Source organism: Luteolibacter algae, assembly GCF_042683045.1.
Lineage (GTDB): Bacteria > Verrucomicrobiota > Verrucomicrobiia > Verrucomicrobiales > Akkermansiaceae > Luteolibacter > Luteolibacter algae.
Genome location: NZ_JBHUIT010000002.1, coordinates 692056 through 744544 on the forward strand (window position 1 = coordinate 692056; position 52489 = coordinate 744544).

Annotated in this window: 44 protein-coding genes (1 of these 44 cut by a window edge); 23 read left to right on the forward strand and 21 right to left on the reverse strand. The window is 53.9% G+C overall.

From position 1 onward, the window contains the following. The 9 genes from ACFSSA_RS04160 to rpoD form a co-directional block, all read right to left on the reverse strand. Window positions 1–147, reverse strand: partial view of a nucleotide sugar dehydrogenase gene (locus ACFSSA_RS04160; protein ID WP_386818591.1) — the 5' portion only. Its footprint begins 1242 nt before the window's first position; 147 of the gene's 1389 nt are visible here — the first part of the coding sequence; the start codon lies at window positions 145–147; the stop codon falls past the left edge of the window. 48 nt (window positions 148–195) lie between these two features. Beyond that, window positions 196–963, reverse strand: coding sequence for a WecB/TagA/CpsF family glycosyltransferase (locus tag ACFSSA_RS04165; RefSeq protein WP_386818593.1), 768 nt, complete (start codon window positions 961–963; stop codon window positions 196–198). Window positions 964–1007: 44 nt separating this feature from the next. Then, window positions 1008–2126 carry a GDP-mannose 4,6-dehydratase gene (gmd, locus tag ACFSSA_RS04170; protein WP_386818595.1) on the reverse strand — a complete coding sequence of 373 codons (1119 nt, stop codon included), beginning with the start codon at window positions 2124–2126 and terminating at the stop codon, window positions 1008–1010. Window positions 2127–2152: 26 nt separating this feature from the next. Then, window positions 2153–3088 (reverse strand): GDP-L-fucose synthase family protein, encoded by a 936-nt coding sequence (locus ACFSSA_RS04175; protein ID WP_386818597.1) that lies wholly within the window; start codon window positions 3086–3088, stop codon window positions 2153–2155. A gap of 66 nt (window positions 3089–3154) precedes the next feature. Further along, entirely contained in the window at window positions 3155–4300 is a 1146-nt protein-coding gene (locus ACFSSA_RS04180; RefSeq protein ID WP_386818599.1) for a UDP-galactopyranose/dTDP-fucopyranose mutase family protein, read from the reverse strand. A gap of 194 nt (window positions 4301–4494) precedes the next feature. Then, complete coding sequence (gene nusG / locus ACFSSA_RS04185; RefSeq protein ID WP_386818601.1) at window positions 4495–5049, reverse strand: transcription termination/antitermination protein NusG; 555 nt, start codon at window positions 5047–5049, stop codon at window positions 4495–4497. Next, a complete protein-coding gene (locus ACFSSA_RS04190) occupies window positions 5046–5558 on the reverse strand; it encodes a GbsR/MarR family transcriptional regulator (RefSeq protein ID WP_386818603.1) in 513 nt (170 codons plus the stop codon). Before ACFSSA_RS04190 ends, nusG begins: the two co-directional genes overlap by 4 nt. Window positions 5559–5671: 113 nt before the next feature. Beyond that, complete coding sequence (locus tag ACFSSA_RS04195) at window positions 5672–6433, reverse strand: Hsp33 family molecular chaperone HslO (RefSeq protein ID WP_386818604.1); 762 nt, start codon at window positions 6431–6433, stop codon at window positions 5672–5674. Window positions 6434–6571: 138 nt separating this feature from the next. After that, on the reverse strand, window positions 6572–8452 hold the full coding sequence (rpoD, locus tag ACFSSA_RS04200; protein WP_386818606.1) for an RNA polymerase sigma factor RpoD: 1881 nt from the start codon (window positions 8450–8452) through the stop codon (window positions 6572–6574). A gap of 205 nt (window positions 8453–8657) precedes the next feature. On the opposite strand from rpoD, the gene ACFSSA_RS04205 reads away from it, so the two are divergent. The 4 genes from ACFSSA_RS04205 to ACFSSA_RS04220 are packed head-to-tail and all read left to right on the forward strand — an operon-like array spanning window position 8658 to window position 12249. Further along, window positions 8658–9338 (forward strand): paraquat-inducible protein A, encoded by a 681-nt coding sequence (locus ACFSSA_RS04205; RefSeq protein ID WP_386818608.1) that lies wholly within the window; start codon window positions 8658–8660, stop codon window positions 9336–9338. A gap of 8 nt (window positions 9339–9346) precedes the next feature. Further along, window positions 9347–9958, forward strand: coding sequence for a paraquat-inducible protein A (locus ACFSSA_RS04210; RefSeq protein WP_386818610.1), 612 nt, complete (start codon window positions 9347–9349; stop codon window positions 9956–9958). Between the two features lie 6 nt (window positions 9959–9964). After that, a complete protein-coding gene (locus ACFSSA_RS04215; protein WP_386818612.1) occupies window positions 9965–11671 on the forward strand; it encodes a PqiB family protein in 1707 nt (568 codons plus the stop codon). 20 nt (window positions 11672–11691) lie between these two features. Then, entirely contained in the window at window positions 11692–12249 is a 558-nt protein-coding gene (locus ACFSSA_RS04220; RefSeq protein ID WP_386818614.1) for a PqiC family protein, read from the forward strand. Between the two features lie 35 nt (window positions 12250–12284). On the opposite strand, the gene trpD is transcribed toward ACFSSA_RS04220, so the two are convergent. From trpD to ACFSSA_RS04245, 5 genes are all read right to left on the reverse strand, one after another. Then, window positions 12285–13331, reverse strand: coding sequence for an anthranilate phosphoribosyltransferase (gene trpD, locus ACFSSA_RS04225; RefSeq protein ID WP_386818615.1), 1047 nt, complete (start codon window positions 13329–13331; stop codon window positions 12285–12287). A 69-nt stretch (window positions 13332–13400) separates the two neighbouring features. Continuing rightward, window positions 13401–14816 (reverse strand): magnesium transporter, encoded by a 1416-nt coding sequence (gene mgtE, locus ACFSSA_RS04230; protein WP_386818617.1) that lies wholly within the window; start codon window positions 14814–14816, stop codon window positions 13401–13403. Window positions 14817–14882: 66 nt separating this feature from the next. Beyond that, window positions 14883–15722, reverse strand: coding sequence for a response regulator (locus ACFSSA_RS04235; protein WP_386818619.1), 840 nt, complete (start codon window positions 15720–15722; stop codon window positions 14883–14885). Window positions 15723–15862: 140 nt separating this feature from the next. Beyond that, a complete protein-coding gene (locus ACFSSA_RS04240) occupies window positions 15863–18835 on the reverse strand; it encodes a response regulator (RefSeq protein WP_386818621.1) in 2973 nt (990 codons plus the stop codon). Window positions 18836–18856: 21 nt separating this feature from the next. Next, window positions 18857–21676, reverse strand: a complete 2820-nt coding sequence (locus ACFSSA_RS04245; RefSeq protein ID WP_386818623.1) for an ATP-binding protein — start codon at window positions 21674–21676, stop codon at window positions 18857–18859. A gap of 216 nt (window positions 21677–21892) precedes the next feature. Between ACFSSA_RS04245 and ACFSSA_RS04250 the strand changes: the two genes are divergently transcribed. The 5 genes from ACFSSA_RS04250 to ACFSSA_RS04270 all read left to right on the forward strand — a co-directional run bounded on the left by ACFSSA_RS04250 (window position 21893) and on the right by ACFSSA_RS04270 (window position 26644). Next, entirely contained in the window at window positions 21893–22183 is a 291-nt protein-coding gene (locus tag ACFSSA_RS04250) for a DUF3817 domain-containing protein (RefSeq protein WP_386818625.1), read from the forward strand. 78 nt (window positions 22184–22261) lie between these two features. Further along, window positions 22262–23803, forward strand: a complete 1542-nt coding sequence (locus ACFSSA_RS04255; protein ID WP_386818627.1) for a thiamine pyrophosphate-binding protein — start codon at window positions 22262–22264, stop codon at window positions 23801–23803. A gap of 89 nt (window positions 23804–23892) precedes the next feature. Then, window positions 23893–24159, forward strand: coding sequence for an HPr family phosphocarrier protein (locus tag ACFSSA_RS04260; RefSeq protein ID WP_386818628.1), 267 nt, complete (start codon window positions 23893–23895; stop codon window positions 24157–24159). A 14-nt stretch (window positions 24160–24173) separates the two neighbouring features. Next, window positions 24174–25268 (forward strand): 3-isopropylmalate dehydrogenase, encoded by a 1095-nt coding sequence (gene leuB / locus ACFSSA_RS04265; protein WP_386818630.1) that lies wholly within the window; start codon window positions 24174–24176, stop codon window positions 25266–25268. Next, window positions 25265–26644, forward strand: coding sequence for an efflux transporter outer membrane subunit (locus tag ACFSSA_RS04270; protein ID WP_386818631.1), 1380 nt, complete (start codon window positions 25265–25267; stop codon window positions 26642–26644). The genes leuB and ACFSSA_RS04270 overlap by 4 nt, the downstream gene beginning before the upstream one ends. Before the next feature lie 171 nt (window positions 26645–26815). Here ACFSSA_RS04270 and ACFSSA_RS04275 read toward each other — a convergent pair whose 3' ends face one another. The 3 genes from ACFSSA_RS04275 to ruvB are packed head-to-tail and all read right to left on the reverse strand — an operon-like array spanning window position 26816 to window position 29290. Beyond that, the gene (locus ACFSSA_RS04275) at window positions 26816–27796 is read right to left on the reverse strand and encodes a 6-bladed beta-propeller (RefSeq protein ID WP_386818633.1); all 981 of its coding nucleotides are present in this window, start codon (window positions 27794–27796) and stop codon (window positions 26816–26818) included. A 30-nt stretch (window positions 27797–27826) separates the two neighbouring features. Then, on the reverse strand, window positions 27827–28255 hold the full coding sequence (locus ACFSSA_RS04280; protein WP_386818634.1) for a Fur family transcriptional regulator: 429 nt from the start codon (window positions 28253–28255) through the stop codon (window positions 27827–27829). Window positions 28256–28258: 3 nt separating this feature from the next. After that, window positions 28259–29290, reverse strand: a complete 1032-nt coding sequence (ruvB, locus tag ACFSSA_RS04285; RefSeq protein ID WP_386818636.1) for a Holliday junction branch migration DNA helicase RuvB — start codon at window positions 29288–29290, stop codon at window positions 28259–28261. 106 nt (window positions 29291–29396) lie between these two features. On the opposite strand from ruvB, the gene ACFSSA_RS04290 reads away from it, so the two are divergent. Together ACFSSA_RS04290 and ACFSSA_RS04295 are read left to right on the forward strand one after the other, a co-directional pair. Next, window positions 29397–32756 (forward strand): hypothetical protein, encoded by a 3360-nt coding sequence (locus tag ACFSSA_RS04290; RefSeq protein ID WP_386818638.1) that lies wholly within the window; start codon window positions 29397–29399, stop codon window positions 32754–32756. A gap of 68 nt (window positions 32757–32824) precedes the next feature. Continuing rightward, complete coding sequence (locus tag ACFSSA_RS04295) at window positions 32825–33808, forward strand: prenyltransferase/squalene oxidase repeat-containing protein (protein WP_386818640.1); 984 nt, start codon at window positions 32825–32827, stop codon at window positions 33806–33808. 32 nt (window positions 33809–33840) lie between these two features. Here the strand turns inward: ACFSSA_RS04295 and prfA are convergent, their stop codons facing one another. From prfA to ACFSSA_RS04310, 3 genes are read right to left on the reverse strand one after another with little or no spacing between them, the layout of a single operon-like run. Further along, complete coding sequence (gene prfA, locus ACFSSA_RS04300) at window positions 33841–34914, reverse strand: peptide chain release factor 1 (RefSeq protein ID WP_386818642.1); 1074 nt, start codon at window positions 34912–34914, stop codon at window positions 33841–33843. 37 nt (window positions 34915–34951) lie between these two features. Further along, entirely contained in the window at window positions 34952–36115 is a 1164-nt protein-coding gene (locus tag ACFSSA_RS04305; protein ID WP_386818644.1) for a class I SAM-dependent rRNA methyltransferase, read from the reverse strand. A 55-nt stretch (window positions 36116–36170) separates the two neighbouring features. Continuing rightward, window positions 36171–36980, reverse strand: coding sequence for a class I SAM-dependent methyltransferase (locus tag ACFSSA_RS04310; protein WP_386818646.1), 810 nt, complete (start codon window positions 36978–36980; stop codon window positions 36171–36173). Window positions 36981–37150: 170 nt separating this feature from the next. On the opposite strand from ACFSSA_RS04310, the gene ACFSSA_RS04315 reads away from it, so the two are divergent. Genes ACFSSA_RS04315 through ACFSSA_RS04325 form a run of 3 tightly spaced genes read left to right on the forward strand, consistent with a single transcriptional unit; the run spans window position 37151 to window position 39683 of the window. Then, window positions 37151–37681, forward strand: coding sequence for an STAS domain-containing protein (locus tag ACFSSA_RS04315; RefSeq protein ID WP_386818648.1), 531 nt, complete (start codon window positions 37151–37153; stop codon window positions 37679–37681). A gap of 8 nt (window positions 37682–37689) precedes the next feature. Continuing rightward, window positions 37690–39132 (forward strand): PP2C family protein-serine/threonine phosphatase, encoded by a 1443-nt coding sequence (locus tag ACFSSA_RS04320; RefSeq protein ID WP_386818650.1) that lies wholly within the window; start codon window positions 37690–37692, stop codon window positions 39130–39132. 23 nt (window positions 39133–39155) lie between these two features. Then, window positions 39156–39683: a rhodanese-like domain-containing protein gene (locus ACFSSA_RS04325; protein ID WP_386818652.1), complete on the forward strand. Its 528-nt coding sequence runs from the start codon at window positions 39156–39158 to the stop codon at window positions 39681–39683. 24 nt (window positions 39684–39707) lie between these two features. Here ACFSSA_RS04325 and ACFSSA_RS04330 read toward each other — a convergent pair whose 3' ends face one another. Next, the gene (locus ACFSSA_RS04330; RefSeq protein WP_386818654.1) at window positions 39708–41345 is read right to left on the reverse strand and encodes a peptide chain release factor 3; all 1638 of its coding nucleotides are present in this window, start codon (window positions 41343–41345) and stop codon (window positions 39708–39710) included. A 179-nt stretch (window positions 41346–41524) separates the two neighbouring features. On the opposite strand from ACFSSA_RS04330, the gene ACFSSA_RS04335 reads away from it, so the two are divergent. The 9 genes from ACFSSA_RS04335 to ACFSSA_RS04375 all read left to right on the forward strand — a co-directional run bounded on the left by ACFSSA_RS04335 (window position 41525) and on the right by ACFSSA_RS04375 (window position 52440). Then, window positions 41525–43186 carry an HD family phosphohydrolase gene (locus ACFSSA_RS04335; RefSeq protein WP_386818656.1) on the forward strand — a complete coding sequence of 554 codons (1662 nt, stop codon included), beginning with the start codon at window positions 41525–41527 and terminating at the stop codon, window positions 43184–43186. Window positions 43187–43217: 31 nt separating this feature from the next. Next, on the forward strand, window positions 43218–43682 hold the full coding sequence (gene ybeY, locus ACFSSA_RS04340) for an rRNA maturation RNase YbeY (RefSeq protein WP_386818658.1): 465 nt from the start codon (window positions 43218–43220) through the stop codon (window positions 43680–43682). A gap of 329 nt (window positions 43683–44011) precedes the next feature. Beyond that, window positions 44012–45337, forward strand: a complete 1326-nt coding sequence (locus ACFSSA_RS04345; RefSeq protein WP_386818660.1) for a hypothetical protein — start codon at window positions 44012–44014, stop codon at window positions 45335–45337. A 161-nt stretch (window positions 45338–45498) separates the two neighbouring features. Further along, window positions 45499–46077: a hypothetical protein gene (locus ACFSSA_RS04350; protein ID WP_386818662.1), complete on the forward strand. Its 579-nt coding sequence runs from the start codon at window positions 45499–45501 to the stop codon at window positions 46075–46077. Further along, a complete protein-coding gene (locus tag ACFSSA_RS04355) occupies window positions 46061–50815 on the forward strand; it encodes a hypothetical protein (RefSeq protein ID WP_386818664.1) in 4755 nt (1584 codons plus the stop codon). Before ACFSSA_RS04350 ends, ACFSSA_RS04355 begins: the two co-directional genes overlap by 17 nt. A gap of 8 nt (window positions 50816–50823) precedes the next feature. Further along, on the forward strand, window positions 50824–51168 hold the full coding sequence (locus ACFSSA_RS04360) for a hypothetical protein (RefSeq protein WP_386818666.1): 345 nt from the start codon (window positions 50824–50826) through the stop codon (window positions 51166–51168). Window positions 51169–51174: 6 nt separating this feature from the next. Then, on the forward strand, window positions 51175–51348 hold the full coding sequence (locus ACFSSA_RS04365; RefSeq protein ID WP_386818667.1) for a hypothetical protein: 174 nt from the start codon (window positions 51175–51177) through the stop codon (window positions 51346–51348). Between the two features lie 5 nt (window positions 51349–51353). Then, a complete protein-coding gene (locus ACFSSA_RS04370; RefSeq protein ID WP_386818669.1) occupies window positions 51354–51659 on the forward strand; it encodes a hypothetical protein in 306 nt (101 codons plus the stop codon). Between the two features lie 397 nt (window positions 51660–52056). Continuing rightward, window positions 52057–52440: a transposase gene (locus ACFSSA_RS04375; RefSeq protein ID WP_386818671.1), complete on the forward strand. Its 384-nt coding sequence runs from the start codon at window positions 52057–52059 to the stop codon at window positions 52438–52440. Window positions 52441–52489 lie beyond the last annotated feature (49 nt).

Here is a 52489-nt window from a genome sequence, read left to right on the forward strand (position 1 = left end):
CAGGGAATCCGAGTTCCATGCATCGATGCGAGCTTGGTTCATATCGCAAACAGTGACCTGGATGTCAGGGCATTTGGCGGCGATCATCGCCATGGTGGGACCGCCGACATAGCCAGCGCCTAAGCAGCAAATAGAGGATATTTTCATATGGTTTGCGTAAAGTTTGTAAGTTGGAGATAGAGGTGGCCCCTTTGATCAATTCTCGGCGAGAGCGTGATCCCGAAGGGTATGAAAGATGAATAAGGTGTTATAAACGAAGTAGCGTTTGAACAGGCGACGCGGTTCCATGGCCAGGCGGTAAGCCCATTCGAGCCCGAATTTCTGGATAGTGGCGGGAGCTTGCCTGACTTCGCCGGCGTGAAAGGCGAAAGCCGCGCCAATGCCGAAATAAACGGCGGGTGGCAGGCGGTGTTTGTTTGTCGCGATCCAATGTTCCTGCTTCGGGCAGCCGAGACCGACCCAGACATGATCCGCACCGGAGTCACGGATTTTTTCGATGATGTTTTCCGTTTCCTCCTCAGGCCATGTCCCAAAGGGTGGCGAGTAGCTTCCTGCGATTTTTGCCTTCGGGAAATCTTCCGAAAACCTGGATGTAAGCTCGGCCAGGGTTTGTTCCCGGCCGCCTAACAGAAAGTGGCTATGTGGGGAGCTGACTTTGTCAGTGGCCTCGAAGCACTTCAGCATAAGCGTTGGCCCATAGACGCGATCTTTCAGCCGGTCCTTTGGCGGGAGCTGCGCATTGACCGACCACACAAGGGGCATGCCATCCGGTGTGATCAGATCGAAAAGCCGGATGTTATTTCCAAACTCCACATCACTGCGTGAGAGCGCGGCGACATGGGTATTGGCCGCTTCCACGGCATAGGCGCGGTCTTTGAGCGCGGCTTTTTCAAGGATCCACTCAACCGCACCGGCGTAATCGGTAGCGGCGACGGGCAATCCTATTACTGGAAAAGTTCGCATGCGGTAGAGGCTCTATGCTGGAGGAGTGGCGGGAAAAGCAGGTTTTACTCCTTCGAGACAGCCACGTGGTGACCGTGGGCGTGGAGAAGTGCGTGGCGGCACGCGGTATCCAAATCGGAGGCGACCATTTCCGCGCACATCTCCTCGACGGTGATTTCCGGAACCCAGCCGAGTTTTTCCTTCGCCTTGGTCGGATCGCCCAAAAGTGTCTCCACTTCCGCAGGGCGGAAATAGCGTGGATCGACCCGCACGATCACATCGCCGACTTTTGCCGAAGGCGCTTTCTCCGCATCGGTCACGGAAGTGATGGTTGCGATCTCATCGATACCTTCGCCGCTGAATTCCAGCTCGATGCCTGCTTCCTTCGCCGACATGCGGACGAACTCGCGCACGGAGATCTGCTTGCCGGTGGCGATCACGAAATCGTCCGGCACATCCTGCTGGAGCATCATCCACTGCATGCGGACGTAGTCCTTTGCGTGGCCCCAGTCACGGAGTGCGTCCATGTTGCCGAGGTAGAGGCAGTCCTCGAGTCCCTGGGCGATGTTTGCCATCGCGCGGGTGATTTTCCGGGTCACGAAGGTTTCGCCACGGCGCGGGGACTCGTGATTGAAGAGGATACCGTTGCAGGCATACATTCCGTAGGATTCGCGGTAGTTTACCGTGATCCAGTAGGCATACATCTTCGCCACCGCATAAGGTGAGCGCGGGTGGAAAGGAGTGGTTTCCTTCTGTGGGATTTCCTGGACGAGACCGTAGAGCTCCGAAGTGGATGCCTGGTAGAAACGGGTCTTCTTTTCGAGGCCGAGGAAACGGATTGCTTCGAGCAGGCGGAGCGTGCCCATGGCATCGACATCCGCGGTGTATTCCGGAGCTTCGAAGGAAACGGCAACGTGGGATTGCGCACCGAGGTTGTAGACCTCATCCGGCTGCACCTCGCTGATGATGCGGGTGAGATTGGAGGAATCCGTGAGGTCTCCGTAGTGCAGCTTGAAACGGGCGTGCTCCACCTGTGGATCCTCGTAGATGTGATCGACGCGCTGCGTGTTGAAAAGGGAAGCGCGGCGCTTGATGCCGTGGACTTCGTAACCTTTTTCCAGGAGGAACTCAGCGAGGTAGGAGCCGTCTTGCCCGGTGATGCCGGTGATAAGTGCTTTTTTCATGGTAAGAAATTTTTCGAAAGTAGGAATCAGAGGCGGGCTTTGCCGGACTCGAGTGAACTGAGGAAATCCTGATAGGCGGCTGCCAAACCGGTCTCAAAGGGAGTTTTCGCGCTCCATCCGGTGGCGGCGATTACGGAGACATCCATCAGTTTTTTTGGTGTTCCGTCAGGTTTTGATGGGTCGGTAAGGATCTCGCCTTCGTAACCGACGGTTTTGGCAATGGTTTTGGCAAGATCGAGGATTGTGAGATCGGTGCCGGTGCCGACGTTGACCCAGTCAGGTGGGTTCTCAAGGGAGAGTAAATGGAAGCACGCTTCCGCGAGGTCATCGGTGTGGAGGAATTCACGGCAGGGTGTGCCTGTTCCCCAAATGGTTACAGAAGGTGCTCCGGAAGTTTTCGCTTCGTGGAAGCGCCGGATCAGCGCCGGTATGACGTGGGAATTTTCCGGATGATAGTTATCGCCCGGCCCGTAGAGATTTGTCGGCATCGCGGAATGATAGAGCAGACCGTGTTGGGCACGATAATGCTGGCACATCTTCAGCCCCGCGATTTTTGCAATCGCATAGGCTTCGTTGGTAATCTCAAGAGGAGAAGTCAGCAGGCAGTCTTCCGGCATGGGCTGGGGAGCCAGCTTCGGGTAAATACAGGAGGAGCCTAAAAACAGAACGCGGGAAATGCCCGCCCGGCGGGACCCTTCGATCAGGTTGCTGGCGATTGCCAGATTCTCGTAGATGAAATCCGCGGGATAAGTGGAGTTCGCGTGAATGCCGCCAACTTTTGCTGCAGCGATGATGACCGTATCCGGTTTGTTTTTCTCCAGAAAGGAAAAGACCGCAGCCTGATCCGTAAGATCCAATTCAGCACGGGTGGCGGTAAGAATATCGAGACCGAGGGATTCGGCTTTACGGACCAAAGCTGAGCCAACCATACCACGATGGCCCGAGATAAAAACGTTTTGCATATAAGAAATAAAGATTCGGGGAGTTATGTGATGTGTTGAAATTTGTAAAGCCGGAGTGCCTGTCTTCTAATTGAAACGCTTAATAAGCTTCTCGGATGTAGCAAGCGCCATGCCTGTTACCTGATCCATGTTATAATAACGGTAAGTCGCGAGGCGGCCGATAAATGTTGTGTCAATTTCTCCAGCTGCGAGTTCCGCGTATTTCCTGTATGCCGCAGCAGCATCTGGTGCCGGCACCGGATAGTATGGCTCTTCGCCAGGTGACCAATCCTTTGGAAATTCACGGACAATCGTCGATGCGTCAATCTGCTGTCCGGTAGCGTGCTTGATTTCCACAATACGGGTAAAAGGAATATCCTTGCCCGGGTAATTCACCTGCATCGCCGGTTGCCAGAATCCCTTTTTGCCGGAGATCGCTTCCCGTGAAACAAGTTCCTGGGCGGTGAACGATTCATTTTCAAAGCGGAGCGACCGATATGGAAGAGCGCCGAAACAGCGATCGAAATATTCATCAATTGCTCCGGTGAATATCAAATGATCGTGGGGAAAGCGTGCTCTGGCCTCGGTGAAATCCGTATTGAGGTGGAGTGATACGTTTGGGCTGTCTGCGAGAATGTTCTCGATCAATCGTGTGTAGCCTGCGGCCGGGAGTGCCTGGAAAGTTTCCGAAAGATACCGGTCATCCCGATTTGTCCGGATGGGGATGCGATTGCAGACGGAGGGGTCAAGCTCCCGCGGATGTCGCTTCCATTGTTTGAGAGTGTAGCCCTCGAAAAATAGCTCGTAGAGGCGTGGGCCGACTTGGGATAGAATCGCTTCCTCTGAGTTTTTCGGGGCGGGGATATCCAGCCGGTTTTCCTCAAGATATGTTTGGAATTGTGCTGTCGTAGCGGGTTTGCCGATCAGTTCCTCAAACGTATTAAGATTGATGGGAAACGACCAATATCTGTCTTCGGTATAGGATTTGATGGTGTAATCCACCTCGCGCCACTCTGTGAATTTCGATAGGTAATCGAGAATACGCTGCGAATTGGTTCGAAAGTAATGCGGACCGTAATTGTGAATCAATACCCCGGCCTTGTCATGGGAATCATGGGCGTTTCCGGCGAGATGGGAGCGCCGGTCGACCACGGTGCAGCTGTGACCGGCGTTCGAGAGCTGGTGGGCAGCGACAATACCGGAAAAACCGGCTCCAATGATGAGAAAACGCATGAATCTGAATAGCTGGAAGCTGTGTCCGGAGACGCTACCGCCTCTGGTCGATTTCTCTCAATTCTGAGTGAAAAACCATGAGGTGGGAGATTGCAGGTGATTTTTTCTGTCCGGAAAACTTCCGGGTGATTCGATGAAGGCGTAGCAGGTTCGTTTGTTCAATCAAAAATGAACAAAGTGAAAGTGGTTTGAAATCAAAGGTCGGGTTTCGGCTTGGCCGGGAGAAGAATGGAAAATAGGTCGAGATCGATGGGTTGGACCTGGCCAAGAAACTCCAGAAGAACTTTTACCCGATCCGCTGCGGGAACAATGCTCTGGATGGTTCCTTTCATGCCTTCGAAAGGGCCGTTGGCGATCTCGATTTCATCGCCTACTTCGATGGCCGGGGAGAGCGTGATGAGATCTTCCTGATCACCGGATTGTTTCGCGACCTGATCGATGAGTGAGATAACAAAATCCTCCGCCACGTGAGGGGTTTCCGAGCCGAAGCGAACCAGGCCGCGGACCCCCTGACAGTAGCCGACTGCGCGTTCCATTTCGGACAGATCGAATTTTGCAAGCAGGTAGCCTGGGAAAAGAGGCTCCAGCCACCAGATGGTGCCCCGCCTCGTCGCTTTGCGGTATTTGATCCGGGGGCAGAAGACTTCCACTCCATCCAGTCCGCGAAGGTGTTTTGCGGCGATGTGTTCCCGTTTTGTCTGAGTGCGCACGCAAAACCAACGGGCGATGTTTTCCGTGTCCGCGCTCATTGGCCGAGAATTTTTTGTAGCATGGGCAGCACCTGGCCCCCGCGTTTCATCCAGGCTTCCAAGCGCTCCAGCCGATCAGTCAAAAATTCGCGTTCGTCAGGATCCGGGATTGAAGCGGCCTTGTCGGAAAGGGCTTGAAGCTTTGAGTGGCCGCTTTCGATGTGGGGGCGTATTTGCTCCCTGATGAAACCGCCAACCAGCCGCTTGAGCTCGATTGCCGGTTCATAATATGTCCGGCGATCCCCATTGCCGGGAGCCTCGCGAACCGCGCCCAGAGTGCGCAAGGTCTTGAGTCCCTGGCTGGCAGAGCCTTTGGAGATCCCCAAAGTTTTTACAAGATCATCCAGAGAAAGCGGTGCCCGCGAAACGTAAAGCAGGCCGTATATTTCGCCCAGAGAGCGGGGTAGTCCCAATACGCGCACGCCATCGATGAAAAAATCCACGACTTGCTGCTGCAGGGAAGTTAATCCCTGGGACTGGTTTTCCGGTGGCTGTGAGGAAAGATCCACACGCCTTGATTATCGGGCATTAATGGATTGTTCAAGTTTTTTTGAACAACGCGATAACGTAGGGTTTGCCCCGGTAGATTCAGGTGCCGAAGGGATGTTTCCGGTGAACTGGCTCAGATCATATCCCGCGTGATCCGATAGCTGGCGGCACAACGCGGGCATTGGATGGTAATCTCGTCGGACTCCTGGAAAAGCTCGTCCGGCTTTTCGCGCCAGCTGCCAAGGATCGGGAGGATGCGATCGATAGTGCAGCCACAGTGGAAGCGGAACGGGCGGGTTTCAAGCAGATTGGTCTCCTCGGAATGCTCGATATCGGCAACCTGGCTGGAATCCAGCTGGGCGAGCCATTCGAGATCGGCATCCGGCTGTGCGGCAATAATGGCGAAGTTCTCATCGTCCAGGCGAAACGCGCGTGCCGGGCGTTGCTCGGACTGGGCGTAGAACTGGGAAAGCCACTCGACGGGATCCCGTCCTTCGATTTCCATGGTTGAGAGACGTGGCTCATTGGAAGTCGGAACCGTGGTCTGGCTGTAGAAAAAGTTCCGGTCAGGCTCGCGGATATCCTCGGTGAATATCCGTCCGGTGATGTATTCTTCGTTGGAGGAGCCTGTGACAAAAAGGTTGATCCTTGGTGCGCGCAGATTTGCTGTCCAGGCGATCGTTTCAGACCAGGGGCGCGCGGTAAGATGCAGTGTGAGAATGGCTAGTGAGTCCTTGAGCATTTGATCCAATTCTCCCGGATAGCGGAGCCCGTGCTCCATCAGATGGAGGTAATAATCCGTGTAAATCCCGGTGAATTGCCCGCGGACAAGCAGGCAGTTCCGGTGGCGGACGAAGATGGATTCTATTTTGGTGAAATCAGCTGGCTCGGTCATCTGTTGGAGACTTTAGACTAAAAATGTGGGAAGTGAAAATTTTACCACACGGGTGGTGGATCTGAAAAAACGGCTCCAGATATCTGAAGCCGTCTTTGGTGGAAAAATCTTTTGGGAGAAATTTCTTTTCGGGCGCCATCAGGCACCGGGGAGCTCGATGAAGCCTTCGAGTTTACGAATTCTGGTGGGGTGACGCATTTTGCGGAGTGCTTTTGCTTCGATCTGGCGGATACGCTCACGGGTGACCTGGAATTGGCGGCCGACTTCCTCGAGTGTGCGGCTATATCCGTCTTTGAGGCCGAAGCGTTGCTCCAGCACTTCGCGTTCCCGCTCTGTTAGAGTATCGAGAACATCTTTGATCTTATCCTTGAGCATGGAAAAGCCGGCTTCTTCCATCGGGTTGTCCGCGGCTTTATCCTCAATGAAGTCACCGAAGGAGGTGTCATCGGAATCGCCCACGGGAGCTTGGAGGGAAATGGGTTGCTGTGCCATTTTCAAGACCGCACGCACACGCTCCACCGGAAGGTGGATTTCTTCGGCAATTTCCTCCGGAGAGGGCTCGCGTCCGTATTCCTGAACCAGTTGTTTCTGCACGCGCATCAGCTTGTTGATCGTCTCGATCATGTGGACCGGAATGCGGATGGTTCTAGCTTGGTCCGCGATGGAGCGGGTGATCGCCTGACGGATCCACCAGGTGGCGTAGGTGGAGAATTTGTAACCGCGGCGGTATTCGAATTTTTCCACGGCTTTCATCAGGCCCATGTTGCCTTCCTGAATCAGATCGAGGAAGGATAGCCCGCGGTTCGTGTATTTCTTGGCGATCGAGATAACCAGACGAAGGTTGGCCTCGACCATCTCGGTCTTGGCTTTCAGGGCCTCTTTCATCCAATGGCGAAGGTCCCGGTAGGCTGGCTCGAAAGTCTCGTTGTTGAGCCAGGAACGCTGCTGGATCTCACGCATTTTGTTGATGAATTCCTTGTCCTCCGGGTGGGTTTGGAGGCGGCGTGAGTATTTCCAGAATTTATCAATGTAATCTTCAACCTGCTCACAGAAGTCCTCGATGACCTTCTGTTTGTAATAGAAGCGGACATAGACGCGGTGCATGGTGGCGAGGTTTTTCTCAAAGGTTTCTTCGAGTTTCTTCTTGCCGCGTGGATTCTTAACAGAGAGCTGGCGGAAAATATTGTCGTTTTCTTCGTGCAGCGCTTTGAGCTGATCACAAATTTTCGGGAGGCCTTTCATGTAGCGCTCGCGAGACTCGATTTTCTTGTCGAGGATAACGCGGTCGAAACGCTCTTTGCCTTTGTTCAGCTTATCAGCGAGCTCCAGATAATGCTCCGAGATGAAGCCGAACTTATGGAGATTTTTGGAAACTTCGATCTCGGCATCTTCGATGCGTTTGGAGATTTCCACTTCCTGTTCCCGTGTGAGAAGGGGGACCTGCCCCATCTGCTTGAGATACATCCGGACAGGATCGTCGAGGATATCAAGCTTCTGATCCGCTTTGGTTTCTTCTTCGTCACCATCGCCTTCGTCGCGCTTCTTGTCCTTGAATCGGTCGACTTCCGAAGCGTCGATGATATCGAACTCCATGTTGCGGAGGCGCTCCATGATGGCCTCAACATCGTCAGGATCGACGAGATCGTTCGGCAGGATTTCATTGATATCATCATAGGTGAGATATTCCTGCTCCTTTGCCAGCTTGATCAGCTCCCGGATCTTTTCCTGAATCTCCGGCGTGTCGATACGGCGCTTGGGATCCTTTTTTCCGCGTGGAGCGGCAGGTGCGGTGAGAGAGGAGATCGGTTGCTTGGTCTCCTTGGTTGCTTCTTTTGTTACCTTGGCCGGGCTTTCCTTTTTCGCGGCCGCCTTGGTTGGAGCTTCTTTTTTTGCAGAAGCTTTCTTTACTGCGGCAGTTGGCGCGGCCTTTTTCGCTGCTACCTTTTTGGCAGGTGCCTTGACTGCTTTTTTAGCTGCAGGCTTGGCGGCGGATTTCTTTGCGGAAGGTTTGGATGGCATGAGGAGCTGAGCTGCTTTGGAATGGGATAATTGGAGACAATCCACCCATTAGATGGGCACACGCAAAATTGCGGGCAAGCGGAATGAAGATGGTGATAGATAGTGCGTCAAGACATTTGTGTGGATGGCCGGGGGTCGATTCATGGAAGGGAGTGATTGGTAAATTTCTTGACAGGGGTGTGATTAGGCGGGAAGGGGTGATTCAGTGCCTGCGAGTAAATCGGATTATGGGAGCGCTTCTTCCCACACCTGGCCACGATCTTCTAAACGGGAGCATCGTATTTCATGTCATTATTGTGATACTGCCTACCTGATTGATCTGATCGAGGAAGGGAAGGCTGCTCACTGCCAGCTATGCGGACAGGTAATCTATAGAAACCGGGCATCGAGCCTGAGCCGGGCGGTTGCCTTCGGGCTCACAGCGTTTTGTCTCTGGCTGATGATGAACCTGTTTCCTTTCATTTCCATGGACGCACTCGGGAACAAAAGTTCGGTCTCAGTTCCGGGAGCGGTTCTGGGCCTTTGGATGACGGGCGGAGTGCCTATTGCCATTGCCATCGTCTTTTTCGTGCTGGTATTGCCATTACTGCTGATTTCCGTGCTGCTGTATCTGTGTCTTCCCCTTCTATTCGGAAAGGCACCTCCGTTTGCGATCGCGGCAATGCGCGGGTTTCAAGCGGTTCAGCCGTGGGTGATGGTGGAGGTTTTCTTTCTCGGTGCGATGATCAGCCTATTAAAGCTGGTGAAACTTGCGGAGATCGATCTCGGTGTGGGTTTCTGGGCTGTGATGGGGTTGATGCTATGTATGGCCGGTGCTGTGGGGGGGATCGATAAGTTGGAGCTGTGGGACAGAATCGAGCTCGCTCTGGAAAGGAGAAAGGAATGACTCCTCCGATGAAAAGTGCCCTACAGAAGGGGCTGGCCTCGTGTCACACCTGCCTAATGTTGAGTGATAGTAAATTGCACGTCTGTCCCCGCTGCGGTTCCGCACTTCACGCGAGAAAGGAAAAAAGCATTGAGCGCACGGTCGCCTACGGGATCGCCGGTATCATTGCCTTCATTCCGGCGAATGTGCTACCGATCATGGTGGTCACCCAGCTCGGGGTTGATGATCGCTCGACGATCCTTGGAGGTGTGGCGACTTTCTGGCAAATGCATGCCTACCCCGTGGCAATCATCATTTTCATTGCGAGTGTGATGATCCCGGGGCTGAAGTTTTTGGCGATCGGGTTGCTGGTCGCTGCCGCAAAGGGAAAACTCAAGCTGGATGGCAAACGTGCGAACCGGATCTATTGGCTTACGGAGCTGGTCGGGCGGTGGTCCATGGTAGACGTATTTGTCGTGGCGATCCTGGTTGGTTTGATCCAGATGGGGAATTTGATGACGATCAATCCAGGCGGCGCGGCCCTTGCCTTCGGCCTGATGGTGATCATGACCATGCTTTCAGCACATGCCTTTGATCCGCGTCTAATCTGGGACAAGCTGAGGGAAAACGAGAAAATTTGATCAATTATGAGTGAAGAACATTCTGAAGAAATCCATCCGGCGGTAAAAGATGACCGCAGTTTCAATCCTGTTTGGATTGTCCCGATAGTGGCGCTTTTGTTGGGATTGTGGCTGGTGAAGCGGAGCTACGATGAGAAAGGAGAGTTGATCACCGTCCGCTTTGAAAACGCCGCGGATCTGGCCGTGGGAAAAACCGAGGTAAAATGCAGTAATGTCACCATCGGGAAGCTGGAAAACATTATTTTGAATGATGATCTGGACGTGGATGTCAGTCTCCGGATCAAGCCGGACCACCTTCATTTGGTAAAGGAGAGCTCTCAGTTCTGGGTGGTGAGGGCACGGGTGCAAGGTAGTTCCGTTTCCGGTTTGGGCACTTTGATCAGTGGAGCTTACATAGAGTTGGATCCCGGGGCGCTGCGCGAAAAGTCTGCGGACAAGCGCTTTTTCCTCGGGTTGGAGACTCCTCCGCTGACTCCTCCGAGCGTGCCGGGTCTGCGGTTGGTGTTGGAGTCGGCCAGGCCCGGCTCGGTGGATATTGGCAGCGGCATCTATTACCGGGATACGATCATCGGACGCATCGAAAGCCGCGAGTTTCTGCCGGATGAGAAGCTGGTCCGGTTCGGTGCGTTTATTGAAGAGCGTTACTCTGGATTGGTGAACGATCAGACTCTTTTCTGGAAAACCAGTGGAGTGAAGCTCGACGTGGGCACCGAGGGTTTCAATTTGGAGCTGCCTTCGCTCGATTCCCTGGTTTCGGGCAGGGTATCGGTCGATCAGCCGGATGATAGCGTGGCTGGGGTTCCAATATCCAATGGCAGCAGGCTCTCCCTCTATGACTCGGAAGAGCAGGCGGAAGTCAGCCGTTTCCGCGGTGGGGCGGAGTTTCTTCTAATGGTTGACCAATCGCTCCGTGGTTTGAAGGAGGGGGCGCCGGTTGAATTCCGGGGCTTCAAAATCGGGAGGGTGGCGGAGATCTCTTATTCGCTGATCGAGAATCCGACAATTGAGGTCATGCCGGTTTTGATCCAACTGGATGCAAGATTACTGGAAACGCATTTCCCGGAAGGGTTGATCGAAAAAGGAGCGGAAGGATTCACTGAGGCGGTCTCCCGCAATCTTCAGGCATCCTTACGTTCGAGCAGCCTGATCACCGGGCAGATGTTCGTGGATCTCGATTATTTTCCCGGGCGTGAGAACGCTGCGCAAACTGTGCGTGGCGGTTATCCGGTGCTGCCGGTTGTGGAAGTGGGACTTGGAAGACTGGAGGATAAACTGGCAGCGCTCTTGGACAAAATCAATACGCTGGAGCTCGATGTCCTTGTCCGCAATCTAAGTGAAACTTCCGCGCAGGCGACGGCTACCCTGGCAGGTGTGGAAGATGCGGTTTCCGCGGATGGCGGCGTAATTATGGAAGCGCAGAACACGCTGGAGGAAATGCGGGGGACCCTTGCCTCCGTGAATGCGCTGATTTCCGATGAGCAAACCAAGGCGATCCCGGCTGATTTGCGCCTGACATTATCCAGGCTCAATGCAACCTTGGAACCGCTATCGAACGAGGGCGCGATCTATGGGGATTTGCGGCGGACGCTTGATGAGCTGCGCGGGACCATCCGCTCGATCGATCGCCTGACGACCGAACTTGCCGATAAGCCGAACTCCCTGCTTTTCGGTAAAGACCCCAATACCAAGAAAATTCCCCGCGCCCGCCGTTGAACTGTAACCTTTTGAAATCTATGAAATTTTTACCAATCATCGCCTTGTGTCTGAGCTTGATCGGCTGCGGCAGCGGAGGAAATTACTATGTCCTTGCGACTTCAGGGAAAGCGCCTTCGGGTGGAGGATACGGAATAGGGATCGGCCCGGTGACTGTGGCTGATTATCTTTCGGAAAGGCCGTATCTTATTTTCCAGAGCACGCCGACGAAAATGGAGGTTTCCGACGAGCACCAGTGGGCGGGAGATCTGGCCAGTAACTTCAGCCGGACACTGGGCACGGACCTGGGATATCATCTAGGCACCGGAAACATCCGGCAATATCCTTGGAGAAGCGATAAGGAGCTCCGTTATCAGATCACCGTGGATGTGAATCAATTTCACGGAACCGCCGATGGTGAAGCGCTATTGGAGGCTTCGTGGCGCGTATATGCGTTGCCTGCAGGACGGCTTGTGGCGAGCAGCACCTCCACTTTGAGAGAGCCGCTCCAGGCGGATGGCTTCGAGAAACTGGCGGAGGCCCAAAGTCGTCTGGTGGATCAACTTGCCAAGGAGATCGCCGCCCGGCTTGAAAAATAATGGCTTCACCCAGAGCCGGAAGCGGCCGTGCATTTTTATTTGCCCGAGGCTTTCTGCAGACGATGGAGTCTTTCCAGCGCGGCTCCGGAAGTGATGGTCTCCCTGGCTACTTCCAGTGCGTCTCCGATGTGATCGGCCAGACCGGCGCAGGCCAGAGCAGCGGCAGCATTGAGCAGGACAATGTCTCGCTTGGGTCCTTGATCCTTTCCTGAGAGAATATCCGTCAGGATCTTTGCGTTGAGCCCGGCCTCGCCACCTTGCAGCTCATCGATGGATGCAATCTTCAGCCCGAATTCCTGCGGGTTGATTTCCTCGTCTTCGATGTCCTGTAGGGATCCTGATTTGTAAATGTAGGTGGAGCCCATCAGCGAGACCTCATCGACATTGCGTCCGTCGCTGGTATTACCGCTAACGACCCACGCGCTTTCCCGGCCGAGACGCTGCAGGATTTCCGCAAAGGCGGGGCAGAGAGAACTATCGGATACGCCCACGAGCTGGCATTCGGGCCGTGCGGGATTCAATAGGGGGCCAATGAGATTGAAAATGCTGCGATGTCCGGAAGCTGCCAGCTTTTTGCGGACATTTGCGATGGATTTGAAAGCCGGGTGGTAGCTTGGCGCGAAGAGGAAGCCTACGCCGGCGGTCTTCACGCAGTGGCGGAAGCCCTCGGGTGAAAGGTCTATATTTATGCCGAGTGCTTCGAGGACATCCGCACCCCCGCTCTTGGAGGTGATGCCGCGGTTTCCGTGTTTCACGACAATAGCTCCGGCAGCTGCAGCAACGAACATCGCTGTCGTGGAAACATTGAAAAGATTCAGCTGGTCTCCACCGGTGCCGCAGACGTCAAGCGTTGGCCCTTCAAGCTCCAGATCGCCCACCATCGGATCGACCGCGTGCTGCAAAAAAGCTTCCACAAAGCCTGCGATCTCCGCCGGTGTCTCCCCTTTCCGGGAAAGTGCCAGGAGCATTCGTTGCTTTTTATCATCGCAGACGGAGTCATCCAGTAGCAATCCGGCTGCGACATTGATCTCCTGCTCACTGAGTTCCTCTTTGTTTTCGAGGTGCTTGATTAAGGCGTCCATGGCGGAGGCTAAATTTACCGCAGGCAAAGTTCAATCTCCAAGGCTGGCAAAGAAAGGAGGGTTAAAATGCTAGAGGCTGAGGATTGCCGCTGCTGTGCCGAAATAGATGAGCATTCCCGATACATCGACGATAGAGGCGAGCGACGGTGCGGAGACGACGGCCGGATCCAGCTTGATCGCCCGGGCGGTGATGGGAAGCATGGCACCCAGGACCGTGGCGGAAACGACCTGGAGCGTGATCGCACACGCGACTGCCAGAGCTAGTTTGTAGAATGAGAAACTTTCGGGAGCCGGAGGGTGGAATTGTGGCAGGATGAAAGAAATGAATGCGGCAATGGAGAGCCCCAGGGTGATCCCCAGGAAAATGCCGATGCGTGCTTCCTTCCAGGCGATGCGGATGGCCGTTCCCGCACCGATTTCTCCCAGGGCGAGAGCGCGGATAACCATCGTCGCGGCCTGCCCCCCGGCATTTCCCCCGGAGGCGACAACCATGGGCAGGAAAAGCGAAAGAACGTAGGCCTTCTGCAAAACGCCGCCGAAGCGGAACATGACGTAGCCGGAGGCAATGGAAACGAAAGCAAGGCCGACCAACCACATGACCCGGCGGCGGTAGTGCATCACCGATGTGGTATTCAGGTAGCTGAGCTCTGTCTGATCCCCGGCAATACCTGCGAGCTTTTCGATGTCCTCGGTGGACTCTTCCTGCATGATTTCGAGTGCGTCATCGTAGGTGATCACACCCAGTAGATGATGGAATTCATCTACGACCGGGAGCACCACGAGATCGTAGCGGGAAAGTAACCGGGCCGCATCCTCCTGGTCTTCTGTGGCGAGAATATACTCATCCGCATCTTCCATGATGTCACGGATAGGAGTGTCCCAGGTGTTGAAGGCGAGATCGCGCAGGCGGACTTTTCCTTCCAGGCGTCCTTGCTCATCTACAACGAATATCCGAGCCAAGGTTTCTGTGTCTTCACGATCGCGGCGAAGGATGGCGAGCGCCTGTTTCACCGTCATATCCGGGGTGATACGCCCGACCTGTGTGGTCATCCGTCCGCCAGCCGTATCTTCCTCATATTTCAGGAGGCTTTTCGTCAGCTCTTTATCACGGGGACCGAGTAGGGAGAAAAAACGCACCTGGGCTTCCTTCGAGACCACTTGAAAAATATCCACCCGGTCATCGTCCGAGAGATTGCCAAGCAGAAAACGGAGCTGGGCCGGCTTGAAGTGGCTGAGAGAATCCTCAATGAGTGAGAAAGGCAGCTCGGCAACGACGTCCGTAGCCAACTCCGGCCCGATGGTTTTAAAGAAAAAATCACGCTCGTCATCTTCCAATTCCTCGTAGAGCGAGGCCAGGTCTGCGTAGTGAACGGTCTCTGCTATGGAAAGAAGTGCGGAGCCGTCTTCTGCATCAATGGCTCTTCTGATCTCTGAGATCGGGTTGTCATCGTCGTCTTCCGGCACTTGCACAGATTGGGGCCTCACATGGCAGTCCGCAAGGAAAACGGTAGCTGTGGCAGAATTTTCACACGATACTCAAGCTGCTGATAATCATGGAGAACCGGCGAAACGTTTCACATGGGCAAGGAGCTCGGCGGATGAAAAAGGTTTATTGAGATAGGCGACAACTCCTTTGGCAAGAGCCGCGCCCCGGGTCTTGTCATCAAGATCCGAGGTGAGCATGATCACCGGGACGGCGAAGAGCTTTTCATTCGAGTTCCAGGCATTCATCACGCCGAACCCATCCAGGGTGGGCATCATTGCATCGAGGATCATCAGCTTGGGCGGAGAATTTGTGGCGAGAGCCAAAGCTTCTTTGCCATTGGATGCCAGCTCCACCTCGTAACCCGCTTCCGAGAGTAGGAATGAAATTACTCTCTGCATCACGCTATCATCATCCGCGATTAGAATACGTGACTTTTTCTTTTCCCGGATCGCGCGGGGTTGGGTAGCTGCCGAAGGCTTCAGGAATACAGGAAATTCTTTTACCCGTTCCGGGCCCTGGGAGAGATTTTCCACTGGCATGCGGAGGGCGGATTTTACCTCATGGAGCAGTGAAGCCAGGCTGGATTCTGATTTCGTGATGTAACATCTGATCCCGGCATTTTTTGCTGCTTGGGCGGACTCGGAGTTCGCGGGGAGCTGCGAGACGACGATCACCGGAAGATCTGAAAGCGAAGCATCGCGTTTGATGAATTCGAGTATTTCCAGTCCATCAACCCGCGGGAGAATCAGATCGAGAATCAATAGATCGGGCGGCTCCGAGAGGAGCTTCTCCAAGGTGGAAGCGCCATCTGTCGCTACAGAGACTTTGAAGCCTGCGCGCTCAAAACCACGTCGCGACAGGCTTGCCGCCACGTGATCGTCTTCAGCGATGAGTAGATTGACCATGGAAATGCTTTGCTACTGATAGAACCTCTATCAGAAGGCGCGGCATTCAATAGTAATCGGCCGTTAATACCAGCTGTTTTTCCACAAAGGAAAGTAGGTGGTTCCGGAATTTATGATATATTGATTTTTTACCAAAAAGCTTAGTTGCGCAGATGGGGAATATCTTTTGGAGTGAGGATTTTCTGCCCCAGGCGGGTGCTCAGATACGAGTTCATGGTGGAAAGGGCTTCCAGCGCGAGCTGATGGCACTCGATGATTTCTCCTGTGTTTCCTGCCTTGGTGGCAAGCTCCATGCCGTGGATGGGCTTGAGTATCGCCGACATCCCGCAGGTGGAGCTGGAGCCGTGCAGCTTGTGGGCGAGGCGATGGACCTCCTGATAGTTCTTTTCTTGGGCCGCTGTTTTGACCAAGCCAAGTATTTCATAGGCTTGTTGAATATATTCGCCGCTGATTTCCAGCATCACCAAGCGGCTGTCGTTGGTAATTTCCCGCAAGGTATTCATATCAACGGGGCAATGGCTTGATTCTTTGATGCGGGTGGGAATCGGCGCGATGATTGGTGTGATTTGGTGGCGTAGCAGACGGTCTAGCTCTTCCACCCCGATGGGCTTGCTGGCGTAGTCATCCATGCCGGCATCCAGGCATTTTTCCCGGTCCCCCTGCATGGCGTTTGCCGTCATCGCGATGATCCGGATGGAGTTTGAATAGTTCTTCCGGATTTCCCGCGTGGCCGTATAGCCATCCATACGCGGCATCTGGCAATCCATAAGAATCACATCATAATGTTTCTTCTGAAGGGCTTCCAGGACCTCGATGCCATCATTGGCCACATCGGGCGTATATCCCAGTTGCTTCAGCTGGAGCAAAGCGACTTTCTGGTTCACCGGATTATCTTCCGCCAGCAGGACACTGATATCTTTTGATTGATGTTGAACGGAGATTCCCTCCGGCCGGCTGTCGCCAAGATGGGATGCCTCGGGATCCTCGAAGAGGCGGCATAGCGTTTCCTTCAAACGGGTTTGCTTGAGAGGCTTTACCAGATAGGAATTGATGCCTGCCGCCGCGAGGGTCTCCTGGTTCATGTCATCACCCAATGAGCTAAGTAGTATCATGGGGAGTTTTTTGGAGCCCAATTCCGCCGTGATGTGTTTGGCTAGTGTCAGGCCATCCATTTCCGGCATCTGCATATCAAGGATTACCAGCTGGAAGGGATCGGAACCGCGCTGCACTTTATCAAGTAATTCCAGTGCTTCCTTTCCGCCCGCTGTGACCTCCGAGCGCAATGAGAGGTTCGCCAACTGGAGTTTTAGGATTTCCCGATTGGTGGCATTGTCATCCACCACCAGAACCCGCAGATTTTCCGGGATACGCTTCGAGGTATTCGGGGAAGGGAGAGCATTCGGCTGCTTCTTCAGTGGAAGGACAAACCAGAATAGTGAGCCTACCGCGACTTTACTTTCCACGCCGATGCTTCCGCCCAGGGCGTGGACGAGCTGTCTGCAGATGGTGAGGCCCAGTCCGGTGCCGCCGTATTTCCTCGTGTTTGAGCTGTCGGCTTGATTGAAGGGCTCAAAAATTTGGCTAAGCACGGAAGCGTCGATACCAATCCCGGTATCCCGGATCTCAAATTTCAGATTGGTGATCTCTTCGGTGCTTTCGACTGTGGTGACAAATAGCGTGACCTCTCCTTTCTCAGTGAACTTTACCGCATTACCGATGATGTTCGTGAGAATTTGGCGGATTCTTCCCGAGTCTGCGCGAAGCCGTGGAAATACCCGGGAATCGACATATCCGGCTAGCTCCAAGCCTTTGAGCTGTGCAGAGCGGGCGACGATATCCAATGTGTCTTCGACTAGATTCCGGATATCGAAATTGATGTCCTCGAACTCGATTTTCCCGGATTCGATCTTCGAGGAATCCAGGATGTCATTGATGATGTCCAGGAGTATGTCCGCGCTGTTGCGGATGGTTTCCACATGGTCCCGCTGTTCCCGCGAGAGCTCCGTGTGGGATAGTAGTTCCGCCATGCCGATCACACCGTTCATCGGGGTGCGGATTTCATGGCTCATATTTGCGAGGAACTGACTTTTGAGCCGGACGGATTCCAGCGCGGCATCGCGCGCTTGTGATAGTTCCTGAAGAATCTGGTGCCGGCGCGTGGTATCGCGGGATGAAACACAGAGCAGCTCATCGTCGCCAAAATGGAAGAAAGTGACTGTGAGCTCGATGGGGATAATATCCCCGTTTTTCGCCAGGTGGCGGGTCTCGATGGTGCGGTTGCCTTCCTTTTTCAAGGATTCCCAAAAAGGGAGCCAGTCTGCTACCGCCAGATCCGGAAGGATGTCGCACGCGGAAAGGTTATGCAGCTCTTTCTGTGTGTAGCCGAGTCTCTTGCAAGTGGCCTTATTGCCATAAATCAGGCGGGAATCCGGGGCGACCCAAAACATGCCGTCGGCCGCATTGTCCACGGAAAACTGGGTGAAATAGAGTGCATCTTCGCTACGGCGGCGTTCCTCGATCTCTGTTTTCAGTTGCTGGTTGGTCGCTTCCAGTGCGGCGGTGCGGGCGATCACGGTCGCTTCCAGGGATTCCGCGTGTCGACGGGTTTGCTCCAGTAGCGACCACTTGCCGCTCATTGCATGAGCGCATTGGATGACCTCCATCGCATCGAAGGGCTTCTTGATGATCAGGAAGCGATCCGAGATGCCGAGATAGCTTGTCATTCTTTCCCATGAATAATCCGAATATGCGGTGCAGATGATAATTTGCTGATCCGGCTCCACTTCCCAGATGCGCTTCGTGGTCTCGATGCCATCCCAGCCGGGAGGCATGCGCACATCCATGAAGACGACGGAATAGGGACGGCCTTCGGCTTTGGCTTTTTTCACCAGTTCCAAGGCGTCTTTTCCCTGGAAGGTGTAGTCCAGATCGAAAGTGAACTTCTCGACGTTCGCAGATTCTTCGCCGAAGAATTCCGCGGCCTGCTTGTCGAAATCTTCGCCTGATTTGTCTTCACTGAGGATTTTTCGGAAATCGTCGTGGATGGCACGGTTGTCATCAACAATCAGGATCCTGTGTCTGTCGATCAGGGCAGGGGTGGGTGAGGAGTTCATGTCTGGTGGGAGAAAAAGGAATTATGCTGGCTGCTCCAGTGGTAGTTCGAGAGTAAAGGTGGACCCATGGCCCACGCCGTCGCTGTGGACGGTGAGGCTGCCGTTCATTTCGCGTGCCGCGATGGCGCAACTGTGGAGGCCGAAGCCGTGCCCGCTTTTTTTCGTGGTGAAGCCGTGGGCAAAGATCCGGGTGAGATTTTCCTCGGGGATACCCACTCCATTGTCTGTTACGGAAATGCTTACGGTCTTTCCCGATTGGGTCGCACGGATGATGATACGTTTGTCCACCCCGCCGTTGTCGTCACAAGCATCTTTCGCGTTGCCGATGAGATTTACGAGAATCTGGAGTGCCTTATGCCTTTCCGCATAGACCTGGGGGAGGGCGTCATAATCGCGGACGATTTCGACAGCATGCCTGGAGAGCGAGCTATCGTTCATCCGGAGGCTATCCTCAATAAGCTCGCTGATGCTGAGCAGTTCTGTCATCCCGGAGACCATCGCGTAGCTCTGTTGCATGCTGACGATTTCCTTGATGTGATCCACGTTCTTGCCCAGGAGGGTCAGCTCGGTAAGGACCTGATCCCGCTCTTCATGCAGACGGGAGGCGACTCTTTCCAGGAATTCCGGGAGCTTTTGGCCGCGCGGATCTGTCTGGAAAAAAGTGGCGAGATCTTGCTCGTGGCCGCGAAGCAAAGCGGCGGTTTTATCGATATTATCGATGCGGAAGCCGGAGATTTTGTCGGAAGCGACGGTGCATGAGATATTCACACTATTGAGGACATTGCCCACGTTGTGAAGAACGCTGGTCGCAACTTCCGCCATGCCGGCGCGGTGTGATGCGTCCACGAGTTGCTCGTGGGTTTCTTCCAAGGTGGCCACCGCTTCCTTGAGCTCGGAGATATCGCCCGCAATGCCAAGAAAGCCGGTGATATTGCCGTCCGCATCGCGAAGAGAGGTCACCCCCAGGTTTACGGGGACTGTGGAGCCATCTTTTTTCACATAAGACCACTCCGATTGATCCACGGCGTTGACTTTGGCTTTTGCGACCAAGGTCTCGAAGCCTGGCTCGATCGGCACTTCCCGGTCTTTGTTGAGAATATTTGTGCGGGCCACGATTTCATCCCACATGTGGAAAATCGCCGGGGTGGTTTTATGGACGACCTCGCTGGCGGAGTAACCGAGCATCCGCTCCGCGCCGGGGTTGAAACTGGTGATGATTCCTTCAGTGGTGGTGGAAATGATGGAATGGGCTGCGTGGCTCAGGATGGCTTGCTGCAGCATTCCCAGCTCGTCGAGTTCCTTTTCCGCCCGCTGGCGTTCGCTGATCTCCTTACGCAGACTTTTGTTGGTAGCTACGATCTGCTGGGAGCGGCTGAGCGCGTTTTGGGCGAAGTAAATGAGAACCCCGAGAAGAAGCGAAAAAAGCCCGCCGAAAATCAGAACCGCGTATGGATAGGAGGAACGGATCTCACGCAGAGTGTCGCTGCGGGGGCGGATGGCGGCGATCCACTCGGCATTTTTCATGTTCACGGGCACGAGCGCCTCGAACTGTTTTCCCAAATCCCCGCCGTCGTCCGAGCGTTGGTAAAAGGTCTCCCCATTTTCCGTCAGGGAGATTGAATAGCCCTCCGCCAAGATCTGGGTGAGGATGGAGTTCATCATCGGTGCCATGGCAATAGCTCCCACTATATATCCTTCAAAAATGCCATGGTGTGCCATGGGGACGATAATGAGCATGCCCATCCCACCCTTGAGCAGTTCCAGATGCTCTGTGAAAACCACTTGGTCGGTGGCTCGCGCCTGCTCGAAGCCAGCCCTCCGCTTTTTTTCCGTGGCCAGCACCTTGCCCATGGCGACCTGATTTTCCGGCAAGGGCACGGCCCACTGCACCACAGTCTTCTCATCCACCCAGGCAATTGCCTGATAGCCCTGGAAGTCCGCGATATGGGATAGGGCATCATTTTCCCAAGCTGTCCGGGATGGCTTGCCCGAAAACTTCCAGCGCTCCGCTATGCGCACGAGCGCACGCACCCGCGAGTCCATGCGGGCGACGATTTCGTTTCTGATGCCATCCGCATAAACCTGGACTGTTCGTTTTGATTCCTGCTCTTCGCGGAGGAGCAGCGCGTTCCAGAGGATGAAAGTGGCCGAAAAGGCAGCTAGCGTCGCGGAAAACGAGAGCCATGTCGGTGAGCGACCCGTGCGGCTGCGCTCGCTTTTCCACGCGATGGCCAGGATGCTCATTCCTAGGAAAAATGCTCCCGTGGAAGTGTGCATGGCCATCTGGGTGAGCTGGCCCCATCCATAGGTGCCCGTCAGACCGGTGATGTAACCCAGAAGCGCCATAATGCCCAAGGCCAGCACGAGCGAGCCGAAGACTCCGGATACAATATCGCCAATGGCTTTCCTCGGCGGGAGGCAGATCGCAAGCATGCTCAGCCCGGATAGTGTGAAAACCAAAGCCGTGGCGGGTGACATCCGGCCGGGATGCGATGTCTCGGTAAAGATATAGTGTTTGAAAAGGAACTCATCGATCCCGAAATCCGTATATAACAAATATTGGGTCAGAGTTATGGCGCCGATGAAGAAGACCAGAAGGGTGGAAGGGATGGCGTATGAAGGCTTCTTCGATATTGCGATGAGCAAACTGGTGCCGGCGAGTGCAAAGCACAGGGCGGCATTGTACTGCATGGGTGCCAGTGATTGATGAATCTGAACGAGCAGCGGGATTTTCGCATACCAGCCGATGATCACCGTAAGTCCCAGGATAATGAGGAATAGCCCTGACACTCTGATGAGTATGGATGACAGAGTTGGGATGATTTTTTTCGGGTTGCTCACGGCGAGGGCAATTTACACTGTCGAAACAGTGTTAGTTTCTCTGCGATAGATAATTAACAGTTCCTGATAAATCAAACTTACTTGAAGCTAATTTGGCGATCCCCTTTGACGGTTTTTGCAAGATTTGCATTGGAAGGCCAGGTAAGAGCCGTGCAACCGGGGGGAGAAAGATGACTTGTTTGCCGGGTTTCCCTCGATAACTCTCTCTGCGAAATCATGTCTTCAATTTTGTTGTTACGTTTGGCCAGTTTTGCGGAGGGGGTATCATTTATCGTGCTTCTGTATTTTGCGATCTATCACAAGCGGCTTCTCGGCGAGGCGGAAGCAATCCAGATTCCAGGAATGGTGCATGGAGGTCTTTTCGTGATTTTCTGCCTGCTTCTCGGGCTGGTGTGGATAGAGCGGAAATGGCCGCTTAAAAAGGTCGCCTTCGCGTTCATTTGCTCGCTGATTCCGTTCGCTCCATTTTATCTGGAGAGAAAGCTCAAGCAGGAGCCGGATGCCTGATCGCAGGGACGCTTCGCCATCGCGAATCCGCAGCGCGTTTTTGTTTGTCGGGAAAAGGGGATAGGCTAGACCTTGTGCGTGAACACTTGGGAAACGGCAGTTGGAATTCTGGAGCAGGCGGTCAAGGCGGGGACGGAGGAATTCGTCGTCTGCGGAGGGGCTCGCAATGCGGTGCTCCTGGAGGTGCTGGCAAAAATGGAAAACGCCGGAAAGGTAAAGATCTGGAGCCATTTCGAGGAGCGTTCCGCCGGTTTTTTCGCTCTTGGTCGGACGATGCAGACAGGAAGGTCCTGTGCGGTGGTCGTCACAAGCGGCACAGCGGTTGCCGAGCTTTTGCCATCCGTGGTGGAGGCTTACTATCAGGCGCGTCCCCTCGTATTGATTACGGCGGACCGCCCGGCTTCGTATCGTGGAAGCGGAGCCCCCCAGGCGATCGAGCAGGTAGGTGTCTTTTCATCGTATGCCGCAGCATCCTGGGAAGGCTGGGATGGGATGGCTCCATTGCACATCAATGTGGAGCTGGAGGAGGAGTTCGAAATCGGCGGAGATGATTTTTCCTCGCTGGAAGCCGGAGAGTTTTCCATCGACTACGGGCGTCCGCGGGTCGGGGAGCTTGCCCGCTGGCTGCGTGAGCGGACCTTGGGCGGTATGGTCGTGATGTTGGGCGATCTGGAGCTCTCAGAGCAGGAAGAAGTGTTTCATTTCTGTGAAGCGCTCGGGGCGCCCGTCGTTGCTGAGGCAACAAGTGGCCTGCGGGAAGCACTGCAGCATCTTCTGCTGGTAGAGGCGGATAAGATTTTGAAAGAAAATCCGCCGGAAAAAATCCTTCGACTCGGCGGTGTCCCCAGTTGCCGTTTCTGGAGGGATCTGGAGGGTCTCGAAAAAATCAGTGTCTGGTCCGTCTGTCGGAACGGGCTTCGGGGTCTTGGCCGGGAGGCAAATGTTTTGAAAGGGGCACTGGACCGGGTGCTGCCGGCGCTGGGCGAGATCGAAAAAATCGGTGACCGGGATGAATTGCTGGATGGTGTGGAAGGGCGGGGTATGCGGCTTGAGGAAAGCCTGGAGGCATTTCCCGATAGCGAGCCGGGCTGGGTGCGGACGCTATCTGTCTTTTCCTCGATTGGATCCGGCGTCTACCTTGGCAATAGCTTGCCTCTGCGGGAGTGGAATGCTTATGCCCAGTGGGAGCGTCCGGTGAGAAATGTCCGTGCAAACCGGGGCGCCAATGGAATAGATGGCCAGCTGAGCTCGTGGCTCGGGGTCAGTGCCGGCGAGGAAAATGCCTGGGGAATTTTCGGGGATTTGACCACTCTTTACGATCTCGCCGCCTTGAAATTGCTCCCACAAGTCGAGTGCCGCGGCCGTGTTCTGGTAGTGATCAACAATGGGGGCGGGAAAATTTTTGAGCGAGTGCCGCGGCTTGAGGGCATGAGCGACGCCGCGAAATCATGGATGGCAGCGGAAGCACCCGTCAATTTCGAGGCCTTGGCCCGCGCCTGGGGCATGGATTTCCAACGGGTATGTCGGGTCGATGAATTCGATGGTGTGATGGCGTTCGAACGCGCCGTGATGCTGGAAGTGGTGCCGGATAGCGCACAAACCGCAGCTTTTCTGCGCTGATTCAAGTGACACACGATGAAGATGGTTGAAAAATTACCTTGGAGGTTTGGGCTTCGTGTTTCTACTCTCCGGCACCGAGATTCATCATTATGCCAAGACAAGACTTTACGATTCTGAACAAACTGGGAATTCACGCACGCCCGGCTGCACAATTTGTCAAGATGGCAAACCGCTACCAATCCGACATACTCGTCGAGAAAGATGGGGAGGAAGTCGACGGTAAGAGTATCATGGGTCTCATGATGCTTGCCGCAGGTCACGGATCAGTCATCGGTGTAAGTGCTGAGGGCTCGGATGCTGATGCTGCGCTGGCCGCAATTGGTGATCTGATTGAACGCAAGTTCGAGGAAGAGTAAGAATTTCTAGTTTTATGTCGAAAATAACGATTTTATCGGGCGATGGGATTGGCCCGGAAGTGATGGAGCAGGCGCTGCGCGTGCTTGATGCGGTGGAGAAGAAGTTTGATTTTAAAGTCGAGCGTTCGGAGCATCTAGTGGGGGGCGCGGCGATTGATGCCACAGGCCACCCATTGCCACCAGAAACTGTGGCTGCCAGTGAGGCCGCGGACGCAATTTTATTCGGATCCGTAGGCGGCCCGAAATGGGAGAGCCTGCCTCCGGAAATACAGCCAGAGCGTGGAGCCTTGCTTCCCCTGCGCAAACACTTCGGCTTGTTTGCCAATCTCCGGCCCGGAGTTTGCCTTCCAGCCCTGACCGATGCTTCGCCCGTAAAACAAGAACTCATCGCCGATGGTTTTGATGTGCTCTGCGTTCGCGAGCTTACCGGTGGGGTCTACTTCGGCTCACCAAAAGGCAGGCATGAGGAAAATGGCGAGCCTGTTGCGCTCGACACAATGATTTATAAGAAAAGTGAGATCGAGCGTATCGCGCGAATCGCTTTCACCGCAGCCATGGGACGTAAGAAGCAACTGCTGTCCGTGGATAAGGCCAACGTGCTCGCCTCTTCCGTATTGTGGCGTGAGACAGTGATCGAGATCGCCAAAGAGTTTCCAGAGGTCGAGCTCTCCCATATGTATGTGGATAATGCGGCAATGCAGCTCATCCGTCGTCCGGGATCCTTCGATGTGCTGGTTACCGAAAACCTTTTCGGTGATATTCTCTCCGATGAAATGGCGATGATTTCAGGTTCATTGGGCATGCTCCCATCCGCTTCCCTGGGGCAGCAGAAGGACGATGGGCTCTACTTCGGTCTCTATGAGCCATCCGGTGGTTCCGCTCCGGACATCGCCGGACAAGGTATTGCCAACCCGATTGCGCAGATCCTTTCCCTCGGGATGTTACTTCGTTTTTCCCTTGGGAAAACCGAGGCTGCGGATGCTGTGGAAGCTGCAGTGGCAAAAGCGATTGCCGACGGTTTTCGCACCGGCGATATTGCGACCGGTAAGGCCGGGGAGCAAAAAGTCGGCACCGCGGAAATGGGAGATGCCATCCTCGCAAGACTGTGATCACACGCCAGTCCATCGCTCTCGGAGTTGCGCTTCTGGCTTTGTCCGGTTGCTCTCTGCAATCACCGGTGGACGATCTGGCGATCCGCACGCCTGGCAGCTGGTCGGAGGCGTCCAAAGGCAACGAAGGAAAAATCTCGACCGGCTGGCTTTCGAACTTTGATGATCCCGGCTTGAAGCGCAGCGTGAACAACGCGCTGCAGCATAACCGCTCTCTCAAAGCCGCCGCCGCCCGTTTGCGTGAGGCAAAGGAAACCACGATCATCGCCCGTGCCAACCAGCTGCCGCAGATCAATACCAGTGGACGGGGAAATTTGAGTGACAGTTCTGCGGACAGCCGCAGCCAGAGCTATGGGCTCAATCTCGCCGCATCCTGGGAGCCGGATCTGTGGGGGCGTTTGCGGGATCTGACCGCGGCGGCAGAGGCAGATGAGCGAGCCGCAATCGAGGATTTCCGCGGGGCTCGACTGTCGATTGCCAGCAATGCGGCAAAAGCATATACCAATTTGGTTTCGGCTGAGCAGGAGGTAGATCTGGCACGTTTCACCTTGGAATCTTTCCAGAAAAATCTGCGGATTATCGAGCGGAACTACCGCGCCACCGGTGAAGGTGCGCTGGATATCCAGTTTGCCCGCACCAACGTCTCATCCGCACAGCGTTCGCTGGAGGCCCGTCAGCTGGATCGCGGCGATGCGGCACGCACTCTGGAGGTGCTGGAAGGGAAATATCCCACAGGAACATCCCGTGCAGCCAGTGATTTACCGAATCTTCCCCGCTCGATTCCTGCCGGAATCCCGGCCGATCTGGTGGAGCGTAGGGCTGATCTGTCCGCGGCGCGCGCACGCCTGTTTGCGTCTGCGAAACGTGCTGACGCAGCCCGCAAAAACCTTCTTCCGAATTTCTCCCTTACTGGCTCCAGCGGCAATACCGGGGCACGTTTTGGAGATTTGTTGAATGTTGATTTTCTCATCAGCACGATCGCGGCCCGCGTGGACCAGGTGATTTTCGATGGTGGTGCTCTAGAGGCTCAAGCGCGCGGTGCGCTGGCCCGCAATGATCGACAGGTCAACGACTATGCCCAGCTTGCTTTGGTCGCTTTCCGTGAGGTGGAGGCGACATTGGCGGCTGACCGCTCCCTTGCGAAACAAGAAAAATTTCTACGCTCGGAGGTTGCTCAGGCAAGCCTTGCCGAAAAGCAGGCGGAGCGCGATTACGCGGAGGGGATCAATCCGAATATTCTCTCGGTTCTGGAAGCCCAACGCCGGGCGAACAATGCGCGTGCCGCTATTATCAGGCTCCGTAATCAGCGCCTGCAAAATCGCTTTGATCTATATCTCGCACTCGGTGGCGATTTTTCGACCGAGCCGAGCAAGTAAGAGGCTCTCAGACGGAATTTTTTCCCTGAGCGCAGTAGTCGTTTGAGGCGCCGATTACGGCCATTGGTGGAATCTCTGCCTGCCTCTGGAATGGCATAGAAAAACCTCCCCCGCGTGCTTTTGATTGGCTGCGGAGGAGGTGGAAGAAAGTAGCTTTGGTCGGGAAGAAAATTATTTTTTCACGTCCCAGCGAAGGATGCGTCCCCACTTATTCCACTCGGTGGTGATCACATCACCATTTGTATCAAAGGAGATTCCGTGTGGCGCGGTTGTCAGGCCTTCTTCCCATTTTTCGGGAGCGGTTCTATTGGTGTTGATGAGTTTCTTATCATCGTTTTTGCCAAGCTCGCTGACGATTTCACCCTCTTTGTCGAGGACTGTCACGCGGCCGGCGATTTCAGCGACACAGACGAGATCTCCATGGAAGTCAACCGCACTGGGACGGCGGAGATTCGTGGCAAAATCACCGATGACTTCCCCATCGAGTGAAAGGTGGACCAAGCGCCCATTGACGCGATCGCATACCAGCAGGCGGGCTGGCTCAAAACGTGGATCGATGGCGAATTTGTGGGCGTTGGCAAATTTCCATGGCTTCATCTTTCCGCCGATGCGTCTTTTATAATTTCCAGCTTTGTCAAAGATGAAGATCTTGTCTGAAGAGTAGCCATCGATGATGTAGATGTCCCCGTTGGGGGCAACATCGATATGGGTGAGCGCGAATTTGGTTTTGCCGTCCTTGCCTTTGGCTCCTTCCTCCGCCGGGAGCGCGGAAAGGGGAATCTCCATGACGATTTCCCCCGTGGTGGTGAGTTTCAGAGCGGCAGTCTTGGAATCTCCCAGGCAGGAAGCGTAGATGAAATCCTTGCCATCTTCCCGGACGATGGTGAAGCCGTGGTGATTGTTGCGAGAGTTTGGAAGATTTCTCAGATACTTGCCATCGGCGGTGTAGATCTGGATGCCATGTTTTTTACCGCCGGCAACGGAAACGTAGATCAAGCCATTGGAATCGACATCGATTTCGCCGTGCGAATCACCAATGTGCTCAAGGCCTTCCGGCATCGTGGGGAAATCTTTTTTAAAGTCATATTCATGGGCCGATGCCGAGCCGATGAACGCTGATGCGATGAATAAAGATAGGAGGGTTGGTTTCATAGAGTGGGAAAATGAATGTGAAGTGACCGCTCAAGCGCAGGCGGGGCAGGTCCCGAAAAACTCAAGCTCATGATACAGGCCTTTGTAGCCGGTTTTTTCACGAATCTCATCTTCCAGTTCGTGAACGGGGCAGGGTGCGCTGACGGCATCGATTTTACCACATTCTGTGCAGATCAGGTAGTCACTGTGCTTTCCTGGCTGTAAAAGCGTGAAATAGGCTGCCCGCTCATGCAGACCCAGGCGACGCAGGATGCCGTGCTCCGTCAAGCGCTGGAGCAGCCGGTAGACCGTGGCTTTGTCGCATTGGTCGGACAGTCGCTCGGAGGCGGCCAGCTCGGCGAGGGTCATAGGTCGATTGGCCTCGATCAGTGTGGAGATGAGTTCCTTGAGTGCCTTGGTGCGGCGGAGGCCCAGATCGCTGCAGCGAGTGAGGGTTTCTTGATGAAGGTTTTGGGACATTGCTTAAAAGAGTTTCGGCTGGGAGTCTTCCTGTTTCAAGGGTGGAGCCGGGGCTCCGATTTTTTTATAGGCTGCGGGAAGTGCGATTCGGCCGCGCGGGGTGCGCTGGACAAAGCCTTGCATGATCAGGAACGGTTCGTGGACTTCCTCCAACGTAGCGGCATCTTCGCCAACGGCAACTGCCAAGGAGTTCAAGCCGACAGGGCCGCCATTGAACTTGTAGATCATGGCCTCCAGCAAACGCTTGTCCATTTCATCGAGGCCGTCGGAATCGATCTCGATCATGGCGAGTGCTGAGGCGGCGTTCTCCTGGTCAATAATACCCGCGCCGCGGACTTGGGCGAAATCACGAACCCAGCGGAGCAATGCGTTCGCGACGCGCGGGGTGCCCCGCGAGCGAGCGGCTACTTCTAAGGCACCGGGACGATGAATTTCGACATCCAGGAGGCCGGCTGAGCGTTCGATGATGTCTGCAAGTTCTTCGCGGGTGTAATAATCGAGCCGGTTGATGAGGCCGAAGCGGGAGCGGAGAGGCGCGGTGAGCATACCCGAGCGGGTGGTTGCTCCGACGAGAGAGAAGCGAGGTAGATTGATTTGGATCGAGCGTGCTGAGGGGCCGGAATCGATGATGATATCCAGGCGGTAATCCTCCATCGCCGGATAGAGATATTCCTCAATCGCCGGATGGAGGCGATGGATTTCATCGATAAAAAGGATGTCTCCTTTTTGAATGTTCGTGAGAATGCCGGCAAGATCGCCTGCCTTTTCGATCTGCGGACCGGAAGTGGTGTGCATCTGGGTCCCTGCGGCACTGGCGATAAGATTTGCGAGAGTGGTTTTTCCCAGGCCCGGAGGGCCGGAGAGGAGGACATGGTCCAGGACATCGCCACGCCGCTTCGCCGCTTCCAGCATCAACAGGACGCGGTCTTTTACCTTTTCTTGTCCGATAAATTCTGAAAAAGCGGGTGGACGCAGGGAAACATCGAAGGGAGTGGGTGGTGTTTCCGTGGTTTGTTGATAGAAGTTCTCAGGCATTGGAAGCTGCGGAGATGTTCATCTGAATGAGAGTCGAGGAAAAGCCCCGAATGTTAAGCTGCGAAAATGATAAGACATGTGGTAAATTTCCGTTTAACTAGACCTGATGGGTGCCGCCAAAGAAATCGAAGCTAAACTGACCGAATTACGGAGAGGGATCCGCCGGGTGCAGTTGGTGCGCGGGGCATTGGTTCTGGCGACGGTTTTAGCCGGAGGATTATTGGCGATTATGGCCGTTGATTATCTTTTTGCGCCGCTTGGGAAGCTGGTGCGGGGAGTTTTGTTTGGGTGCTGGCTGGCGAGCCTTTTTTGGGCGCTGAAGAAGGGCTTCAGCCCCTTGTTTCGTAAGATCAGCCTGGTCCAGATAGCCCGCTGGATCGAGGTGCGACACCCCGAGATGGAAGAAAGGATCAGCACCGCAATCGAGCTGTCGAAGCGGGAGCATTCACATTCCGCCGGGCTGATTGAAGCGCTCGACGTCGCGGCCCGGCAAGATGCTGCCGGCCTCAGTGCGAGCGGGGAAATCAAGTCCGCTGGCACCTCCCGGAAATGGCTTGGACCTGCCATCGTTTCGGGCGGCCTGATGCTTTTGCTCATATTGGCGTGGCCCAGGCAATCAGGAAGACTGTTGCTCCGTGTCGTGATGCCATTCTCTGAAACGGGTAATGCCGGAGCGGGGGATTTTCTAATCGAGCCCGGCGAAATCGAGCTCCTGGAAGGCCGTGCGGTGGAAATCAATATCCGGCATGCCGGGGTGGAGAACGACGTGGAATTATGGATCCAGCCCAAGGGTAAAAAAGCATTTCCACAGACTCTGCGCGGAAGCAAAGGGGAGTTTCACTACGTGCTGGATCCTGTCCGGGAGTCTTTCCGTTACTATGCCCGTTCCGGTAAGTCCCAGAGCGATGTTTATCAGGTCTCCGTTGTCCCGATACCGGAGATCTCGAATCCCCAGGTGGTGTATGATTTCCGCAGCTACACGGGTTTGCCAAGATTTACAGGTCCGCTGGGTGATGGTGTGAATGTTCTGGAGGGGACACGGGTTACCTGGTCCGGGGTGTCCAGCTCGCATTTGGAATCCGCTCGACTGATGATCGGAGGGAAATCCGTGGCGGAAGGGGATCTGGAAACGACCGCCACGGGCACACGGATAAAGTTTTCCTGGGAAGCCGGGCGGGACATCTCAGGCACTGCAGTCGTAATGGCCGGGCATCGTCTGGGGAAGGGACTGGAGCTGATGAAGTTCCCTGTGGCCGTAATCGAGGACAGGGAGCCCGTGATTGATCTCCATACCCCAAGTCCCGAGGTGGTAACGGTGAAGTATGATCAGCGGGTGGAGCTGAAATACGATGTGGTTGAAGATTTCGGCGTCGCGAAGCTGCAAATGGAAATCGATGCCGGAGGGGACCGGCGGATGAGTTTGCCCAGGGAGCTGCCCAGGCACCGCGCGGGAAGTCAGCCCGGGAGGTTCGACGGTGAGAGCGTGGTGACAGTGGCGGATATTTTGGAGATTTTTCCGGGAGTGAAATCCGTGAGGTTACGTTTGATCGTGAGGGATAACCGTCCGTTTGAAGTATCCAGAGGGCCGGGAAGCGATGAATCACGATGGATTTCATTGAATTTCGATAACCGTGCGGAATCGCTCGCCCGGCAGGAGCTGCGGATTGAGCATGAGGGTGCCCGAAGACAGATTGAGGAGGCCTTGCGTGCTGCGCGGGAGGCAAAAAATCAGCTGACTTCCTTGGAAAAGGCAGTCGAAAAAGCCGAATTGAGTCAGGCGGAAGCGCAGCGGTTGGCACATGCGAAGAAGACTTTGATAGACACCAATGAAAGCTTGCTGGAGCTTGCGGAGAGAATGGTGGAATCAATTCATGCCAAAAAGGCGGAGAAGGTGGAATCGGCCGCCGATAAATTGTACAACGCAGCTTTTACCGCGGAAAACGCCGTGCGTAAGTCTCAAGAAAACCGAAGAAAGGCGATGCAACAGGCACGCGAAACTGCCGAGGCGGCGGTCCGGGATCTTGAGCAGATACGGGATGAGATAAACCGGGATCAACAGCGGATCGAGGATCTGGCAAAAGTCCAGGAGATGGCCCAAGCACAAGAGGAACTTGCTCGCCAAGCGGAGGAAAGCTTGAGACTGCCGTTGTCCGAAGAACAGCTGGCGGAGTGGCGTGAGCAGCAAAAAAAGCTGGAGCAACAACTTGCCATACAGATGAAGAACCGCCCCGAAGCTCTGGCGGAAGCACTATCGGAACAGGCTGAGAGAGCCACCGATTTGATGAAAAAGGCAGGGGCTCTTGCCGACTATCAAGCGATCCTGAAGGATCAGGCCGCAGCGGAATCGGGCAATGAAAAAGCAGCAGAGCCTCTGGCTGATTTTTTGCAGGCTGTGCTCGTGGCGGAGCAAAAGCACATTTTTGATGAAGTCCGCATGCAGTTGGACAAAGCCTTGCAACGCTCCTCCAGTATTGCCGATACCCTGCCTCTGGCGGCCGCGGCGGCTGATGGGACCCTGCAGCAAATAGCGGAGCAGGATTCCCCGGCTGCCTTGGAATATGCCATGGAAGCGAAGCGTGTCTTGGCCGGGACTGCCGCAGCCAGCGCTGAAATCGATCGGGAAAATGCGGAAGTCGGTTTCCTTGGTGCCCAAGTCCGGAAGGCGGAGCTGGAGTTTCTTGCAGAGCGGCAGGCAGCAGTTGCCAAGGTCCTGGAGGAGATGGCCGGCGGTGATCCTGGCGAGGCATTGAAGGCTGTCCAATCCATGCAGGCAGTGAAAACGGAGGAGCTAGCCGCGGCTTTGGACTCTGTCCCGATGATGGACTCGTCCGGGGAGATGATGAAGGCGATCAAAAATTCCGGGCAAGGTGCCAGATTGGCCGGAGAAGCTTCAAAACTAGCTGAGGGTGACAACCAGAAAATGGCCTCGGCACGCCACGGGCAGGCCAGCCAACATTTGCGCGAGACGGTCAAAAATTTGGAAAAAGCCGCCCGGAATTTAGCGGATGCCTCTCAGAAAGCGGCTGCCCGTGGGGAGAACCCACAGCAGGCACCACTTTCACCGGAGGAAATGGCGAAAGCTGCGGAGCAGGCTGCTCAGGCAGCGGCAAACCAGCAGCAGGCCATGGCTGCAGAAGCCGCGGCACAAGCAGCCGGGAGTCTTACCCGGGCGGCTGAGGATGCACGGGCTGAAATGAGTGGCCGGGCAAGCTCCGGATATGCGAGGGAAGCGCAGGATGCACTGCGGGATACTCCCGGCGCAATTCCGGGAGGCATGGGAAGCAGAGAAGAAACCGCCAGTCCCGGAATTCCTCCACAAATGGAAAGGCTCGGCATTTCTTCCGATGATTGGGTGAAAATCCGTGCAACCCTGTCCTCCGACCGTAGTGGTGGGGGAGTTGATGGAGTGCCGGCGGAATACAGGGCGCTGGTGAGGGACTATTTTGAATCCATGTCTAAAAAATGATTTCCGGGATGAAATGTTTCCTTGCTGCCTGCCTATTTCTGATTTGCCCCATTTCTCATGCCGGAGAGATGGATCCGATTTTCACGGAGTGGAAAAGACAGGTGGATCCGGCGATCGAGTCCGCTCTGGATTACCTGGCGTGTTCCCAGAAAGAAGACGGATCGTTTCCCTCGAACTTTGGTGATTCCACAGGAATTCCCGCGCTTGTCGGGATGGCTTTTCTCTCCAAAGGGCATTTACCGACCGATCCCACCTATGGAGCCACGATCAACCGTTGTCTGGATTTTATTCTGGCAAACCAGAAGCCGGACGGGGTGCTCCACAAGGGCCATGCGGGTAGTGGGCCGATGTATGCCCATAATATCGCCACATTGTTTCTGTCGGAGGCCAGTGGCCAGGTGGATCCGCTGAGGCAGGAACGTATCGATGATGTTTTGCCGCGTGCTCTCAAGTTGATCCTTGAGGCCCAAGCCGTCAAAAAGGATGAGAACAACCGCGGCGGCTGGCGTTATCATCCGAATTCCAGGGACAGCGATACTTCCTGCTCGGGCTGGGCGTTGATGGCACTTAGATCGGCGAAGCTGAACGGAGCGGCAGTTCCCGATGAGTCCATCCTGGCAGCTTTGAATTACCTGAAACGGCATCAGAACAAAGATTCGGGAAGTTTCGGCTATACGGATACGACACGAAACGGAAAAACCCTTACGGGCATGGGACTCCTTTGCCTGGAGCTATGTGGCGAGCATAATTCTGCGGAGTCTTTCAAAGCCGCCCAATTCGTCATGAGCACGTTCCGCACGCTTCCCGGCACCCAGCATGAGTTCTATGGGAATTACTATAATGCCCAGGGAATGTTCCAACTCGGTGGGCGCTACTGGTCTGAATACGCGGAATGGATGTATGAAACCTATCTTCAAAAGCAGGCTGGCGATGGTTCCTGGGATTCCCGCGATGCCGGGCCGATCTATGGCACGGCGATCATGACACTCGCCTTTACCGTGCCCTACCGGCAGCTACCGATTTACCAACGGGATGAAACCGTGGACGAGTGAGTCGCCGTTTCCGCCTATTCATAGGGGCTTCATCACATTCCAGCTTCCGCCAGGCGTTCCGCCATTTCTGATTTCATAAGCTCCGCCGTGAGCTCTCCCAGGTCGCCTTCCATGATGGCTGAGAGATTGTGCGAGGTGTAGCCAATACGATGATCGGTAACGCGGCTCTGAGGGAAGTTATAGGTCCGGATCTTCTCCGAGCGATCCCCGGAACCGATCAAGGAACGACGGTTCTCGGAATACGCGGATTGCTGCTCCTGAAGCTTCCGCTCATAGAGACGTGAGCGCATGATCTGAAGAGCCATTTCCTTGTTTTTCGTCTGGGAACGGCCGTGCTCGCAGCGGACGTAAAGACCGGTGGGAAGGTGGAAAATCTGGACTGCGGAATCGGTGGTATTGACGTGCTGGCCACCTGCACCGCCAGAGCGGCAGACCTCGATGCGAAGGTCCGATTGCTTCATCTCGATATCGATCTCCTCCGCTTCGGGGAGGACTGCGACCGTGATGGTTGAGGTATGGATGCGGCCCTGGGTCTCTGTGGCCGGCACACGCTGCACGCGATGCACGCCTGACTCGTATTTCAGATGGCGGAAAACCTCATCACCTGTGACTTTCAGGATCACTTCCTTGAATCCGCCGACTTCGGATGGAGAGCTTTCGAGATGCTCGGTTTTCCAGCCTTTCGCATCTGCGTAGCGCTGATAGAGACGCAGCATTTCTCCGGCAAAAAGCGATGCTTCATCCCCGCCCGCACCGGCGCGGATTTCCACCAGGGCATCGCGATCTTCATTCGGATCGGCGGGAAGGAGCGCGTATTGCATGTCTTCCCGGAGTTTGATCAGAGATGTTTCGAGCTCGGGAATTTCCATCGCCGCCATTTCAGCCATTTCAGGATCATCGGATTTGGCGAGTTCCTGGTTTTCGAAAAGCTGGGTTTCGGTCGATTTCAATGTATCCCATAGCTCAAGCGTTTGCTGAAGCTTGCGGTGCTCGCGGAGGATTTCCGTAGCTCGTTTGGGATCGTTGAAAAGCTTGGGATCGCCCACAGCTTCCTCAAGTTCGGCGAAGCGGTCCTTACGTTTGGCGATGAGTTGCGTGTAGTCCATGGGAGAAAATGCGGTCGGTGGGGATTTTGTGAAACGCTTATCTGGTGGCGATCAGTTGTGAGGTGAAGCCTTTCAGGTAGGAGGTCTCAGGAATGGTGATAAGCACCGGGTGGTCGGCCCGTTGATGGTGCTCGGCTACCAGGCGGAGTGACTTTTTGGCATCGACGGAAGCATCTGCGATATTACTCAGGAAAAGCTCCCTCGAAGCGTGATGCGAGCAACAGAATGTGGAGAGGAGTCCTCCTTTTTCCAGTAGCTTGAGTGCGCGCAGATGAATTTCCTTATAGCCGCGCATCGCATCCATCAGAGTTTTCTTATTTTTTGTAAACGATGGTGGATCCAGGATGATAAGGTCGTATTCCGCTTTGGCGGTTTTGAGAAAATCGAAAACATTTGCTTCGATCACCTCGACCTCCAGGCCGTTGAGTTCCGCATTCCTGCGGGCGGATGTGCAGGCGGATGCTGAGATATCGACAGCGGTGACTTTTGCAGCGCCCGCTTTCGCGCAGGCGAGGGCGAAGCCGCCCTGGTTTGTGAAGCAATCCAGAACGCGGAGTCCTTTGGACATTTTCGCGACTTCTGTGTGGGCTTGCAGCTGATCGAGATACAAGCCGGTTTTCTGCCCATCGATCAGGTCGATCTCGTAGCTCAGGCCATTGGCCTCCACCGTGAATGCGCCGGGGTTACTGCCGTGAAGTAGTTCGATGGTTTGTTCCATTCCCTCCGCCTTGCGGGAAGGTGAATCATTGCGGAGTGTGATGGACTCTGGAGCGAGTAGCTCGATGAGTGCCTGGCAGATAAGGTCCTTACGCAAATCCATCGCAAGGGTGAGCGTCTGCACGGCAAGGTGGTCTCCGTAGCGATCCACAATCAGCCCCGGAATACCGTCCGATTCAGACCAGACGATGCGGCAAAGATTGATATCGAGTCCTTCGAAACTTTTGCGTAGCTCGATGGCTTGGCCGATACGGCGGATGAAAAAATCCAGATTCAGGTCCTGGCGTCTGCGCGAGAAGCGGCGGGCCACGATTTGGGATTGTGGATTATAGATGGCCGTGCCGAGGGGGCGATCCCGGAAATCCTTGAGCGTGATGACATCTCCGGGCTCCGGATTGCCGAAGGATTTTTTTATTTCAGAGGCGTAGACCCATTCGTGGCCGTGGAAGATTCTGGCGCGAGGGGCGATGATAAGACCGGGCATGTCGGGAACTTCAATTTTCGAAGTTGAAACTACAAGGAAGAAAGCGACTGCGGTCTCAAGGTTTTCTGAAAACGAGTAAATGCTGCCATGGTAGGGAATCAATGTTCTCGACGAACTCGAACCCCAGTGCCTGGAATTCCTTTCTGGCCTGTGCTTCCGTCATCTTGTGCAGGTGCTTGATGGGGACGGCCGGATCTTCCGCCCGGTATTCCAGAAGATATACTGTGCCGCCGCTTTTAAGCGCGGTATGGAGTGAAGCTAGCATTTCCGCAGGGTGGGAAAATTCGTGGTAGGAATCGACAAGTAGTGCTGCGTCCAGGGTCCCGGGAGGGAGCTTTATGGAATCTACGGCTCCCAAATGAGGCTCGACATTCGGGAGTGCCAGTCTGGCTGCCCCGGCGCTGAGGTGTGTAAGCATTTCCTGCTGGATGTCCACGGCGATCACTTTTCCCAAGGGGACTTTCGGCGCGATGCGGAAACTATAGTAACCGGAGCCCGCGCCGATATCCGCGATGACGGTTTCAGGAGAGAGGTCCAGAAGCGCGATGGCATTGGACGGAGCTTCTTCTTTCTCCCGCTCGCTGCGCTCAAGCCACCCGATTCCCGGATGACCCATCACCTGGGAAATTTCCCGGCCCATGAATATTTTCCCGATCCCGTCAGGAGAGGCTTCGGCAAAAGTGTATCCGGGAGACCCGTCTTGCTGGCGGGTTTCCTTAGCCACAGCCATGGCTTCCACCGGGCTTCCGGGGGCGGGCTGGTCTGCCGGCAGCTTCGAGCGGACCTCATTCCGCAGCAGGGTGAGCGGGATCAGAAAAATCGCGAGGAGAATGATCGGAACCAGTATGAGAAAACGTGACTTCATGGTGTGAACTACCGCTCAATCTAAAGGGTATTGGGCGGTGCGGGAAGTTTGTTCGAGTGCGGCTTTGTTGTTTGCGGGAGGGAATTGGCCGAATTTCCGTAAGAGGTTGACCGCATCAGAATAGGAGCATAGATTTCAAGTAATCGCCGTTGAACATCGGCATTCATTTCGTGTCTAACGATAGTCCAATAAAAGTAGGTAAATTTGAAGGCTTCAGCTGGATTCGCTGCGAGGGTAAAGGCTCCTTCCTGAACAGTCCGGCAATGAAGGAGTTCGGTGAATCGAGGATCAAAAGCGGTGAAAGCTGTCTGGTGATCGATCTTGAGGCGTGCACTGGCATGGACTCGACTTTCATGGGGACCATGGCTGGGCTGGCTACCAGAATCGCGGAGAAAAATGGTGCGTTGCAAGTGGCGAATGCCGGCGAGAAAAGCTGTCACTCGCTGGAGGATCTGGGACTGGATTTCCTGATGGAGATTAATCCCGGGAACTCGGTGTGGCATGATGTGGCGGAACAGGCACAGGATCTGCTGAAACCGAAAATAGCAGGTATGAAAGCAGGAACCGTTTTACACACCCGCCACGTGCTGGAGGCTCATGAAATCCTGGCTGATGCCAATGATGGCAATAAGAAGAAATTCTCCGCGGTGGTAAAGATGCTGGGTGACGAGCTGGAGGAAAAATCCGGGAAGGCCCGCTGAGATTGATCATGGATGAATCCACTCTGTGGTTGATAGGCGCGTCTACTCTGATGGCGGCCGTTCTGTTGAAAGCTCTTCTCCGGCAGCGCAGAAAGGCAAAACGTATCCGCCATGAGTTCCTTCAAATGGAACACGAGGAGGAAAGGATGTTTACCTTTCTTCACGATCTGGGATCGGCGATCGGGAGCGAGCCCACAGACGGTGCGCTTTCACGCATGATTGTGGAGGGAGTGCTGAAGGTGGTGGGCGCACGCGGTGGTGCGGTTTACTATTTCTCCTCGGATAGCGAGCAACTCATTCCTGCATACGTTTCCGATGAATGCCCGCCTTTGATTGGTGTGCCGGACGAGGTTTGGGAGAAAGCGGAAACGGATCCCCGTGCTTTGGATAGTCATCAACGGCTGGCCAGGGTGGCCGCGAATGAGGGGCTGATCGGATTTGGAGCAGCCATGGCGGAGGCACTGCATGTGGAAAATCTGTCCGAGCACCCGAAGTTCCACGGTCATGATAGCGAATATACCGATCAGGTTTCAGCGATGCTCTCGCCACTGCGGTATGCGGGAAAGAACCTCGGGGTCCTGGTGGTGACGCGAAAGCATGAGGACGGGAGATTTTCCAAGAATGACTTTGCGGTATTCCGTTCTGTCGCCGAGCAGTCGGCCTTTGCGATAGGTAACGCCAGGGTGCATCGCGACGCGAATGAGAAGAAAGCGATCGAGGGGGAGCTGAGAAATGCGCGGGAGGTTCAGCGGGTTCTCCTGCCTCAAGAGGATCCGGTCGTGCGTGGCTTCCGGGTGAATGGGACGAACCTACCGGCAAAAATCATTAGCGGGGATTACTACGATTATATTGAGCTGGGCGAGGGCAAGCTTGGCGTGGTTGTCGCGGATGTATCTGGAAAGGGAGTTCCTGCGGGGCTCTTGATGGCCATGTGCCGCAGTTTGTTAAGGGCGGTCTCCCTTACGAATGCCTCGCCTTCCATGGTGCTGGCAGCGGTGAATCGTTTCCTTTTTCCGGATATCCGGGAGGATATGTTCATCAGCCTGATCTATGGAGTGCTCGATCCCGAAACCGGGACGTTGACCTTCGCCAGAGCAGGGCATGATCCGGCGTTGGTCTTCAGAAAAGCCAGCAATGAAGTGGAGGTTCTGCGCCCAAAAGGCCTGGCTCTCGGCATAGACGGAGGTGATGTTTTCGAGCGCGTGATGCGTGACGAAACCGTGAAGCTGGAATCGGGCGATTGCGTGCTGTTTTTTACCGATGGGGTCAAAGAAGCAATAAATCAGAATGATGAGGAATTCGGCATGGAGCGGTTGGCAGAAGTGTTCCGCGGGATCGCGGCACTTGGGGCGGAAGCTGTGGTTGCCCGGATATTGGAGGCGGTGAACGACTTTACCGGAGAAGGTCCCCAGATGGATGATGTAACGATCGTGGCCATCGAAAAGCGATAGTAGCGCAATTTTAAATAAAGAATATGGATGTGGAAACAACGATGGGAGAGGTGATGGCAGCAATGCCGGGAGCACGGCGGGCCTTGTTTGCGAAGTATCATTTAGGTGGCTGCCAGAGCTGTGCCTTCGATGATGGGGAAAGCCTGGCAAAACTGTGTGAGCGGGCTGAACTAGACGCTCCAGAGGTATTGGCCCATCTTCTGGCCAGCCATGAACATGATCTGACCATGCTGATGGAGCCGGAGGCGGTGAAGGCGCGGATCGATGGCGGTGAAGAAATCCATTGGGTGGATATCCGCACGCGGGAGGAGTTCGAAGCGGTAAGAATTCCCGGAGCGGAATTCTTCAATCCCGCACTTCAGGATAAAATTTTCACAGCGAAGCCGGGTGGCCTGGTTGTGCTATATGATCATACCGGGAAATACGTGCTCGATCAGGTCGCATGGTTTCGCGGGCACAAGATCGCCAATGCCTTTGGACTCACCGGTGGGATTGATGCCTGGAGCCAAAAAGTGGATCCAAAGATCATGCGCTACCGCGTGGAGGTCTAACCGAGGCTGAAGCGCATCATCCGACTATATCGGAGCAAATGGCTGCTCTGAAATGATCCAATCCTCGTTTTTCTCGGAGAAAGTCTTCATCGCCCAGTCACTTGGAAATAGCGCCACCAGCCAATTGTTCGAGTCTCTTGCAAGCGCAGTCCCAAGGGAGAGGGCGGGGCGTGCATCGGGTGCTTGCGGGTCACCTTCCTTGGGTTTCAGCCAGCGGGCGATCGACCAATCCGCGGATTCGATACGGGTCTCCGCCGCATATTCTCCCTGGAGGCGATGCTGGAGGACCTCGAACTGAAGCGGGCCAACGGCGCCGAGCAGGACGCTGGAGGAGGGGCCGCTGGAATCAAGAAGTTGAAACTCGGAAGCCACGCCTTCCTTCAGAAGCTGCTGGAGACCATCCCGGAAACGTTTGTATTTCGCCGTGCTTTTGTTGGTGAGATAAGAGAAACATTCCGGCGGGAAGCGGGGGATCTCATCGAATTTTACTTCCGGAGACGAAGCCAGGGTATCGCCGATCAGTAGATCGTAATTTCCGACGAGCCCGACAACGTCTCCCGCAAAGGCGTCGTCCACGGTCTCCCGGTCACGGGCAAAAAGCCGCTGTGAGTTTGCCAGGCGGACATTGTCACCGGTGCGGGTGTTGAAGACATTCATATCCCGCTCGAACTGACCCGAGACAATGCGGATGAAAGCGATCCGATCGCGGTGCTTCGGGTTCATGTTTGCCTGGATTTTGAACACGAACGCGGAGAATTCCTTGGAAGCCGGGTGGACCGGATGCTGCTCGCTCTCGCGTGGAATCGGTGGTGGGGAAAGCTCTAGAAACCGATCCAGAAGCAACTGCACGCCGAAGTTGTTCGCCGCGGATCCAAAGAAAACCGGAGTCAGTCTTCCAGCCAGCACCTCTTCCACATCGAAATCGGCACCCGCGCCTTCGAGTAGCTCCAGCTCATCGCAGACCTGGCTGTAGGTGATTTCATCGACGGTGTTTTTAACGCTTTCATCCTCAATACCGGAGACGTTCACCGGGGCGCGGAATGAGCCGTGGACAGTCCTTTCGAAAAGATGAACTTTCTTGTTTTCTCTGTCGTAAACGCCTTTGAAGCGGGGCCCGTCGCCCAGTGGCCAATTGACCGGAAATGCGGCGATTCCGAGCACGGACTCCAATTCGTCCAAGAGATCAAGCGTAGGCCGTGCGGGCCGATCCAGCTTGTTCATGAACGTGAAAATCGGCACTCCGCGGCGGCGGCAGACCTCGAAAAGCTTCCGGGTTTGGGCCTCGATGCCCTTACCGGCATCCACGACCATGACTGCCGCGTCCACGGCAGTGAGCACCCGGTAAGTATCTTCCGAGAAGTCTTTGTGCCCCGGGGTATCGAGAATGTTGACCACGCAGTCCTTGTATTCGAACTGAAGGACGGTGGAGGAAACGGAGATTCCACGCTGCTTTTCCAGTTCCATCCAGTCGGAAGTGGTGGAACGTTGGTTTTTTCTAGCAGTTACCGATCCCGCCAGGTTCAGTGCGCCACCATAGAGGAGGAATTTTTCCGTGAGGGTCGTCTTTCCGGCATCCGGGTGGGAAATAATCGCGAATGAGCGGCGGCGGGACACTTCCTTTTGAAGTGCGGGTGAAGGAGTAGCGTATGCGGAAAGGGACATGGACTGGCGCGATGGAATAAGCGTTATGCCTGGAAAGGTCAACCTCGGGCGATTTCGCACGTTTTCCCGGTCCCGTGGAGCTCTAAAATGCGCATTGCCATTGGGGGTTGCGGGCGCTAGGTTCTCCGCCCGCCACGGGGTGCCAACGGGCTCCGGGTGTAATAACAAAAATCTATATTTTGGGATTTCTTGATAGCATCAAGCGCTGGCGTCTGGCCAAACGGGGTTTTTCCGCAGGGAGAAAACGAAGGGTTCATGGCGATAGCGCAGCTGTGCAGGCATTGGAAGATAGCGATTTCGTAAAACTTGCCCTGTATATTGCATTTGCGGTCACTTCCGCGGTTTTGGTCCTGAAAGCGTCTCCGGGAGCGACCTTTGCCTCGGATCCTTTCAAGGGCATGCTTTATGGCTTCGCGTTGGCGCTGACGGCGCTGGCGATGTTCCATGTGGGGCATCAGCAGGCATGCCGGAGAAATAGCCGGGTAGTGCTGGTTTTGGGAGGCTTGATCGGCCACTTGCTTGTTGTCCGGCTGGTCATGATTCTTGCTGATGCGGGAACGATCAAGGAAACCTACCGTTACCTGTTCGTGCCTTTTGCGCTGGCGCCGATGCTGATGGGAATTCTTCTGGGAAGGACCGTAGGGGCGTTCGCCGCTGTCTACGTTAGTCTTATCGGCAGCCTTCTGGTTCCCTCGGGAGATGTGATGAATTATCTGATCGTCAGTCTCGTGGCCGGAATGACTGCTGTGCTGTGCACCGATAGAGTGCGGAAGCGTATACAGCTTTTCCGATCCGGAATTTACGTGGGGCTGGTGATGGTTTTGCTCGCGCTTGTTCTGGGCAAACTTGATGCGCTTGCCGTTTTCGGGCCGGAATCGATCAACAAACTACAGGTTCTCGGCGCTGGCAGCGGGATTGCTTTTGCCACCGCCTTAGCCACGGCAATGTTGATCAGCGGATTTCTCCCGATGTTTGAGGGGATGTTCCACCTGACGACCGATATCAGCTGGCTGGAGCTCAGCGATCTGAATCACAAACTGCTCAAACAAATGCAGCTGGAAGCACCGGGAACGTTCCACCACAGCCTGGTGGTTGCGGCTCTTTCCGAGGCTGCTGCGGAAAAAATCGGAGCAAACGCGCCGATGTGTCGGGTTTGCGCTTATTTCCACGATGTAGGGAAACTGAAAAAGCCCGGATATTTCATCGAAAACCAGCATGACGAGGGTGAAAACCCTCACGACGCTTTGACTCCCACGATGAGCGCCCTGATCATCACCGCGCACGTAAAGGACGGGATTGATCTGGCAGTGAAGCACAAGCTGAATCCACGGATTATCGAGGTAATTCAAGAGCATCACGGTGATTCTCTGGTTTACTTTTTCTATCGCAAAGCGCAGGAACAGAAAAAAGCGGAGATGGAAAAGGTCGACCGCCGCCTGGAAAATCCGGAAGATCTACCGAAGGTGGAAGAAAAGAATTTCCGTTATCCCGGCCCGCGGCCGAGCACACGCGAGAGTGGGATCATCTGCCTGGCGGACACCATCGAAAGTGCCTCACGGACTTTGCGTAAGCCGACTCCTGCGAAGATCCGTGCACTTGTCGAAGAACTCGTCCGGGCGAAGATCAATGACGGCCAGCTTGATGATTGTCCGCTTACGCTCGGTGAGCTGGCACAGGTGAAAGAGAGTTTCTCGAAAACTTTGCGCAGCATGCTCCATAGCCGTATCGACTATCAGAAACCTCCGGAGGATAAAAACGGCTCCAAGCGGTCCTCTGGTCCCAACCGGGAGTCCCGCGTGGACGGTGGCAGATTGACGACTGTGCGGGAGCGTAGCAATTGATCCATTTCTATAAAATTGAGGATTCAGTCACATGTCTTTGGAAATTATCATTGGAAATCATCAAAGTGCGGTCGAAGTCCCATTGTCCTGGCTCACTGCTCTGGAAGACATTGGTGACGAAGCCGCCGGTCTAGCACTTGAAGTAGCCGCGCTCGAGGACAGCCCGCTCGCTCATCTGGCGACTTTGGAGGTCGCTCTCGTGGATGACGAAACCAGCGCCCGGGTTCACATGGACTTCATGGAGATACCCGGCGCTACGGATGTGATCACCTTCCATCATGGCGAAATCGTCATCGGCACAGAAGTCGCGCAGCGACAGGCGAAAGAATACGGCGAGCCCTACGGGCGTGAGATCCTCCGCTACTTTATCCACGGTTTGCTGCATCTCGCCGGTCATGAAGACGCGGATCCCGGAGAGCGAAAAACAATGGAAGCCGCACAGGAGAAAATCGTCGCACATTTCTGGACGAAATGTCTCTCAAGCAAGCTGGTTTGAGTGGTTCCGGGTTTATGATCGTGGGGCTGCTAGATTATATTGGGCTTTGATGTCTTTTTCTGTGCGTGGCCGATTTTCTATAATATAAGTTCTTGATTGTTTTAGGTGTGATGAGTAATCACTCTATTTAGTTGGTTCCCGTCAAGGTATCTTGGTGGGTGAGCTGATTTTTTCGTTTGAATTGAGAGAATATGAAAAACCTACATTTATCCCAAGTGGTGACAATTATCTCGTGTGTTGTCGTTACTATATCAGTCTCTAAGGCGGCGACAACGCTAGGGGGAGATTATTATATCGTTGCTCAGTCAGGAGAACCTGGGGATTTGTAGGTGTCAGGCGATTTGAGTGTAGTAGGGGGATTAGATTTCGGGATAGCTGTGAGTTCTGCTGTCGCTGCCGTGCAGTTTAGTTATTTTGGTCTTGATCAGAAAATGGCGACTTTCGACATTTCTGATGCTGGCGGGAGCTTTCTCTGGAGGCAGTCTGCCAAATGGACTGCTAAAAACAAGATGCTGCTCAATTCAAGCAATGTTCTTTCCTTGTATAAGGGAAGCGGTGATGTGGAGGGATTTATTTTTAATCCTAACAATGGTAGGATTACTGTCAGTGGGGCGTTCGGTGGAATATATTCAAATTCCACTCCCATATTAAAGCTGGATAATAACGGCTTGGTTTCCTTTGGTGCTCAGCCGATGCGTGTGTCCAATTCTGTTTCCTCGGATTCATCGTGGTCGGGTGCCTTCACTGTTGCTGGGGGGATTGGAGTCGGTAAAGACTCGTTTATCAATAATGTGCGTTTAGGTCGAGGAAATGGAAATGATGTAACTAATACGACTTTTGGTTATTCGTCGCTTACTGCGAATACGACGGGAGTAAGAAATACAGGTTTTGGGATCTCTGCACTTACAGCCAACACCGTAGGTAGCGGTAATACTGCCGGGGGGGCTTATGTGCTACGTGCAAATACCACAGGTTCTGGTAATACCGCATTTGGGAGTACAGCGATGCAGGAAAATACTATTGGAGCGTCTAATAGTGCGTTCGGAGAAGCTGCTTTACGTGAAAATAAAACGGGCTCAGAGAACGTTGGTCTCGGTAGTAACGCGTTGAGGTTCAATAAAACAGGTTCAAAAAACGTATCTGTCGGCCAAGATAGTTTGAAGCTTAATAGTGAGGGCTCTCAGAATGCTGCTCTGGGGGTAGGAGCACTTTCGAATAATCGGACCGGTGATGGGAATTTAGGGCTAGGCTCCCTCGCTTTGGCTAGAAATTCAAGCGGGGAAGGGAATGTTGGTGTGGGTAGTGGAGCGCTTGGATTTAACTACACCGGTGATGGCAATACTGCGATCGGCACGGATGCGGGAAAATTCCTGGTAGATGGCTCTACTGGGATGAGAGATGGAGACGATAATGTTTTTTTAGGTTCGCGAACACGTGCCAGTTCAATTTGGGAAAATAACGCTATCGTTATAGGTGCATCGGCACGTAGTGAAGGCTCAAATACCACCGTAATCGGGAACGATGAAACGATCCGCACCCATCTCCGTGGCGAGACTGTGGCTGATTCTCTTAGAGTCACTGGAAAGTCTACTATTAGCGGGCAGGTGATGATTGAGCAGGTGCAAGGTGATATTTCCATGGGCGTATACCAGTAATCATTGTTCCGACTTTCTGCGTAAAACCCACTTAATATTTCATTTTAACTGCTCAGATAATGCTTCTTCCGCAAAAAAAATCTACTATAGGGATTTTGCTGCTTCTGCTCACTGCTGTGTCGGCAGATCCTCCTCTTTGGTGGAGCAATGGAAATCCACCGGTGATTGATTCCTCTGCAGTAGAGAATAATCATGGGCCTGCCAATATTGGTCAAGCGAAGTATATGGCAAGCTCCGCACTAGGAGCCCTCCGCGCCATTTTACCGGAAGTCGCCGAGAATATCGAAGGAGATCTTGCTGTGATCGTAGACTTTACGGTCCCAGAACCTAAAACTCAGGAATGGCTGGAAAAACAGAAGGCGCCACTTCTCATTGGTCAGTTGAAAGCTATTGCTGATCCGTTCTACAGGCATCTCAATGCAGTAGCGCCAGCTTGGCTGGACGCCGAGCGCACAGCGAATGGCACTTTCCAGACGGGAACGATCTTTCCTTGGACTTCCGAGACCGAGGACGATCAAAACAAAGCTTTTGCAAATATCGGCCAGCTTAAAGTTGTTTTTTCACTCAGGTTCGATGAAGATCAGGAAGCTAACCCAGATGGTATCTCGGACTTGTTGGAGAGTTATTTCATAAGTGTGAATCCAAATGATCAATGGACAGATTTGTCACAAATAGATCAGTCAAATATCGGATTGCTCCGGAAGATGTTAGGATCGGGGGGGGGTGCCCGCTATCGATAGCGATGGGGATGGTATACATGATAATGAAGAGATAGGAAGAGGGGCTGATCCTTACAAGGCAGACTCTGACGAAGATGGACTTTTGGATAGCTTGGATGGCTGGCCTCGTCATAAGGAGTTCAAGATTTTGATTCAGCCGGAGAAATATGTAATCCTTGATCTTTCATCATCATTACCATTATTGAATGGATCTTGGGAGAACGAATTATTTATCGATGATCGAGGCGGGATTATGCGTGCTGCGAAAAAAGTAGATACGACTGAAATAGATGGTAACAAATACCGTCAAACATCCTCATTTGATACGAAGTATTGGTTCTCTGGGGAGGTGATAGAACCCGCAGCATTTAATCGTAGTCTAGAGACAAGCATCGGATATAACTATCATACTGGTGGACGTGGCTCATCATATAAGGTGAATTTATCTAGAGGTGGAGCGATAGATTATTATGGTGGAAGTACTGTGAGTCATGGTGGCGAAGATGAGGAAAGTGCAGAGACTTTAAACCAAGAGCTTGCAAAATTTGATCATAGTTTTAATACGATCGCTGGATCTGCTGGTGGGGATAGATCATCGCGTGCTGCAATGTTTGCTGCTGCGTTGTCAGGATACGAAGATAAGTTTGAGCATTATTTTTCGTTTGATGCCTACCAGGGATTTTTCGAATACTCTGAGATAGTGAAGGGCGAAGGTAGTATCGGTTCCACATATAATACCGATCACAGATGGGTTCAAGGTTTGAACTGCGCAGTTTTTCGTAGTCAAATTAATTTTGAGTCTGGACCGCAAGAGGATTCAGGAAGAATTTCAGATATTGGTCGTAATGGGACTATCTTGATCAATCACGCATCAGGCTTTGATCTTGTTCTAAATGGCAGCAATCAGAGGTGGATACCGGATGATTCCGCATCTAGAATTCTTTCATTGGGTGATAAAGATATCCTAGCTGGGCACCAGAACACCTTCTCTGTAGATGGAGGTGTGACCTTCAAGGCCTTCGGCATATGGGATCGTAATAATAAGGTAGAAATACCGGTGCCTTTGGGTGAGATATCCGATGATTTTGTTCAGTTAGCTAATGGAGGGACTCATGTTTTCATTAATGACCAAATGTTAAGCCTTGGAAACCTGACCAATCAGCTCGGGATAAATGCCGAGTTCACAGATCTAAAAGGTCTAGATATAAATAGTGATGGGGCAATAGTTGGAACCGCTGTCAAGAATGGTCAAAAGCGAGTCACGCTCCTCCTGCCCGTGGAGGTTAAGCAGAGAATCCCCGACATCGCAGACGACGGAGGAGAGACCACTTACGAGTATAAAACAATCTCGGCCGTGCCGTGGGATCAACCGGCTCCCGGAGTCGAAATCACCGAAAAAGAAATCTCTGGAGACCAGCTCACTCTGACTGCTGAAATCTACGATGCCCTCACCGACGTTACCGAAGGAGACGCAGCCTTAACTCCGAAACTGTGGATTAATAGCCGCGAAGAGGAACCTGCGGCAGGTGATGTCAATGGAGTCTACCGCCTTCAAGGATACAGTTATCAGCTCTTCCCTGGAAGAAATGAAGTCACCGTGACCGTTGAAAACGCCCTTGGGGTGACAGCTCATCACATGGTCATCGTGGAGGGTGACAATCAGCAAGGTTATCAGATTGTAGAAGAGCCTCCAAAGGTTCCAGAGCACCCAACCTATCCCGTCGTTTACGAGATTAGTAGTGGCTCGCTGATTGAGGACGACGACACCTTGACTTTTGAACTGACTGGTAAATCGGTGGAAATGGAGCGGGAGGAAATCCGTGGAGAAATCGACGAATCCATCTTCCGCACTCAACCGTTTCTTTCGGTCAATGAGCCAGAAATGGCCGAACCGGAAAAAGTGAACGCTCTTCCTTCCGATAAGCCCGTGTTCCTAGCCGAGCTTGCCGAAGACCTGCGAATCGAATTGGAGCTATCGGGCAGTGATCCGGTCGAATGGACGGCACCTCAAAGCGGTCTTGAGCTGACCTCACCTGAAGCCGTCGAAATCCTCGAAACTGGCGAACGCAACCTCGCTCTCCAAGTGGAGGCACGGGGCTTGGGAGGATCACCCGACATCGAAGCAACTCTTGAGACTTACCGTGGAGGAGCCGCTGAACAGGATGTTTCTGGTTCCTTTCAGAGTGCTTATCAAGCGGCTTATGGAGCCTTGGCTGATGATGCCAAAGACGCCGTGGTCAGTTTCACCGTCAACGGGATTACTGCCAAAGACGGCTTCAACGGCCTCAGCTTTGAATTTGAAGGCAGCCAATCCCCGACTTTCTCCGAGAGCTATCACAGCTTCCGCTATCACAGCCCCACCGAGCGGGGAGTGCGCGTTTACTCGGCCGATCAGCGCGAAGAAGTGGTGCGTGATGGCGTCGTCGGTCGCCCTCAAGACAGCTATTACTCCGTTGATCCTGCCGCCGATCTATTGGCTCTCAGCAAAGACCTTGAAAAGAGCGGTTGCCAAGTGGTCGGAATGATGGACGTCAACGACTTCTTTGATGACGAGCCTCTCAAACGCTCCTTCCTTGTGCGTGGCCCTCCGGGGCGGGTCTTCCCTGCGTTTGACCGACTTTACGAGGAGCAAGGTCGTGAAACACGCAGCCAAACTTTCACCCCGAATGGAGCCCATGGAGCAGGCTTTTCCCAAGAAATCGGACGAATCCGAGGAGATGCCGCTCTCACCGATTCCGCCAAAGATGCCCTCAACTTGCAAATCGCGCAGAGCTTCCAGCTTCTTAATGGATTTGAAAGCTACGTTCCCAAAACCTCGGAGCCTTACGTCGATCCCGGTGATGGCTCCAGCCAGCCCAACTCTTGGACTCTCAGAGGAAGCTCTCTTCCAGACGATGCCGCATCAAACCCCACCGCATGGAGCGTCACCAACACCCTCAGCGATCCTGCCAAAGCCAGCAGTCTGGCGGGAATTATTCGTCTCGACTCCACTGGAGAAAACACCGCCTACTACGCCCAGACCGCAGCCAATGCCCCTTGGGATTTGAACGGCACCCGCGTGGTCTCCCTGAGCTTCCAAATTGAGCAGCATGATGCCGCCAACGGCAGCCAAGGAGCCTTCGAATTAGCCTTTGGAGATGGTGCCAAAAGCTGGACTTGCCAGATCAAGCCCGACCAACTCCGCATCGGAAGCATCGCTTACAACTTGCCTGCAGCAACCTTCCCGAATGGTCTCGAAGCCAACCGCTTCTACACCCTTAAAGCCCTTGTCGTTGATGGAGGAAACCAAGCCTCCTTCAGCATCGAAGGAACCGACATTGCGACAGTCGCAGGACAAAACGGAGGACTCAACGGAATCGCATTCGGCGACCCTGGGGCCAACATCGCCGGGAAAGTCCAAGTGGACTTCCTCGCCTTTGACAATGTCGAACTTGCCTACACCTACGGGATTTTCGGTGCAGACGATTACGTAGATAGTGACGAGATCGACCGCATCGGAAACATCCTCCTCTACCTCCGCAGTAAGGGCCAACCCTTCCGGACTTCCAGAGTAGCCCGTTGGGTCAAGCTTCTCGACCCGATGGTTTACGAGTGGCTCCTAGAGAAATACACCGGTGAGAGATGGGATGGAGCCACCCAAGAACTTCACGTATTTACCAATAAAGACGTAGATGATGCAGACCTTGTTGATGTTGATACTGAGAAAAAAACGTCAGGGTTCTTCATCATCAAGACCACGAAAGTCACAACCGTCCTGAATGTTGACAAGGAACAGTCAAACTTTGGCTTTTGGAACGATGAGGTGAACAACGACATTCAACTCGCGGGCATCCTCATGGCGTGGGTTTATCAGCAGCACGAATTCAAAGTGTGGCTAGCTGAGGTGAAAGACCCCGTATGGGGGCAAGTCGATGCCCTCGTCATGGAGCGCAAGCATTTGGTCGAGAATATAAACAAATGGGCCAAGATCGCAGAAGATGTGATCGTCGTCGGTGGAGAAATTGCAGTCAGCGTTGCCAATGAAGGGGCCGACTGGGCGCTTACCATCAAGGACCTTAGCCAAGGGGAATACATGGCCGCTGTCGGGTTCATCCCCTTTGTCCCCGGCTCAGCGGGCAAGGCCATCAAAGTATTCGACAAGGGAGGTGGCGATGAGGCGATCGAGGCCATCTATCAGCTATCAAGTAAGCTGGATGACTTTCCCGGAGGTTCAGTGAAGTATTGGGATGAAGGTTTCCAAGATCATCGCCGCCTCGATTTTGAGAAACTGATGGGAAATCACGAAGATGGAGAAGCGGTCTCACGGCTACGACAATTAGCTGAAAATGATGATGTTCCGAACAGCTCTTGGAAGGGTCACAGGCTGCTTAGCACTTTTTCTGGGTCAACAGTAACCGTGTTTAGAACGTCTGAACCGATCAAAGCATACAGATGCTATTCGTCTGATCCCGTTATCAGTCCGTTTGGTCCAAGTGGAGGATTTTTGATGTATGAAAAGCCGATCAGCAGATCACAAGTCGAAATCGACTATGCGCTTGGCAACGCAAAGGATGGTTTGTTTTTGAAGAAAACTGACGGTTCCTCTGCTTATGATCGCTTCGTCGAAATTGAAATACCAGAAGGCTCATACGTCTATCTTGGATACGCGGCAGACCAGGGAGGAAGGTTTAAAGGAGGAGGAACTCAAATTTGGATTGACGACGAAGTGCGAGATTCAATTGATTGGGGCGTTGTCGAGAAAAACTTACCTCAGCACTAGCGTGAAAAATGGATAAGAATACCGTAGTAGAATCAATCAGAGATGTTGCCAAGAAGATGGGGATGCATTCCGTTCGAAGTGGACACATCAAGTCACTCGAGGAGGATTGGCCCCGAGACGATCTGCGTGAGATGGCAAATCTTCTAGAGCAATGTGATTGGTCGGATCTGGGGCAAGATGAGTTAGCAACCTTGGGATATCTATGGAATCGATATGCAGGAAAAGGGGAACAATTCGCTGGTTATATTAGCCACGGTATTTTAACTAAAGAAGAGGTGCACCACTTTAGTCAGGCAATCGATTTTGCTTCTGCCAAGATAAGAGCAAAATTAGGCATACAAAAGTATTCGTGAATACGCGTGGCCGAAGTCGAGATTCCGGCGGGAGAGTATGTCCATATGGGATATGCAGCGAAGATGACTGACAAAGCACCGGGGGGAGGAACTCAAATTTGGCTGGATGATGATGTGGTCAACAACGCCATTGATTGGGACGCAGCAGAAGCAACAGCTAGAAATCTTCCACAACACTGAACGAAATGAATCCTCAAGTAAAAACAAATCTGATTGGCACATTAAGGACTCTCATTGAGGCGCATCATAAAATGCAACCTCAATCCGACTTTCATACTCGAGATCTAGTCTCGCTAGTAGACGACCTAGAGAGCGGCAAGTTCTTTGCCCAGAGCAAAGAAGACCAACTTGCTTATCTAGGGGGAATAAACGGAAAATATTTGGGAAAGGGAGAGGTTCTGTGGGCCTTGATTCCGAAATACTTAGATGAGGAATTTGAGAGTAAATTTAGATTTGCGTTCTCGACCGCTCGCAAAGAGTTAGCTCTTTGATTTAAATCCACGCAAATGCTGCCGCCGGATCAAAGCCCACCCGGTCAAAGAGCAAACGACCGCTGCGGCACGCCCCGTGCGGATGAGGTGCCGAGTGCGGCTTGCGCCGGATCAATTGGAAGGGGCACCTCGCACAGGCCACGCCTCCGCTCGCGCGCTGGTGGTTCGGTGGGCGGTCGCTGGTCTTCCGGCCTTCCCTCAGCGGCTCGTATCCTCGCCACATCGTCCAGGCCTCCAGCCGCGCCCTTCGCCGTGTAGACCCGCCCGCCGTGCGCTCCAGTCCCTGCGTTCGCCAAACTCTCTCCAGTCCCTCCACGCCAGGCCTCGGGCTGGCAACCGCTCCGGTTTGGGGGTGAACAGTGTCTTGGGGGCAGGTGTCGGATTTTAACAATTTTTCGTGATCAAGGATTTTGAGGAGGTAGCTCTTACTCTTATGCCAAGAGCGATGCGTCACCAATATGCGGGAACTGTTTATCATGTGATGGCTCGTGGGGATGGGGGAAAAGATGTTTCTGAGACAGATGATGATAGAAAGGCGTTTTTGTTTCGGCTTGGGCAGGTTTGTGGGAGTCACGGATGGCGTGTGCATGCGTGGGTTTTGATGAAAATTCATTTTCATCTTCTACTTGAAACTCCAGAGGCGAATCCTGTTACGGGGATGAAGTATTTGCTCGGCACGTTTAGTCAGGGGTGGAATGCGAGGAGATTGCGCCGGGGTCATGTGTTTCAGGGGCGCTATAAGTTAGTGCCTGTGAGTGCTGCGGTGGAGAGTCTGGCCTGACCCCAGAAAATCGGACAGCTCCTTTTTAGAGTTCTTGTGGTAAAACCAC

Excerpts from the sequence above, each read along its gene's own strand:
- ACFSSA_RS04305 (WP_386818644.1), bottom strand. The coding sequence starts at position 36,115 with ATGCCCGGTCTTATCATCGCCCCTCGCGCCAGAATCTTCCACGGCCAC.
- ruvB (WP_386818636.1), bottom strand. The coding sequence starts at position 29,290 with ATGCCTGAGAACTTCTATCAACAAACCACGGAAACACCACCCACTCCC.
- ACFSSA_RS04180 (WP_386818599.1), bottom strand. The coding sequence starts at position 4,300 with ATGCGTTTTCTCATCATTGGAGCCGGTTTTTCCGGTATTGTCGCTGCC.
- ACFSSA_RS04240 (WP_386818621.1), bottom strand. The coding sequence starts at position 18,835 with ATGAACTCCTCACCCACCCCTGCCCTGATCGACAGACACAGGATCCTG.
- ybeY (WP_386818658.1), top strand. The coding sequence starts at position 43,218 with ATGTCTTTGGAAATTATCATTGGAAATCATCAAAGTGCGGTCGAAGTC.
- ACFSSA_RS04290 (WP_386818638.1), top strand. The coding sequence starts at position 29,397 with ATGGGTGCCGCCAAAGAAATCGAAGCTAAACTGACCGAATTACGGAGA.
- leuB (WP_386818630.1), top strand. The coding sequence starts at position 24,174 with ATGTCGAAAATAACGATTTTATCGGGCGATGGGATTGGCCCGGAAGTG.
- gmd (WP_386818595.1), bottom strand. The coding sequence starts at position 2,126 with ATGAAAAAAGCACTTATCACCGGCATCACCGGGCAAGACGGCTCCTAC.
- ACFSSA_RS04235 (WP_386818619.1), bottom strand. The coding sequence starts at position 15,722 with ATGGTCAATCTACTCATCGCTGAAGACGATCACGTGGCGGCAAGCCTG.
- ACFSSA_RS04275 (WP_386818633.1), bottom strand. The coding sequence starts at position 27,796 with ATGAAACCAACCCTCCTATCTTTATTCATCGCATCAGCGTTCATCGGC.
- ACFSSA_RS04250 (WP_386818625.1), top strand. The coding sequence starts at position 21,893 with ATGTCTTCAATTTTGTTGTTACGTTTGGCCAGTTTTGCGGAGGGGGTA.
- ACFSSA_RS04330 (WP_386818654.1), bottom strand. The coding sequence starts at position 41,345 with ATGTCCCTTTCCGCATACGCTACTCCTTCACCCGCACTTCAAAAGGAA.
- ACFSSA_RS04280 (WP_386818634.1), bottom strand. The coding sequence starts at position 28,255 with ATGTCCCAAAACCTTCATCAAGAAACCCTCACTCGCTGCAGCGATCTG.
- trpD (WP_386818615.1), bottom strand. The coding sequence starts at position 13,331 with ATGGACGCCTTAATCAAGCACCTCGAAAACAAAGAGGAACTCAGTGAG.
- ACFSSA_RS04195 (WP_386818604.1), bottom strand. The coding sequence starts at position 6,433 with ATGACCGAGCCAGCTGATTTCACCAAAATAGAATCCATCTTCGTCCGC.
- ACFSSA_RS04210 (WP_386818610.1), top strand. The coding sequence starts at position 9,347 with ATGAAAAGTGCCCTACAGAAGGGGCTGGCCTCGTGTCACACCTGCCTA.
- ACFSSA_RS04320 (WP_386818650.1), top strand. The coding sequence starts at position 37,690 with ATGGATGAATCCACTCTGTGGTTGATAGGCGCGTCTACTCTGATGGCG.
- ACFSSA_RS04215 (WP_386818612.1), top strand. The coding sequence starts at position 9,965 with ATGAGTGAAGAACATTCTGAAGAAATCCATCCGGCGGTAAAAGATGAC.
- ACFSSA_RS04295 (WP_386818640.1), top strand. The coding sequence starts at position 32,825 with ATGGATCCGATTTTCACGGAGTGGAAAAGACAGGTGGATCCGGCGATC.
- ACFSSA_RS04310 (WP_386818646.1), bottom strand. The coding sequence starts at position 36,980 with ATGAAGTCACGTTTTCTCATACTGGTTCCGATCATTCTCCTCGCGATT.
- nusG (WP_386818601.1), bottom strand. The coding sequence starts at position 5,049 with ATGAGCGCGGACACGGAAAACATCGCCCGTTGGTTTTGCGTGCGCACT.
- ACFSSA_RS04260 (WP_386818628.1), top strand. The coding sequence starts at position 23,893 with ATGCCAAGACAAGACTTTACGATTCTGAACAAACTGGGAATTCACGCA.
- prfA (WP_386818642.1), bottom strand. The coding sequence starts at position 34,914 with ATGGACTACACGCAACTCATCGCCAAACGTAAGGACCGCTTCGCCGAA.
- rpoD (WP_386818606.1), bottom strand. The coding sequence starts at position 8,452 with ATGCCATCCAAACCTTCCGCAAAGAAATCCGCCGCCAAGCCTGCAGCT.
- ACFSSA_RS04175 (WP_386818597.1), bottom strand. The coding sequence starts at position 3,088 with ATGCAAAACGTTTTTATCTCGGGCCATCGTGGTATGGTTGGCTCAGCT.
- ACFSSA_RS04325 (WP_386818652.1), top strand. The coding sequence starts at position 39,156 with ATGGATGTGGAAACAACGATGGGAGAGGTGATGGCAGCAATGCCGGGA.
- ACFSSA_RS04165 (WP_386818593.1), bottom strand. The coding sequence starts at position 963 with ATGCGAACTTTTCCAGTAATAGGATTGCCCGTCGCCGCTACCGATTAC.
- ACFSSA_RS04220 (WP_386818614.1), top strand. The coding sequence starts at position 11,692 with ATGAAATTTTTACCAATCATCGCCTTGTGTCTGAGCTTGATCGGCTGC.
- ACFSSA_RS04360 (WP_386818666.1), top strand. The coding sequence starts at position 50,824 with ATGGATAAGAATACCGTAGTAGAATCAATCAGAGATGTTGCCAAGAAG.
- ACFSSA_RS04370 (WP_386818669.1), top strand. The coding sequence starts at position 51,354 with ATGAATCCTCAAGTAAAAACAAATCTGATTGGCACATTAAGGACTCTC.